The sequence below is a fragment of the Paracidobacterium acidisoli genome, assembly GCF_003428625.2.
Taxonomy (GTDB): domain Bacteria; phylum Acidobacteriota; class Terriglobia; order Terriglobales; family Acidobacteriaceae; genus Paracidobacterium; species Paracidobacterium acidisoli.
Genome location: NZ_QVQT02000002.1, coordinates 689,175 through 746,845, shown reverse-complemented (window position 1 = coordinate 746,845; position 57,671 = coordinate 689,175). Strand labels below are relative to the sequence as shown.

The following is a 57,671-nucleotide window of genomic DNA, read 5'->3' as shown; positions in this document are numbered from 1 at the left end:
CAGCAGCACCGCCTCATTGCCCGGATCGGCTGCAATCGCCTCGCGCAGAACCGCCAGCGCCTGCGCATCCTGCCCGGCCTTCAGATCGGCAATCCCCTGGTCGATCTTCTGGCGAGTCTGTGCCGCCGGCGCCGCGCTCTGCGCCGAGGCCTGCATGCCCGCAAACAATGCGACAGCGGCAACAGCCGCTGCCGCTCGATACATGAAGTGGTTCATTCGAGCCTCACCATATCACAGCACCGCAGCCGCATCGCCCATGCGATCTCGCCTGTGACCGCAAACGGCGCAACAGCATCGGACAGATATTGAAGGAGCCTGCCGCTGCATGCTCCGGGAACCATCAAACTTGTGTATCGTGGAGTGGACGCAATTCAGGAGGACGCTTTGGCACTGTTCGCAATTGGCAGCTTCGTGACCATCTTCATCGTGAGCATTCTGTGGGCCACCAGCCGCAAGGCCGACGAGCACCACGGCCACTGAGCTCCATTCGGAATCAGCGGCCCCGCACCAGACGCGGACCTGTCTGTCGCGGCGTTGCAGCCTCGATGGGTCTTTGCTCTTCGAGAAACCTCTGCACTACGGTGCAGAATAACTCCGGATCTTCCTCATACGGCAGATGCCCCGTATGAGGCAGGATCTCCAGCCGCGCATTCCCCAGAATCTCCATCAGCCGGTACGCCGAGTCGAGGCTTACTGCCCGGTCATCGCTTCCCCATAAGAGCAGCGTCGGCACCTGCCGGAGCAGCGGCAGCAGCGCCTCCAGCGTCTGCATGTCTTCCTGCCACCGGCTCAGGATATTCAGGACATGATCCACCGTACCGGGTATCGCCAGCGAGCTCATGTAGAGGTCGAGCGCTCCCGGCACGATCCGGCTGCTGTCGGCATACATCCGGCCCAGCGCCAGATTCAGAAACGGCCGCGGCAGAAACGGAATGCAGTACGCCAGCCGCTGTCCGAACTTCCCGCTGAAGAACTGAATGCGCGGATCGGCCAGATCGGAGAATGGATTCGCCGGGGCCTGCAGGATCAGGCTCCGCACGCGGCCCGGATACGTCGCCGCAAACTGCAGCGCCACCGCTCCGCCGTGAGAGGTTGCAACGATGTCGGTCGAGGAAACGCCGACTGCGTCGAGAAAGGCAGCCAGTCTTTCGGCATGCGCTGCAAGGCCGGCGTCCAGTCCGGGTACCCGGTCCGATCTGCCGATTCCGAGAAAGTCCACCGCGTAGACAGCGGCCTTTTGCGAGAAGCGTCGAACAGACGGTCCCCAGCATGAAGCTGTTCCGAGCAATCCATGCAGCAGCAGTAATGGTGATCCCGAGCCCGAGTTGAAGTAATACATGGAGTGCCCCTGGACCCGGACGGAACCCTCGACAATAATCGAGCCGTCCGGCCCAGGGGGCATCCAGTTTGCCAGCGCCATCCTGAGCGAATTCTCCCTGCACCACCAGGCGCCAACTGAATACCGACCGCTACTCCTGTCGCTTCGGCGTCGACTGGTAAAACAAGAAGTATATCGCGATTTGCACTACGGTTGGGGCTTAGTTATGTGGATGGTCTTCAATTTGGCAGTATCCTGCGGCAATTCGGTTTTACCCGCTGGAAACTTGTTGGCGCTGAGAATGTAAGCCACAATCTGAGCCGTCTCTTCCGGCTTAAGCGATCCTGGCGCTGTCGCCGGCATCGTCGTCTGAATCTTGCTGAAGAGATCGCCAACTGTCTGGTCCGACCAGTTGTTGAGGAAGTCATTGCCTGCCAGCGGCGGGTTCTGCCCGAAACCGCCGAGCGTCGCGCCGTGACATGTTGAACACATCTTCGCGGTGTACAGCGCTTTGCCCTGATCGGCCTGTTCGGAGGTATATACCCCGTCCTGCGTGGAGGCACCGCCTGCAGCCTGTGCGGCATGTACAAGGTATATCGGTTGAGCCACTCCACAAACGATGAAACCGATGCAGACAGCCATGCTTCTTTTCATCAGACGACTACTCTCCTCTGCGCAGTTCTCACGAGGTCATTGTAATGGAGAGGAGAAAACGATGCGGTATCATGAACCATCCATTTTGCAGGGAGTTTCGGAATGATTTCTGCGATAAGGCGTTCGACAAAGCGTTCCATGATGCGTCCGATCCTCGGACTCTTCGCGTTGCTTACTGCATTCTCTCTGACCACCCTTTCCGCTTTCGCAGCGGCTCCCGCCTGCGACAGCGGCAATGGAGGCATCACCCTCCCTTCGGGATTCTGCGCTCTTGTCGTTGCCGATAATCTCGGCGCTGCGCGTCACGCAGTCGTCGCCCCGAACGGCGATCTCTTTGTTGGCCTGCAGGACGGTGGAATCGCCGCTCTCCACGATTCCAAAGGCAACGGCCGGTTCGATGTGAAAGAGACCTTCGGCAAGAAGAGCGTTACCGGCATTGCCTTTCATGATGGCTACCTTTACTTCGCGACTCCTCTTACCGTAGAGCGCTACAAGTGGTCTGCCGGGCAGCTGAAGCCGACCGGCGCGCCTGAAATCGTGGTTTCGGGCTTTCCGACAGAACATGAGCATGAAGACAAGGGGCTGACCTTCGACCGCAGCGGTCATCTTTATGTCAATGTCGGCGCGCCTTCCAATGCATGCCAGTCGCGTGACCGGCGGGCGGGCGTTCCGGGAATGAATCCCTGTCCCATTCTCGAGAAGCACGGCGGTGTCTGGAGGTTTGAAGCGGACAAACTGAATCAGACTCAGCAGGACGGAGTTCGCTTTGCAACCGGTCTGCGGCAATTCCCAGCCATCACCTGGCACGACGGCGCGGTCTTTCTTGTGATGAACAACCGCGATCAGCTCGACACTCTGTGGCCGAAATACTTCACCGTAGAGGACAACGCCACGCGTCCGGCAGAGCCGATGTATCGCGCGGTCATGGGCTCAAACTTCGGCTGGCCCTACTGCTTTTATGACTACACGCAGCAAAAGGTCCTCCAGAACCCCGAATATGGCGGCGATGGCAAGACCTCTGATCACTGCAGCCAGTACACGCTTCCTGTTGCCAGCTATCCGGCCCACTGGGCTCCTGTCGACGTGATGTTCTACAGCGGCGATCAGTTTCCAAAGTCGTATCGTGGCGGCGCGTTCATTGCCTTCCACGGTTCATGGAATCGGGCACCTCAGCCTCAGGCAGGTTACAACGTAACTTTTCAGCCCTTTGCCGACGGAAAGCCTTCCGGCAAATTCGAAGTTTTCGCGGATGGCTTCAAGGGAAAGGACCCGCTGATGAACCCCTCAGATGCGGTGGCACGTCCTGATGGGCTCGCCCAGGCGCCGGATGGTTCCCTGTACATTACCGACAGCCAGCACGGAAAGATCTGGAGAGTGATCTACCGAGGCAATTAAGATTGCCACAGCCAGACTTTAGCGAAAGCAATTTCACAGCCAAGACAGTTTCCTCGCCGGCGTCGATCGTGATGCCGGCGATTTGCTGAGCGGATGACTATCTGCCAATTCTGCCGACCACTCTGTGTCCAATATTCTGAAGCTCATTGGCGTTAAAGATTATTGTGACGCCAACGGCTCACCCTATGATTTTCCATACAAATTCGCCAAATTTCAGAGCGTATGCTTCTGAAAATATCTGTGAAGCCGCTTCGATTTGTGACCAGCTGCATTTATGTCTATGCAAATAAAGCGCTATACTCATCATTGCCAAAATACCGATTTTAGAACCGGAGCATGGCAGGTAATTTGCTGACATTTACATAAAAGCAGCATGAACAGCGATCTCGTCTCTTCAGACCCGGTGCCGTTTAAAGATCAGAACGTCCGGAAATGTAAATGAAACAAATCATCCGACACCAATACAAAACACGACATTAAAAACCAAATAATTGTCGCGGACGTATAGACAATTTTCTGCAATGGAAAAGTCGTTCCAAACTCGGGTTGCAGTTGTTTCACTGGCTCTGGCCACTGCTGCAGCAATCATTTTCGCCCTGTTCAATTTCCTGCAGGAAGGCCATTATCAGCTTCCCACGGATGGCGTGTGGTGGACCGAGGCACATGGTGGGCTTGAAGCGCAGCGCGTTCTGAAGGGCAGCGCAGGACAGCGCGCAGGTGTTAAAACCGGCGATCTGCTGGTTGCAGCAAACGATACTGCAACGCCCCGCTGGTCCGTCCTGGTTCGCCAGATGTGGGAGACCAAGGTCTACGGGACCATTCATTACACCCTGATCCGCAATGGTGTCAGGCTGATCGACGTTCCGGTCATTCTGGATACTCAGGATCGCAGTTTGAATCAGGGGTTCCGCCTGATTGCGCTGGTGTATCTCGGGATCGGATTGTATGTTCTGTTCCGGCGCTGGACAGCACCCCATGCAACCCATTTCTACCTTTTCTGTCTGGCTTCATTCGTTCTTTATTCGTTCAGGTACACGGGCAAGCTGAACGAGTTTGACTGGATTGTCTACTGGAGCGGCATAGCCGCGGGAGCACTTCAGCCCGCTTTATTTGTCCATTTCGCGCTCGCATTTCCTGAGGAGCGGCGCAGATGGCACAAATCGCTTATCGGGGTCACGTATTTTCCAGGGATCATCGTTGTCTGCCTGCAGGTTCTGGCTCTTGAAGCCTGGTCCGCAACAGAGGTGCTGCGCCATCGGCTGGATCAGATTGCAGTGGGTTATACCGCGCTGTTCTATGTTTTGGCTGCAGTCATTTTCTTCGTAAACTACCGGCATACAAATGCTCCCCTGCGCCGCCAGCAGCTCAAATGGCTGACGCGCGGCACCGTTCTGGCTGTTGCGCCGTTCACACTGCTCTCAGCGATTCCCTTCATGGCAGATATGTCTGTACCGGATGCGCTGACCAAAATTGCCGGACTGTGCCTGATCTTTCTGCCGCTTACTTTCAGCTGGGCGATCATCCGCTACCGCCTTGTGGATGTGGATCTGATCTTCAAGCGCGGCGTGACCTATACGCTGGCGACGGCAACTCTGGTTGGCCTCTATTTTGCGTTGGTAGCGGTTGCCGCTGAGCTGGTGCACACACGCCTGCCCAGTGCGGGACCGTGGGGGCTGCTGGCGGCGATTATCATCACGGCTCAGCTCTTCGATCCGCTGAAAAAGATGATTCAGGATCGGGTGGACCGTGTCTTTGACCGGAAGCGTTATGACTATCGGACCACACTGATCGATTTTGGACGAGGACTCAGCTCACAGACGGACTTGAACGCTCTGCTCAATGCGATCGTGGATCGTCTGTTAAAGACATTGCTGGTCGAGCGGGTGGCTGTCTTTCTTTCTGAACGCTCCGGCGATTACCATCTGGCGGCGGCACACGGTCTGCCCAAAACGCTGTATGGGCAGGAAGCGGTTCTGGACTTTGGCTTTCTGGATTTCGACCAGCCGGATGCCGGCTCACATGTCTTCCTCGAAAATACACAGCAGACTCTTTACCTGACGGAAAGCGAGCGGCGGAGTGCCGCACTACTCGACCTGAATTACTATCTGCCCTGCCGCGTCCAGGACCGCACGATTGCGGTGATCGGTTTTGGACGGACGTCGGGCGGCGATTTTCTGTCGAGCGAGGACGTGGAGCTGCTGGAATCGCTGGCCAGTTACATCGGTATCGCATTACAGAATGCTTTACTGTATGCCAGCCTCGAACTGAAGATCTCCGAATATGAAAGGCTGAAGGAGTTTAACGAGAATATCGTTGAATCCATCAACGTCGGCATTCTGGCAGTCGATCTTAAAGAGCAGGTGGAGAGCTGGAATTCGCAGATGGAGGTTCTCTTCGCTCTGCCGCGCGGGGAAGCTCTTCGTCAGCCTCTTTCTTCTGTCTTTTCCGAAAGCCTGATGGAGGAGTACCAGCGCGTTCGCGACGACCCTGGGGTTCACAATCTCTACAAATTCCGGCTGGAGACGAAGACCGGTGAAAGCCGCACGGTCAATGTCGCCATTGCTCCTCTGATCGCGCGCGATTTCCAGATCGTCGGCCGCATCATCCTGATCGACGATATTACGGACCGGACAGAACTCGAGGCACAGCTGTCACAGGCAGAAAAGCTGTCTTCCATCGGCCTGCTTGCCGCCGGCGTGGCGCACGAGGTGAACACTCCGCTGGCGGTGATTTCCTCCTACACCCAGATGCTGACCAAGCAGGTTCGCGGCGATGACCGCCTTTCTCCATTGCTTGAAAAGATTACGCAGCAGACCTTCCGCGCGTCGGAGATCGTAAACGGTCTGCTGAACTTTTCGCGCACGGGCAGCACGGAGTTCCGCGAGACCAACGTGAATGCGATCATTCACGACACGCTGACTCTGCTGGAGCATCAGTTCAAAACAGCGCAGGTCAGGGTGGATATCGCGCTTGCGCCGGAGCTGCCTCCGATTCTCGGGAATGCAGGCAAGCTGCAGCAGGTTTTCCTGAATCTCTTCCTCAACGCAAAGGATGCCATGACCGGCGGCGGCAGACTGCGCATCATGACCGAAGCGAACGGACATGTGGGCATCGCCATTACCGACAGCGGGTCAGGCATTGCGCCGGAGCATCTGCAGAAGATCTACGATCCGTTTTTCACCACCAAAACCTCGCCGAAGGAAGGACAACGACGAGGAACAGGGTTGGGCCTTGCAGTCACGTACGGAATCATTCAGGAACATGCGGGCAAAATCCACGTGGAAAGCGAAGTCGGCAGCGGCACGACTTTCTACCTTGAATTTCCCATGTTAAGGAAACCCGCGCATGTCTGAAGGCACACTTACTCTTTCCTCGGCCCCCTCCACCGCCAGCTCCCAGACCGCTCAGCGGATTCTCATCATTGATGATGAAGCGGCGATCCGGGAATCGCTCGAAACGCTTCTTTCGCTCGAAGGGTACGAGGTGGAGACGGCACCGGACGGAGAGGCGGGTCTCGAACACATCGAACAGCATTCTTACGATCTGGTGCTGCTCGATCTGGCGCTGCCCGGAAGAAACGGGCTTGAGGTGCTGGGATTGATTCGCCAGCGCCAGGCTACGCTGCCGGTGATCATGATCACCGCTTACGGCACGGTCGATAACGTGGTCGAAGCGATTCAGAACGGGGCGCAGAACTTTGTCCAGAAGCCGTGGGACAACGAGAAGCTGCTGGCCGATATCCGTTCGGCGATTGCGCGGTACCACGCCGAAGAAGAGAACATTCAGCTCAAGCGGGCGCTGAAGCAGCGGTATAACTTCTCCAACATCATCGGCAAGAGCGAAGCGATGCTGCGCATCTTCGATCTGGTGGCGCAGGTGGCGCCGAGCCGTTCGACAATTCTGATTCAGGGCGAGAGCGGAACCGGCAAGGAGCTGATCGCGAAGGCGCTGCATGCGAACTCTCCGCGAAAGGACAAGCCGTTTGTTCCGGTGAATACCGGAGCGATGCCGACCGATCTGCTGGAGTCGACGCTCTTCGGACACGTCAAAGGCGCGTTCACATCGGCAATCGCCGTCAAGAAGGGGCTGTTCGAAGTCGCCAACGGCGGCACGCTGTTTCTCGACGAGATCGGCACGATGGGCATGGACACCCAGGCGAAGATTCTGCGCGTGCTGCAGGACCGCCGGTTCATGCAGCTGGGCGGGGTGCACGAGATACAGGTGGATGTGCGCATTATCGCGGCCACCAATGTCGATCTGCGGCAGGCGGTGCGGGAGGGCAAGTTCCGCGAAGACCTGTACTACCGGCTGAACGTCATTACCGTCGAGCTGCCGCCGCTGCGCAGCCGGCGGGAGGACATTCCGCCGCTGGCGACGCACTTCCTGAAGCGCTACTCGGACGAGAACACTCTTCCGGACCGGGTTCTGGCACCCGATGCGCTGCGCATTCTGGTGGATTACGACTGGCCGGGCAATGTGCGCGAGCTGGAGAACGTGATCGAGCGCGGAGTGGTGCTGTCGTCGAACTCCGTGATCGGCACCGATCTGCTGCCCGGGCACCTGACGGGCCGCGGCTATTCGAGCAGTCTGCTGGAGCACAGCCCGGACGCTTCCCTGTTCGACATCATCGAGGACATCGAGCGGCGGATCATCATCGACAAGCTGGAGCGGTGCAACTGGAATCAGACGGAGGCGGCGGAGCAGTTCCGGATTCCGCTTTCGACACTGAACCAGAAGATCAAGCGGCTGAGCATCGAGATCCGGAAGAAGATCAGGGAGTAGAGGCCGTGGTAGTCTCCAGTTGAGCCTGGAGAATCGGGTTCTGCATCCAAACAACGGACTATGCCACTCGCCACACTCGATACCAGCGCCCGGAAGTACGTACTGGCCGTGCAGCAATACGTGCTGCTTTCGGCGCGCGCGCTAGGCAATGTCGCCCGCAAGCCGTTTTACGGCGCGGATGTCATTACCCAGGCGGACTCGATCGGAGTCGGGTCGCTGCCGATTGTGCTGCTGACCGGGTTCTTCCTGGGCGGCGTGCTGGCGCTGCAGTCGTCTTCGACGCTTGCGCAGTTCGGCGCGGCGGCGTTTACGGGGCAGCTGGTCAGCTTTTCGATGATCAAGGAGATCGGGCCGGTGGTAACGAGCCTGATGGTCTCCGGGCGCAACGCGTCGGGCATGGCGAGCGAGCTGGGCTCGATGATGGTGACCGAGCAGATCGACGCGATGCGGGCGCTCGGCACCGATCCTCTGAAGAAGCTGGTGATGCCGCGGATCGTGGCGACGATCGTCATGAACTTCTTCCTGACGATCCTCTCGGACGCGGTCGGCATCCTGGGCGGCGGCCTTGTCTCGGTCATGATGCTGGGGCAGGACGGGACACAGTACTTCAACACCAGCTATCAGTCGCTGCAGTATCCGGACATCATTCAGGGGCTGGTGAAGCCGGTGGTCTTCGGGTTCATCATTGCGACGATCGGCTGCTTCTACGGCATGTCGACGCGGGGCGGCACGCAGGGCGTGGGCCGCTCGACGACGCAGGCGGTGGTGGTGTCGTCGGTGCTGATCATCGCGTCGGACTTTATCATCAGCCGCTTCCTGATCGGCATTCTGGGCCGGTAGACACGATGGCCGGAACTGCCGCTCCGATCGACGTCAACGGCCACCAGGAAGAGCCGGTGGTGATCTTCGAGCATGTCTCGATCGGCTTTGACCGCAAGCAGGTGCTCGAGGATATCTCCTTCAAAGTGCGGCGCGGCGAGACGCGCATTCTGCTGGGACCGGCAGGCGTGGGCAAGAGCGTTCTGCTGAAGCTGGCGAACGGACTGCTGAAGCCGGATTCGGGGCGCATCTTCGTCTTCGGGCAGGAGGTGAGCGCGATGCGTGAAGAGGACCTGTTTGCCCTGCGCGGCAGCATCGGAACGGTCTTCCAGGAGGGCGCGCTCTTCGACTCGCTCAATGTGCGCGACAACGTCGGCTTCCGGCTGGAGGAAGAGCATGTGGCCGAGGACGAGATCACGAAGCGGGTGACCGAGGCGCTGCGCTTTGTGGAGCTGGAGCAGGCGATCTACAAATTTCCCTCTGAGCTTTCGGGCGGCATGCGGCGGCGCGTGGCGATTGCGCGGGCGATTGTGACGAACCCCGATCTGCTGCTGTACGACTCGCCGACGGGCGGGCTGGACCCGATTACGTCGACGACGATTATCGAGCTGGTGGTGAAGCAGCGCGATGTGTACCAGACCAGCTCGCTGCTGGTGACGCACCGGCTGCAGGATGCTTTTATGATGGCGACGCACCGGTTCAACCGGGAGACGAACCAGATGGAGCCGCTGCCTGAGGACCGGATCAACGCCAATACGAGCTTTCTGATGCTGCACGACCGGAAACTGGTCTTCGACGGGACAACGCACGATCTGGTGCATTCGAGCGATCCGTTTATCCGCGGATACATTGCGTGATCGATTTTTTTCGCGGGGTGGTTCCCGGAAACGGTTTATTTTGAATGGTTTGCAAAGGGATTACCTCGGTTATCCCCGCGTAAGTCGTTGATTTTTCGTGGCCGGATCAGGCTCCCTTTTTTTCGTCCGGGGCCGGCCTTCCCACCTTAGCCGCCAACAACGGGTGGCGAAGGTGGGGCACCCGGATTCAATACTGCCTTCCCACCTTAGCTTCTCCACCCCAGCGCATGAACATCGCATGCGCCGAGGACACCGGTTCTCCACCCCAGCGCACGAACACCGCATGCGCCGGGGACCCCGGTTCTCCACCCCAGCGCACGAACACCGCATGCGCCGGGGACCCCGGTTCGCGAAGGTGGGACGCCCGGATACTGCGAATACCCATCTCTTTCCATTTCACGTATTCATTTCCCTTCACACTTTTATTTCCATTCACGCTTTTATTCGCCGGTCAGCTTTCAGGCGCGCCAGGGACGGCAAAGGAGTCAGCGACGGCTTCGATGGGCGGGAGGAGATGGGCGCGGGCGGGGCCGACGATGTCGATCATCTCTTCGCGCTGGGCGATGAGCTCTTCGCGCGTGAGGTAGCCCTCCTCGGGGAAATCGTCCTCGTATTCGATCTCCGGCCTGCCCTGCTGGCGGAGGTGCTCGTTGTAGAGCATCTTCTCGAAGGACCAGACTTTGCGGAGCTCGCGTTTGCCGCCGGGACCTTCATATTCGCTCTCGGGTGCGAGCACGTCGCCGGTATCGGTCTCGGTGATCACTTCGACGGGCTCCGGAAGAGGCTCGGGCGCGGGAGGCAGAGCGGGCGTGGCGGCGGCGGCGGTTTTGCGGACGCGCTCCTGATGCAGGCGGATGCCGAGGAGAGTGGCGGCGATGCGGAGGCCGCGGAGAGCGAGCGTGCCAGCGTCGTGCTCGATCTGCCCGGTGAGGACGGACTGCACGACCTGGCTGACGACGACCTGGATGGAGTCGAGGTCTTCGAGGAGCGGGATGGAGACGCAGTTGCGGAAGTGTGGATGGCGGTGGCGGCCGTGGAGGTGGCAGTAGTCCTGACCGCGAATGGCGATGCCGCGGCACTGGGTGCCTCCGGTTTTGAGGTAGCGGCACTGCATTTTTTTGGGTTTGCCGGAGGCGGCGGCTTCGGACATGCGCGGTTCCTTTCGGTGAGCAAAAAAGAAAGGGGCAGCGTGCGCTGCCCCTCCTTATTGAGGTTAGAGGGTTGGGAGAAATTTCATGCCAGCTTTGTTGCGGGCGTATGTCGCGGGGAATGAGGCATGTGCAGAGGTATGCAGAGAGGAAGGGGTTGACAGGGGGCCGGGGCTGAAACCCCTTTTTTTTGACGGCCTGTTCACTGGGCTAAAGCCCGGTGCTTCTACCGGGTCTCGCTGACGCGAGACGAGAAGCAAACGCAGATCCCTCGACTTCGCTCGGGATGACAAGGGGAGGGGTTATTCATTCCCATGTTCGAAAATCCGGACATGGGGCACCCTTGGTGATTTCGTGTTTTGGCGGAGCGGGCTGAAGCCCCTCTTTCTTTTGATGGTTTTGTCACCGGGCCAAAGCCCGGTGCTTCTACCGGGTCTCGCGGACGCGAGACGAGAAGTGTTCCGTGGCTGAGTCGCACAGGGGCTGAAGCCCTTTTTTTGAGGCTGGTTCGGCACGGCTAAAGCCGTGCCCTGATACAAAGCGGTGAGGTTTCCCACCTTTCGCCTCGTTTCCCACCTTAGCTTCTCCACCCCAGCGCACGAACACCACGCGCGCCGGGGAACCCGGTTCTCCACCCCAGCGCACGAACACCGCGTGCGCCGAGGACCCCGGTTCGCGAAGGTGGGGCACCCGATTCTGCGAACACCGATTCAGGTCGCGGTCGTGCGCGTCTCCTCCGTCGTATGCGTTGCTTCGGGGCGCGTATTGACGAGTGAGGCGGGCACGCAGAAGGTGAGCGCGGAGCCGAGGAGGAGGAAGAAGGCCAGGAGGTACATGCCGACGGTGGTGTGGTGGGTGAGATCGACGATCCAGCCGACGAGGTAGGGGCTGATGAAGCCGGCGGTGTTGCCCATTGTGTTGATGAAGGCGATGCCGGCAGCGGCGGCGGTGCCGCCGAGGAATGCGGTGGGCAGGTTCCAGAAGAGCGGCTGGCTGGTGAAGACGCCGGCGGTGGCGAGGGTGAGGCCGGCGAGGGCGAGCGCGGTGTGGCCGGCGAAGAGAGTGCTGAAGATGAGACCGAATCCTCCCATGAGCGTGGAGACGGCGAGGTGCCAGCGGCGCTCGCCGGTACGGTCGGAGCTGCGGGCGAAGAGGATCATGGCAACCATGGCGGCGCCGTAGGGAATGGTCATGAGCAGGCCGATCGCGAGAGGCTTCTGGACGCCGGTGGCGCGGAGGATGGAGGGAAGCCAGAAGCTGATGCCGTAGAGTCCCATGACGGAGCAGAAGCTGATGAGGCTGAGGAGCCAGACGCGTCCGCTGCCGAGGATGCTGAGGAAGGAGCCGTGCTTCTGCTTGTGCGCGGATTCGGTGTCGATGCGGCTTTCGAGCCACTGCTTCTGCTCTTCGCTGAGCCAGTGGGCGTCGCGGATGCGGTCGCTGATGCAGTAGTGGAAGACGACGCCCATGACGATGGCGGGGAAGGCCTCGATGAGAAAGAGCCACTGCCATCCGGCGAGTCTTCCGGTGCCCTGAAGGAACTGCATGATCCAGCCGGAGAGCGGGCTGCCGATGAGGCCGGAGACGGGCTGTGCGGCCATGAAGAGGGCAAGGATGTGGCCGCGGCGACGGGCCGGATACCAGCCGGTGAGATAGAAGATGATGCCGGGAAAGAGGCTGGCTTCGGCGATGCCGAGCAGGCAGCGCAGCACGTAGAAGCTGACGGGCGTGCGGACGAAGAGCGTGCAGGCGGAGATGATGCCCCAGGCGACCATGATGCGGGCAAGCCAGCGGCGGGCTCCGTAACGGGAGAGCAGCAGATTGCCGGGCACCTCGAAGGTGCAGTATCCGACGAAGAAGATGCCGGCGCCGAGGCCGTAGGTGGCTTCGCTGAAGTGCAGATCGTGGAGCATCTGCAGCTTGGCAAAGCCGACGTTGACGCGGTCGAGGTAGGCAATGATGTAGCAGAGAACGAGAATGGGCAGCAGACGCCAGGTGACGCGGGCGTAGAGGCTGTTCTCTTCCGGCGCCGAAAGGGCCGGCAGATCATGAATCGAGTGAGGCATGGTTTTCAGCGTTTCCTGACGGGCGGTGCGGGTGTCTCTGGAAGTGTATGGGAAGAATGCGCGGCATGCCGGGCAGCGAGGATGGCAGGCAGAAAAGGGATGCGTACCCGTGCCGGAGACGCGGACGAAAAAGGCGCGCCGGAGCGGTGGAGCAGGGGTGGATTTCGATATAGTGAAAACAGAAGCAGGCGGAAACAGCGTGCGGTGACCTGGGCAGGCGGTGGTGAGGGACGAGGAAGAGCACTCCTCGAAGCACAACCGTTGCGATGGCGATGGGTTACCTTCTTTGGCTGATGTTTTTTTGTCCGAAACCCGGAGGGCAGCTTCAAAAGCTGCTTCGGAAGGATGTGGGCCAGGAAGCTGCGGGACGGAACAGGACGAATAAAGGCTCAACAGGCTGACGATTCCGTTTCCGAATGAATGACGAATGGATGCGGGGAGACGCGGTTCGCTTTGAGCGCACCGTGAAGGAGCGGAAGTTTTCATCCGTAATTTTGAACTTATTTCAAAATCGTCAGGAGGAAGGGCAAGGGATGCGCAGAGTTTTTCATTCGTTCTCGCCGGAGCGAGTTCAACATATCGTTCTATGCGCTCTGGTCAGCGCGGGCATGATTCTGCTTGCGAGCACTACGGGGTTTGCCGCTGCAGGCAGCGGCGAGCCGGCGGGCGGCCCGGCTGCGAAGCGGGGCGATGCGATCTTTCATCAGCGCTGCGTTACGTGTCATAACAAGGAGCCCGGCAACACGTCGCCGTTCGGACCGCCGAACCTTCACGGGATCTTTCGCGACAAGGTGCTGACGCCGCCGCAGGCAGAGTCGATCATCCGGCAGGGCAAGGGCGGAATGCCGACCTTCGGAAAGATTCTGACGCCGTCGCAGATCAGCGACGTGGTCGCGTACCTGAAGACGCAATAAGAGAGGGCCATCCGATCCCATGTCCGAACAGACGGACCCTTCGGCTCCGCTCAGGGCAGGCTGTGGGGCACCCGGTGGAAAGATTCACACTGAAAGTACAGATCGCCATTCCTGATTTCCGGGGATGGCGTTTCTTTTTTGGCGCGGACTTTTTTGCGGGTGAGCAGGGAGCGGCTTGTGATGAGGAGCGGCGGCTTACTCGCCGGTGAGCTCGTCGAGGAGGACGTGAGCCTTGGTGGCGAGGGTGTTGGCTCCGGCCAGATCGTCGGCCTTGAGAGCGGCCTGCGCCTTGGTGAGGAAGGTGCGGATCTGGGCCGCGGTCTTTTCCTCTTCTTCGGAGAGCTTGCGGTGGATGCCGTTGAGACCCTTCTCGGTAGAGTCGATGAGGTCGAGGATGCTGTGCCGGTCGAGGGTAGCGGTCGAGGTATCGTTGCTGGTGGAAAGCTGGCCGATGGGGGACATATCCGAGGGTTGCGTGTTCAGCGCCTGCTGCTGCTGCTCGTCAACCGGGGCGGCGGGCTGCTGGCCGGGCGTCTGGACGGCGGTCTGGCCTGGCTGCTCGGGGGTGGTCTCTTCGGCCGGCTTCGGGCGGCGGCGGCCGGTGCGGTGCGGATGCGGCGCCGGCGGCGCTTCTTCGGTGCTGGCCTGTTCCTGATCGAGGACGACGGGGCGGATCTCAGGCGGAGGAATCGGTGGAAGCACGGGAGGGTGCACCATGGCGGACATGGGCAGTGCCGGAGCCACAGATTCAGGTGAAACGACAGCGGCCGGTTTATGGCTGCATCCTGCGAGGGGGAGAAGAAGCAGCAGTCCGGCAGCCGCCTTTGTAAGCGCGGAGTTCATTGCCCAAGGCCCTCAGAAACGGCAGTTTCAGGTTCCCAGCTACTGCGTGTTTTTTGATCGGCGGGATTGATCGGCAAACGAAAAGTAAACGTAGAACCGCTTCCCGGCTTTGATTCTACGTCAAGTTGGCCGTGATGCAACTGAAGGATTCGGTATGTCATGGCCAGGCCGATGCCGCTGCCGTCTTTTTTGGTGGTGAAGTAGAGATCGAAGATGCGGCCGCGGATCTCGTCGGGGATGCCGTCGCCGTGATCGCGGACGGAGAGCGAGGCGAGGCGGGAGTCTTCGGAGAGGCGGACTTCGAGATCGCCGCCGGAGGCCATGGCCTGCGCGCCGTTGAGCACCACGTTGAGCAGAGCCTGCCTGAGCAGGTCGGCGTCGACGCGGACGATGACGGGGCGGTCGGGGAGGCGGCTGACGACGCGGACCTGACGGGTTTCGAACTCGGCGGAGGCGAGATTGAGGACGCTGGAGACGATGTCGCGGAGATCCTGCACGCGAAGCTGCAGCTCGACGGGGCGCGAGAAATCGACGAGGGTCTGGACGACGCGGTCGAGGCGGGCGATCTCGCTCTGAATCACATCAAGGTGACGGATGGCGCCGTGCTCCCGCTCGATTTTGTTTCGCAGCAGCTCGAGGTGGACGACGATGGCGTTGATGGGGTTTTTGACCTCATGGCCGACGCCGGCGGTGAGGCGGCCGATGGCGGCGAGGCGGCGCGAGACTTCGAGCTCGCTTTCGATCTCGCGGACGGACTCGAGATCGTGGAGGGTGAGCAGCGCGCCGAGGGAGTGGCGGTCCTGCGAGCGGTCGTCGTGGATGAAGTCGAGGGAGACGGCAACGCGGCGTCCGGTCTCGGTGGTCACCTCTTCCTGCACGATGGACATACCGGCGTCGAAGGCATCGCGAATGGTGCGGCCGAGGCGGGTGTTGCGGTGGAAGATATCGCGGACCTCGGCGCCGAGGATGTGATCGCGATGGACATCGAGGAAGCGCTCGATGGAGCTGGAGACGAGAACGGCGCGGGAGTCGCGGGTGAAGAGCATCATGCCGTCCTGCAGATTGGAGAGGATCTGGTCGAGGTTTTCCTTGAGGGCGGAGAAGACCTCCTCGACGTTGCGCATGCGGCGGCCGAGGCGCTCGATTTTGCCGGAGACCTGAGCGACGGCGTCGACGGAGCGCGGGGCTTCGGCTTCGGAGGCGGCTTCGGCATCGGCTCCGGCCTGGGTGGTGAGCAGATCGAGGCGGCGGCTGATCAGCTCCATGGGCTGGAGGGCCAGGTTGGCCATGAAGGCGGCGACGATGAGCGAGATGACGATGGCGAGTCCGATGAAGGTGAAGGACTCGTACAGCCAGGGATGGAAGGCATTCTGCAGGAAGGTGGTGCGGATGCCGACGCGGACGGTGACGAAGGGCTGGTTATTGCGCTCGAGGCCGAGGGTGACGTTGAAGACACGCGGCGGTCCGAAGACGATGCGCAGGATGCGGAAGAGGGATTTATTGCGCAGCGTGGCGTAATCGGGACGCAGCGGCAGCATCTGGTCGTCCTGCGTGGGATCGGGCGCGGCGATGAGCGCGCGTCCGTCGTGGTCGGCGACGGCGATGTCGAGAACGGTCGGCGAATAATTGATGACAGAGGTGAGCAGAGAGTTCAGTCCGGGGTCCTGGCGGAGGGACTCGGCGACGGCGGTGCGCACAGCCCGGGGATCGTTGAGATCGATGGGGCGGTTGCGCAGGCCGGTCTCAAGCGCGAGGCGGACCTGGAAGAGCACCTGATGGGCAACGATATCGGTGGAGAGCCAGGACTGTTCGATGTGCTGCTGGAGCATCCGGCTGAGATACAGCCACGAGATAACCGTGGCCAGCACGAAGACCAGGCTGGTGATCGCCGTTACGAGTTTCGTTTTCAGTCGCATGGGCTGGAACCGGCAGAACGGGGGAGAAACCGGTTCTTCCTACTGGTCCTCGCTATTATCGGCCGATCCGCCGGAATTGCCATACTCTTTTAATTTGTTGTGCAGCGTTTTCAGGCTGATTCCGAGGATCTCCGCGGCGCGGGTTTTGTTGTTGCCGGTGGATTCGAGGGTCTTGAGGATGAGCAGGCGCTCGGCCTCGTCGACGGTGGTACCGACCTCGACCTGCACGGCGTTGGAAGGCGTGTCGACGGCGGCGGAGCGGCTGCTCTTTGCGCCGAAGCCGGGCGGAAGGTGACGGGATTCAATCTGGCCTTCGCCGCAGAGCACGACGGCGCGCTCGATGGTATTGCGCAGCTCGCGGACATTGCCGGGCCAGTCCCACGCCATGAGGCGCTCCATCATTTCGCTGTCGACGCCGGTGACCTCGCGGCCGTGCTTCTGGTTCATGTCGAAGATCATGGAGTCGACGATGGAGGGGATATCCTCTTTATGCTCGCGGAGCGGCGGCATGTGGATGTTGAAGACGTTGAGGCGGTAGAAGAGATCGCCGCGGAGGTGGCCGTCGGCGACGGCGCTCTCCGGGTCCTTGTTGGTGGCGGCGAGGACGCGGACGTCGACGGGCGATTCGACCTTGCTGCCGAGGCGGCGAAGCTTGCGGTCTTCGAGGACGCGGAGGAGCTTGGCCTGGGTGCCGATCGGCATCTCGCCGATTTCGTCGAGGAGCAGCGTGCCTTCCTCGGCCAGCTCGAAGCAGCCGGCGCGGCGCTCGATCGCTCCGGTAAAGGCGCCCTTTTCGTGGCCGAAGATCTCGCTTTCGATGAGGGTCTCAGGGATGGCGGCGCAGTTGACGGCGACGAAGGCCCGGGTGCGGCGCGGGCTGAGATCGTGAAGGGTGCGGGCGGCGAGCTCCTTGCCGGTGCCGCTTTCTCCGGTAATGAGCACGGAGACGTTGCTGGAGGCGACACGCTCGATGAGCGCGAAGAGCTCCTGCATCGTTTTCGATGACCCGACGAGAGAGCCGAGGACGCCGGTTTCGCGGAGCTTGCGGCGGGTGACTTCGAGCTCGCGCTCGGTGCTGCGCTGGCGGGTGGCGTTGGCCAGGATGTTTTTGAGGCGCGAGGAGTCGACCGGCTTCTGGATGAAGTCGTAGGCGCCGAGCTTCATGGCCTCGACGGCGGTTTCGATGGAGCCCTGAGCGGTGAGCAGGATGACGGCGCGGTCCTCGTTCATCTCGCTGAGGCGGCCGAGGAGCTCGAGGCCGTCCATGCGCGGCATCTTCATGTCGGTTACGACGATACCGGGCTGCCAGGCCTGCACTTTGTCAAGAGCTTCGAGGCCATCGCGGGCGGTTTCCGTGCGATAACCCCAGCCCGAGACCAGCTCGGCCAGCCCAATAAGAGCATTGGGCTCGTCTTCGACGATGAGGACCTTTTCCTGACTATTCATCTGGCTCGGTGGTGGGGGCACCTCTTGTTGTATCACGCGGAGGGGAGACGAAGAACCGGCTGAGGGTTACGGACCGGCAGGCGTGAAGCCGCGAGAGAGGAGTATTCGCCGGGATGTATGCTGAAGAGCATGCCGGAGTATGAGATTACGCCGCAGGAGCTGGCGCAGCTGATGGAAAGAAAAGACGCGGGCACGGGCAGCCCGGTGCTGCTGGATGTGCGCGAACCGGGCGAGTATGCGATTGCCCATATCGAGGGCAGCCTGCTGATGCCGATGGGGGACGTTCCGGGGCGAGCCTTTCAGGAGCTGGACCCGGAGGCGCACATCGTTGCGATCTGCCATCACGGCGTGCGCTCAATGAATGTGACGGTGTGGCTGCGCAACCAGGGCTTCGAGCGAACGCAGTCGCTGCGGGGCGGCATCGACGCATGGTCGGTGGCGGTCGATCCCGCGCTGGCGCGTTACTGAGCGGCTTCCGCGCCGGGATTGTGTTTGCGCCAGGCAGGGTGCTTCGGAGCGGCCGGTATGGCTGCTATGATCGCAGGAATCCGCAGGGGCGGAGCCGTGCTTCCCACGGTTCAGGCTGCGGCGCGTGCAGGGATGGAGATCGAAGCAGGGCAGAGGGTCGGGGATTACGAGATTATCCGCAGGATCGGCGCCGGCGGCCTGGGCGTGGTGTATGAGGTACATCATGTGGTGTCGCGGCGCGCCGAGGCGATGAAGATCCTGCTGCCGAACCAGGCGGGCTCGGCGGAGGCTCCGGAGCGTTTTCTGCGCGAGATTCAGCTGCTGGCGGGGCTGGACCATCCGAATATCGCGCGGCTGAACAACGCGTTCTACTTCAAAGACCAGCTGGTGATGGTGATGGAGCTGGTGGCGGGCGAGACGCTGCGGCACCTGGCGGCGGCGCGGCCGGTTCCGCTGCCGAAGATCGTGGAGTATGCGGCGCAGGTGTTGTCGGCGCTCGATTATGCGCATGCGCGAGGCGTGATTCACCGCGATATCAAGCCGGCGAATGTGATGGTGGGCCGCGAGGAGCGGCTGAAGCTGCTGGACTTCGGCATTGCGACGAGCAGCCAGGCGGCGGGGCTGACGCAGTCAGGCTATCTGGTGGGGACGCTGAGCTATCTCTCGCCGGAGCAGATCACGGGCGCGAAGGCGACGGCGCGATCGGATATTTACTCGGCGGGCGTGACATTTTACGAGCTGCTGACGGGACGGCTGCCCTTTCAGGGGTCCACCTATTACGAGGTGATGACGGCGCACCTGCATGCGGAGCCGGTGTCGCCGGCGGCGCTGAATCCGGGCGTGCCGGAGGCGCTGGCGCGGGCGATCATGAAGGCTCTGGCGAAGAATCCCGCGGAGCGCTACGCGACGGCGCAGGAGTTTCTGACGGCGCTGCAGGCGGTTTCGGCGGGGCTGGGCGATGCGCAGTCGATTCCGACGATGTCGATCGGGATTCCGCTGCGGAGCGTGACGGGGAGCTCGGGCGGCGGAGCGATAACGGGCGGCGCGAACCTGCCGGTGGAGGAAGTGACGCGGCGGCTGGCGACCTTCCTGGGGCCGATTGCAAAGATCATCGTGCGCAGGCTGGCCGCGAAGTCAAAGGATACGGATCAGCTTTATGCGCTGGCGGCGGAAGAGATTCCGGAAGAGGCCGACCGGCGGAAGTTTCTGCTCTCGCGGCATAAGTGATAAATGTCGACTCGCTTTGGGGAGCCCGGCAGGGGCTGAAGCCCGGATGTATTTTCGGCTGCTTACGGCACGACTGAAGTCGTGCCCTGATACAAAACTTTACCGGAACCGATTCGTCAGACACTGCCTGAAGCCCGGTGCTTCTGCCTTATCTCGCTGACGCGAGATTTTGTGTCCCATACGAAGCGATGACGCCTCCCACCTTAGCTTCTCCACCCCAGCGAACGTTGTTCGCCGGGGACCCCGGTTCGCGAAGGTGGGGCACCCGGATTCTGCAAACACTCACCTCCTGAGAAAGTAAATGCAGATCCCTCGGCTTCGCTCGGAATGACATCGGGAAAGTGTTATTCCTGGTCGCTGCTGAGCATGTCCATCGCCTTCTTCAGGCTGGTATGCATGCGATTGAAGGAGGCGGTGACCTGCGCGATCTCGTCTTTGCCTTTGACGGGCAGCGGGGGAAGGTCCATCTCGCCGGTACTGATGCGGTCGGCGGAGCGCGAGACGGCGGCGAGCGGCCGGATGACGATGAAGTACATGCCGAGATCGATGAGCAGGATGGTCGCAAGAAAGATCACGGACAGATTGATGATGAGCTGGCGGAATCCGCGGCTGGCAAGGGCGAGCGGCACGGACATGGGGACGGAGACGATCTGCGCACCGATGATCTCATTAGGCTGCCAGCCGAAGCCGTGCTGACGGCCGTAGTGGTGAATCATGGCCGGAGGAGCGATCTGCGGATTGCTGTGGCAGATGAGGCAGTCGGGCTCGGCGACGATGGGGCGGGCGAGATAGAGGCTTTCTCCGGTGGCGCTGAGGCGCCGGCCGATGCGGGACTGCTCGGAGGGATGATCGCGAAAATAACGGATGAGGTCGGCCTCCCAGTCGGTGGCGCGGTCTTCGAGGTTGGTGGGGTTGAGCGTGGCCTCGCGATAGGAGTAATCGGGGAACTGCGCGCGCAGGCGGTTGAACTGAACGGTGGCGGCGTAGAAGGGGATGGTCTGCGGCAGGAAGGTGTTGTGGTGCTCGGGGGTCTTCTCGAGGATGGGGCTGATCTCCTGCTCGGTGTAGTCGCGGCTGGCTTTGGCGCCGGCGGCCATGAGCTCGGCCTGGCGCGTCACCTGCTGCTGCGCGTTCTGCATGAGGAAGTCGCGGGAGTTCCACGCAATGAGAGCGAGGCCGATGCCGAAGACGACGATGAGCAGCAGATTGAACTTTGCAAGAAGCTTCACGAGCGGGCGTTTCCTTTTCGAGGCAGACGAAGATTACGCGATGGGCGGCGCAAAGTAAACGGAAAGCCCGATTCAGGGCACAGAACACAGGGCACAGGGCGCAGAAGCTCCGTTTGCGGAGGAGATGTGGATACATCACCTGCAGATGAAGAAAAGCAGGTTCCTCCGCTGCGGCCAGGATGACAAGGGGGAAGAGTGTACAAACCCACATCTGCCAAAGACAGGCTGATGTGGGGCACCCGGAGATTCTGCAAAACCCATGTGCGGAGAGGCGGAGATGAGGCACCCGATGCCGCGCACGGTGACAGACAGGAGCACGGATGGATTACTGCACGGGCTCGCTGGCCTTGTAGCCATCGCGGGCGATGATGTCGTACTTGAGCGGCTTGTGCTTTTCGTCCTGCATGCGGAGCGGGTGGCCTTCGTCGTCGACGAGCTCGACACGGAGGCGGCGGTAGGTGCCGTCGAGCTTCGTGTTGGACGGGCGGTAGGTGAGCACGTACTGGTTGCGGATGGACTCGTTGATCTGGGTGAAGATGTCAGGCATCTCGGCTTCAAAGCGCGGGAAGAAGGCCATGCCGCCGGTCATGCGAGCGAAGGTGCTCATCTGGTTGTCGGCCTGGAGGTAGTCCATTTCACGGATGGGTCCCATGCCGCCGGGGCCTTCCGCCATGATGCGCGCGAACTGGCCGGTGCCGATGGAGAAGATGGTGACGTTGGGCGTGGCCTTGATCTTCTGCAGCACCTTGTCGAGGGTGATCTTCGAGAAGGTGTCGCGGCCGGAGGAGACGAGGATGACGTACTTGCGGCCTTCGATGCGGGTGAGGCGGTCGAGGGTCTCATAGAGGGCGTCGAAGAGGTTGGTCTCGCGCCAGGTGGGAATGATGAGCGAGTTGAGGGCCTGGGAGATGAGGCGCTTGTCCTGGGTGAAGTCGGTCAGGATCTCGGTGTGCATGTCATAGGTGACGACGGCGACGTAGTCGTCGGGGCGCAACTGCTGCGCGAAGGAGTAGGCGGCGTTGCGCATGTCGTAGATGAAGGCGTAGCTGTTGGCGGCGAATTCGCAGAGGAGCACGGCGGTGATGGGAGCCTTGATCTGCGAGAAATGGACGATGTCCTGAGGCTGGCCGTCCTCGAAGACGCGGAAGTTGGCCTGCTGCAGATTGGGGACGAACTGGTGGGTCTTCTCGAGGATGACGCCGACATCAACGTTTACGACGGGGACGTCGACGTGCAGGGTGTAGTTGTTGAGGCCGGGAGGGTTTTTGACCTTGGGCTCGACGGGCGCGGGCGGCGGAGGCGGCGCGTCCTTCTTCTTCGGGATGGCGATGGCGCCGTTGTCTCCGGTGGGTCCGCCGTCGGCGGGGGCTGCCTGGTCGTCGCCGTTGGGATGGGCGGGAGGGGTCTGCTGCTGCGGCTGCTGCGGAGCCGGAGCGGTGTCGCCATACTGCGCGAGGGCGGCGCGGGGCATCTGCGTGATGAAAAGGCCGAGGGCGAGCACGACGAGGGGGCGAAGCGCGCGACGGGAGAGAGTCTGCATCGGGAGCTGGGCGGCGGGATCGGAAACCAGCGCGGAGCGCTTCATGGAAGAACCTCAGATTTTCATTGTGAGACGCGGCTGCCCTTTGCGGCAAGCGCGTAACCGGCTACTCTTGTAGACGTGTTTATGTGTCGGAAAGACATCCGCGGCGGGCCGGTTTTGCGGGCCCTGCTGCCGGTCCTGATGGCGGTCCTGCTCGAAACCTGCCCTGTATTTGCTCAAACCCCCGCCAGCCTGCCTCCCGCGCCCCCGGCGGTGACGACGTTTTTTCCGCTGAGCGAGGTGCATCGCGGGCTGCAGGGCGTGGCGTACACGGTTTTTGAGGGCACGAAACCGGAGCCGATGGGCGTGGAGATTCTGGGCGTGCTGCACAACGCGCGCGGCCCGCGGCAGGACATGATTCTGGCGCGGCTGGAAGGGAAGAAGGCCGAGTACACGGGCGTGGTTGCGGGCATGAGCGGCAGCCCGGTGTATATCGACGGAAAGCTGCTGGGCGCGCTGGCCTTCCGCATCGGGCAGTTCAGCAAGGAGCCGATTGCCGGTATTACGCCGATCGGCGAGATGCTGCAGGTACGCGATACCGCGCCGAGCGCGGAGAACGACACGGAGCTGGCGCAGAGCGGAATTCAGAACGGGACAGAGAACAGCGGAACGCCGGGCGCGCAGGAAGAGCCGGTGGCGGTCTCGGCGGGCGGGGCGTCGCGGACGGTGCCGGATTCGCCGCTGATTCAGCCGATGGAGACGCCGCTGGTCTTCAGCGGATTCAGTCCGGAGGCGGTGCAGCTCTGGAAGCAGCATGCTCCGGTGGCGGGGCTGATGCCGGTGGCGGGGATCGGCGGCTCGTCGAGCGACGAGAAGCAGCCCGACCCGGTGGTTCCGGGCTCGGCGGTGAGCGCGGTGATTGTGCGGGGCGATCTGGATATCTCGGCGACCTGCACGGTGACGTATGTCGACCCGAAGCAGCTGCTGGCATGCGGGCATCCGATCACGCAGTTCGGGCCGGTGAACATGCCGATGACGAAGGCGGATGTGGTGGCGACGCTGGCGTCGCCGCTGAACGCGTTCAAGATCATCAACACGACGGAGACGGTGGGCTCGTTTACGGAGGATCGCGAGTCGGCGATCAAGGGCGTGTTCGGGCGGACGGCGCGGATGATTCCGGTGACGCTGCGGATTACGGGCGACCAGAACCGGAGCCTGCACTTCGAGGTGATCGATCAGCCGCAGATTACGCCGATGGCGCTGATGGTCTCGGTCTTTCAGGGGCTGATGGGGCAGAACAGCTACTCGGCGGAGACGACGTACCGGCTGCAGGGGACGGTGAAGCTGGCGGGGTATCCTTCGCTGAAGCTGAACAACCTGCTGGCGCCGACGGATCTGCTGCCGGCGAATCTGCAGGCGGCGCTGGCGCTGGGCGAGGGGTTCACGAAGCTCTACGACAACGCGGCGCGGCGGACTCCGATCGAGAGTGTGGATATCGAAGTGAAGGCGATTCCGCGGCGGCTGACGGCGCAGATGGAGAGCGCGCAGGTGAGCGCCTCGGAGCTGCACGCGGGCGACACGGTAACGGTGGAGGCGACGATCCGGCCGTGGCGCGGCGAGCCGCACAATGTAAGGATTCCGGTAAAGCTGCCGGCGACGCTGCCGGACGGCCAGGTGCGGCTGCTGGTGAGCGACGGAGCAACGCTGGACCGGCTGCTGCAGCCTCCGCAGTTTGGAGGGCAGCCGCTGGACGTGGAGGCGACGATCGCGCAGCTGAACAGCGCGCATCCGGGCGACCGGCTGTACGTGACGCTGCTGACACCGGACGCTCAGGCTTCGGTGGATGGACGGACGCTGACGGCGCTTCCGCTTTCGATGGCGAACGTGCTTTCGCCGCTCCAGGACAACCACGGCATGACGCTGCACGGCGAGTCGGCGATGCCGGTGGCGTCGGTTCCGCTGGACGCCGTACTTAGTGGGTATCAGGTTCTTACGCTGCAGGTAGAATAGGGTTCGCCGTTACCTTTGGAACGAGGTTCCCTCTGCCATGGCAACTATTCAGGGCTACGCTGTCTACGCGGCCGGAGCGGAACTGCTCCCGCTGAAATACGAGACGGGCGAGCTGCGGCCCCAGGACGTCGAAGTACGCATTTCGCACTGCGGCGTATGCCACAGCGATGTGCACCTGATCGATAACGACTGGGGAATGAGCCTGTATCCCTTTATTCCCGGGCATGAGATTGTGGGCACGGTGAGCGAGACGGGCTCGCTGGTGAAGCACTTTCAGCCGGGAGACCGGGTGGGCATCGGCTGGCAGGCGGACAGCTGCGGGCAGTGCGAGTGGTGCCGCAGGGGCGAAGAGAATCTGTGCGCGCAGGCGCAGCCGACGTGCGTGCGGCGGCATGGCGGATACGCGGAAGCGGTGCGGGTGAATGCGCGCTTCGCGGTAAAGATTCCGGAGGCGCTCGAAAGCGAGAAGGCGGCTCCGCTGCTGTGCGGCGGCATTACGGTCTACAACCCGCTGCGCACGCTGGGCGTGAATCCGTCGTCGCGGGTGGGCGTGATCGGGATCGGCGGACTGGGCCATCTGGCGCTGCAGTTTGCGCGGGCCTTCGGCGCGGAGGTGACGGCGTTTTCGACCTCGGCGGCGAAGGAAGAGGAGGCGCTGTCGTTCGGCGCGCACCGCTTCGTGAACTCGCGCGAGTCGAAGGGCGTGAAGGCGCTGGAGGGGACCTTCGATCTGATTCTCTCGACGATCAATGCCGATCAGGACTGGTCGGCGTATGTGAGCGCGCTGCGCCCGCACGGAACGCTGTGCTTTGTGGGCGCGCCGCCGAAGCCGGTTTCGCTGCCGGTCTTTCCGCTGGTGTCGACGGCGAAGAGCGTGTGCGGATCGAATACGGGCAGCCCGAGCCGCATTGCGGAGATGCTGGATGTGGCCGCGCGGCACGGCATCGGCGCAAAGACGGAGCGCTTCAAAATGGCCGACGCGACCCAGGCGGTGAAGCGGGTGCGGAAGAACCAGGTACGCTACCGGGCGGTGCTCGCCAGTTAGAGGCAGCTGGTGAGGCGGTCGGCTAACGTCCGGTCAGCTGGTGAAGCGGTCAGCGGGAAAACAGCTTTCCAGCGGTTCTTTTTTCTGTTTGTGGAGCTTTCGGGAAAGAGAACATTCCTGCATGCCTTCGCTGACCGTATTTCCGCTGGCCGTTTTTTCGCTAACAGCTTTTTCGCTGTCCGCTTCACAGCTGGCCGTTTCCTGGCTGACCGCTTCTCCGCTAGACTCAATCCAGCATGATGCGCCGCCTGGCTTTGCCTTTCTTTACCCTCCTTCTCGTGTTTCTCCCCGCACTCCGAGCCTACTCGCAGGGAACGCGCCTCTGGACCGAATCGACCTTTGACGGACTGGAAAAGGGCACGCCGGATGGCGTGGCCATTACCAGCGACGGACGTCTGGTGCCGGGGCCGGAGAGCCGCGCGGTGTATACGACGCCTTCCACCTATGTATGGTCGGTGGCAGCGGATCGCGAGGGAAATGCGTATGTGGCGACGGGCACGCCGGCGACGGTGCTGAAGGTGACGCCGGCCGGAAAGGCGACGACGCTGTTTACCAGCAGAGACCTGAGCGTGCAGGTGGTGCGCGTGGGTCCGGATGGAGCGGTGTATGCGGCGACCTTGCCGAGCGGAAAGGTCTACCGGCTCGATCCGAACACGGCGGATCGCACGGAAGAGAATGCCACGGTGGTCTTTGACCCGGCGGCGACGGCGGAGAAGCCGAAGTATGTATGGGACATGGCCTTCAATGCCACGGGGCGGCTGTATGTGGCGACGGGCGCGCCGGCGGCGGTGTATCGCGTGGCGAATGGCGCGAAGCCGGAGCTCTTCTTCAGAAGCGATGAGCAGCATATCCGCTCGATTGCCTTCGATGCGGCGGGGAATCTGATTGCGGGATCGGATGGATCGGGGCTGATCTACCGCGTCGACAAAGCGGGCAGCGCGTATGTGCTGTACGACTCGCCGAAGAAGGAGATCACGTCGGTGATCGTGGCTCCGGACGGCACGATCTATGCCGCGGGCGTGGGAGACAAGGGGCACAATACGCTGCCTCCGCTGCCGGTGACGGGAGCGACGTCGGTGACGGCGACGATCACGATCATCGCGCCGGGCTCGGTGCAGGCCTTCAACGGCAATACGCTGATCCCGAACGGGTCGGAGATCTACGAGATTCCGCCGGCCGGGAAGCAGGCAGGCTCGACGGGCACGACGGAGCCTTCGGGCGCGCCGCGGAAGCTGTGGAGCGGACACGACGATATCGTCTACGCGCTGGCGTGGACGAAGGACGGGTTGCTGGCATCGACGGGCAACCGCGGGCGCATCTATCGCATTCAGGAAGACGGCACCTACGCCGATGTGGCGCATCTGGAGGCGTCGCAGGCGACGGAGTTTGCGAAGACCGCGCAGGGGCTGTATGTGGGCACGGCCAATGCGGGCAAGCTGTATCTGCTGAGCAGCGGCGAGGCAGCGGAGGGCAGCTACCTGAGCGATGTCTTCGACGCGGGCGCGTTCACGCGCTGGGGTCGCGCGGAGGTGGAGGTCGGCGGCGGAGCGCAGGCGAAGAACTTCGAGCTGTATATGCGCGCCGGCAATGTGGAGAATCCGCTGCGGGCGTGGGGCGAGTGGAAGAAGGTGACGCCAAACGACGGCGAGCCGGGGATCGACGCATCGCGCTTCGTGCAGTGGAAGGTGGTGCTGCATCCGGGCGCGGAGGTGGGTTCGGTGGGGATCAATTTCCTGACGGTGAACCTGGCTCCGGTGGTGGATGAGGTGGTGGTGGCGCCGGGCGCGAGGGTGAATCCGGCGGTGGCGCAGCAGGCACAGCAGCAGCAGGTGACGATCAATTTTCCGGCGCCTCAGAACGTGATCTCGTATACGGCCGATCCGGCTCGGGAGCCGCTGGCGGCGGTGAGGGACAAAGGCGCGGTGACGGCCCGGTGGGTGGCGCACGATGAAAATGGTGACGATCTGCTCTATTCGATCTACTACCGGGGCGAGGGCGAGCGGGACTGGCAGATATTAAGGAATCGGGTGAGAGATCCATACTATTCCTTTGATTCAACGAGGCTTCCGGATGGGCGGTACCGGCTGAAGATCGTGGCCAGCGATGCGCCGTCGCATAATCCGGGCGAGGCGCTGACGGGCAGCCGCGAGAGCGAGGAGTTTGTGGTGGATACGACGCCTCCGGCGGTGAACGGACTGGATGCGCAGAGGGTGAACGGGAAGATCCACGCCACATTTACGGCGGTGGATGCGACCTCGCCGGTGACGCACGCCGAGTATTCGATCGACGCGGGGCGCTGGCAGTATGTGGAGCCGTCGGGCAGCCTGGCGGATTCGCTGACGGAGAAGTTCGATTTTGACGCGCCGCTGCCGCACGACGACGACGTGCCGGCGAATTTGCGGCCCGATCCGCAGGAGCATGTGATCGCGATTCGGGTATATGACAGGTATGACAACATGGCGACGGTGAAGGCGGTCGTCCGCTGAGCGGCCATGCGCTTTGAACTTTTCATCGCGGCGCGGTATCTGCGGGCGAAGCGCCGCCAGGCGGTGGTCGGCATTATCACGGCGATCTCGGTGGCGGGGGTCGCGGTGGGTGTGGCATCGCTGATTCTGGCGCTGGCGATCACCAACGGCACGCGGCATGACCTGCAGGACCGGCTGCTGGCCTCGACGGCGCACGTCGATCTGATGCGCACGATGAACGACGGCATCCGCAACTGGCGTCCGCTGACGGAGCGGCTGCGGCGGCTGCCGCATGTGACGGCGGCTGCTCCGGGGCTGTATGAGCCGGTGCTGATCTCGCACGGGGCGCAGGCGGGCGGGGCGATGCTGAAGGGGATCATTCCGTCGGAAGAGCGGACGGTGAGCGATCTGCTGTCGAACCTTGCAGAGGGCAGCGCGGCGCCGCTGTCGGCCCAGGCCAATGCAGAGGACGGGACGAGCGAGCCGACCCCGCCTCTGGTGATCGGCTACGACCTGGCGAATACGCTGGGCGTGAAGGCGGGCGACACGGTGATGGTGACGAGTCCGCAGGGCGAGCTGACGCCGTACGGGCTGGTGCCGAAGTACCAGCGGTTCCAGGTGACGGGGATCTTTCACTCCGGCTTTTATCAGTACGACTCGGGGTATGGGTTTATCCGGCTGACGGACGCGCAGAAGCTGTTCAGCGAGCCGGACCTGGTATCGGTGATCTCATTCAAGGTGGACGATCTGTATCACGCGGACCGGATCGGCCGGGAGATCGAGCAGGCAGCCGGAGCGGGCTTTTCGACAACTAACTGGATGGAGCAGAACCGCGAGCTGTTTCGCGCGCTGAAAGAGGAGCAGGTGGTCACCTTTATCGTGATCGGCCTGATTGTCTGCGTGGCAGCGCTCAATATTCTGATCGCGCTGACGATGATGGTGATGGAGAAGACGAAGGACATCGCCGTGCTGCTGTCGATGGGCGTTCAGCCGGGGCAGGTGCGGCGCATCTTTCTGCTGCAGGGCTTTCTGATCAGCGTGATCGGGACGGCGATCGGGCTGGTGGTGGGCTATACACTGGCGTGGGCCGGGCATCACTACCGCTTCATCCATCTGGCGGCCGATGTGTACTCGCTCGACTACCTGCCGTTTGCGCCGCGGCTGATTCACGGAGTGATTGTGACGGCGGTTTCGCTGGGGGTGTCGCTGCTGGCCACGCTGTATCCTTCGAGCTCGGCGGCGAAGGTGCTGCCGGCAGAGGCGCTGCGCTATGAGTAGGAGCGGGCACAGGGCGCAGAGCGCAGGGCTCAGGAAACAGGGCGCAGGGCACAGAAAAGGCTCGGACGATTCTGCGAACGGAGTGGGCTTTGCTGGAATCGCTGTCATTTTGCTTTTTGTGATGTTTGCTGCGCGGGGCGCGTGGGCCTATTCGTTCCTGACGCATGAGGCGATCATCGATCTGACCTGGGATGCGGCGATCCGGCCGCTGCTGCTGGAGCGCTTTCCGGGGACGACCGAGGCCCAGTTGCGCGAGGCGCATGCCTATGCGTACGGCGGCTCGGCGATTCAGGATGCGGGCTATTATCCCTTCGGGCATACGTTCTTCAGCGAGCTGACGCATTACGTGCGGACCGGGGATTTTATCTCGAATATGATTCACGACGCGCGCAACGTGAACGAGCTGGCCTTTGCGCTGGGCGCGCTCTCGCATTACGTGGGCGATACGGTGGGACACAGCGAGGCGACGAATCCTTCGACGGCGATCGTCTTTCCGAATCTCGAGAAGCAGTACGGGCCGGAGGTGACGTATGAGGAGAGCCCGCATGCGCATATCCGGACGGAGTTCGCCTTCGATATCGATGAGCTGAGCAGCAGGCGGTTCGCGCCGGCGTCGTATCTGCGGCATGTGGGGCTGAGGGTGTCGCGGCGGGTGCTGGAGGAGGCGTTTTATCAGACGTACGGGCTGCGGCTGCACGACGTTCTGGGGAACGAGTTCGCGTCGTTTCGAAGCTACCGGTCGTCGGTCGAGAATCTGCTGCCGCGCTTTGCCTATGCGGAGGTGCTGCTTTACCGGAAGCGCTTTCCGCAGGATGAGCCTTCGCCGGCGTTTACGGAGTTTACGCAGCGCCTGAAGACGGCCGATGCGGAGAACGGGTGGGAGACGTTCCGGAAGAACAAGGTCAGCTTCCGGACGCGGCTGCTGGCGGTGCTGATCTTTCTGACGCCGAAGTTCGGTCCGATGTCGTGCCTGGCGATTCGCGGCCCGAATGAGCAGACCGAAGAGAAGTATATCGACAGCGTGAATCACAGCATGGATGTGTATACGAAGCTGCTGGGCGGGCTGGGGCAGAAGGGGCAGGACGGCTTTCAGCTGGCCAATCTCGACCTGGATACGGGCAATAAAATCCGTCCGGGAGGATACCGGCTGACGGATGAGACGTATGCGAAGCTGCTGGCGACGATTACCCGCGACGATGTGCGGGTGCATGTTCCGGCGGAGCTGCGGCGCAATGTGCGGGAGTTCTACTCGAATCCCGATGCGCCGATTGAGACCAGGAAGCATCCGCGGCAGTGGAAGAAGGTCATGCGCGAGCTGGCGACGATCGAAGCGCCGCGGTAACGCGGAGAGATGATCCGCTGTTGCGATGAGGCTGCAAAAGTAACACTCCACTACCCCAATTTCGCCATTCCGCGTCCAACGGAAAGAAGTGCATTCTTCCCTTTCGGGGTTGAAGAGTGATACAGGTAGATATGGGGATGGTTTCAGCCAGCGACGATTTCCCAGGGCGACCGGACTCCGCCGGGCTGCGTCCTTCTGCCTTTCCCGAGCATCCATATGTCATTCAGGTAAGGAACCTGCGGAAGGAATACGTCACCGGCCGGGGAAGGCTGGTTCTTTTCGACGGTCTGAGTTTTGACCTGGCGCAGGGCGAGATGCTGGCGATTGTCGGCCAGTCGGGAGCGGGAAAAAGCACACTTTTGCACATGCTTGGCGCTCTTGATGCTCCTTCAGAGGGTGACGTATACTGCGCCTCAATTCAGTTGAGAACACTGAACAGCAGACAGGCAGCCGCGTTTCGGAACCGCGAGGTGGGGTATGTCTGGCAGTTTCATTACCTTCTGCCCGAGTTTACGGCGCTGGAGAACGTTGCCATGCCGCTGCTGGCCCGGGGAGAGCCGAAGGCGAAGGCCTTCAGAAGTGCGGAGCAGTGGTTGAACGAGGTAGAGCTGGGTGACCGGGTCACGCACCGCGCCGGAGAGCTTTCCGGCGGGGAACAGCAGCGGGTTTCCCTTGCCCGCGCGCTGGTGACGGGACCGAAGGTACTGCTGGCCGATGAGCCGACGGGAGACCTGGACAGCCGGACGGCTGAGATGGTCTTCAGTCTGATCGAACGGCTGCATCAGACACACTGTCTGACGTCGGTGATTGTGACGCACAACATGATGCTGGCGCAGCGATGTAGCCGGGTTTTGCGGCTGGAAAAAGGCCGCGTGGATGAGGTGTCTCCGCGAACGCTGCAGTAGAGATGGCAGCCGGAGGCGGAGAAGCCTGTTTTGAAAGACCGGAAGGGGAGAAACGGCTCGTTCCGGAAGTGGGATGGATGCGGAGATCGCACCCAGCCTGAAGGTCGCTCCCGTATTGCCGTTATTTACCGGCAGGGGCGATGACAAGGGACGAAGGCACTGGACGCTGCTGCGTCCGCCGGCACACGACCGGCGGGACAGGCGGCGGAGAGGCTTTCTCAGGGGGAATATGTTCGAACGCTACACGGAAAAAGCGCGTCGAGTGATCTTCTTTGCCCGGTATGAGGCGAGCCAGTTCGGCTCACCCTATATCGAGACGGAACACCTGCTGCTGGGCCTGCTGCGCGAGGATAAGGCGTTAACCAACCGCTTTCTCCGCTCGCATGCATCGGTTGAATCGATCCGGAAACAGATTGAGGGCCATACCACGATTCGCGAGAAGGTTTCGACCTCGGTCGACCTGCCGCTCTCGAATGAATGCAAGCGGGTTCTGGCCTATGCCGCCGAAGAGGCGGAGCGGCTGTCGCACAAACACATTGGAACCGAGCACCTGCTGCTGGGTCTGCTGCGCGAAGAGAAGTGCTTTGCGGCGGAGATTCTGCATGAGCGCGGGCTGAAGCTGCTGGCGATTCGCGAGGAGCTGGCGCGGGCGACGCAGGAGAAGGCTCCGGCGCAGCAGAGAAGCCGGGAGTCGAGCCTGCTGGCGGAGTTTTCGCGCGACCTGACCCAGGCGGCGCTGGACAGCCAGCTTGACCCGCTGGTGGGACGCGACCAGGAGCTGGAACGGGTGATCCAGATTCTGTGCCGGAGAACGAAGAACAATCCGGTGCTGATCGGCGAGCCGGGCGTGGGCAAGACCGCGATTGTGGAGGGCCTGGCGCAGCGCATCTCGGACGGAGACGTGCCGAGCTTTCTGGCCGACAAGCGGGTGCTGGCGCTGGACCTGTCGCTGATCGTGGCCGGAACGAAGTACCGCGGCCAGTTCGAGGAGCGGCTGAAGACGATCATGAAAGAGCTGATGGAGAATCAGAACTCCATCATCTTTATCGATGAGCTGCACACGCTGGTGGGCGCGGGATCGGCCGAAGGATCGCTGGATGCGGCCAACATTCTGAAGCCGGCGCTGTCGCGCGGCGAGATTCAGTGCATCGGCGCAACCACGCCGGGCGAATATCGCAAGTCGATCGAGAAGGACCGGTCGCTCGAACGGCGCTTCCAGGCGGTGAAGGTGCCTCCTCCGAATGAAGAGGACGCGATCAGGATCATCATGGGCATCAAGGACCGCTATGAGAAGTTCCATGCGGTGAGCTACACGGATGACGCGATCAATTTTGCGGTGGCGCACTCGAACCGCTACATCTCGGACCGCTTTCTTCCGGACAAGGCGATCGATCTGATCGACGAGGCGGGAGCGCGGGTGAAGCTGCGCCAGACCTCGCTGCCGGAGGAGATCACCGAGGTTCAGAAGCGGATCAAGTTCATCGTGCACCGGATGGAGAACGCGATCGCGAACCACGAGTTCGAGAAGGCGCGCTTCTATTCGGACGAGGAGCGCAAGGAGCGCGAGAACCTGCGCGCGCTGCGCGACAAGTATCATCTCGACGATTCGACGGCGGGCATTGTGGGCCGCGAGGACATCGAGGACGTGGTGAGCCGCTGGACGGGCGTGCCGATCACGTCGATCAAGGAAGAAGAGACGCAGAAGCTGCTGCGGGTGGAAGAAGAGCTGCACAAGCGCGTGATCTCGCAGGACAAGGCGATCTCGGCGCTGGCGCGGGCGATTCGCCGCTCGCGCGCGGGGCTGAAGTCTCCGCACCGGCCGATCGGCTCATTCCTCTTCCTGGGACCGACGGGCGTAGGCAAGACGGAGATGGCGCGCACGCTGGCGCAGTTCCTGTTCGGAAGCGAGAAGGCGCTGATCCGCTTCGATATGTCGGAGTTCATGGAGAAGCACTCGGTCTCGAAGCTGATCGGGTCGCCTCCGGGCTATGTGGGCTACGAGGAGGGCGGACAGCTTACGGAACGCGTGAAGCGCTCGCCGTACTCGGTGGTGCTGCTGGATGAGATCGAGAAGGCGCATCCGGATGTGTTCAACATTCTGCTGCAGGTCTTTGAAGACGGACAGCTGACGGATGGACTGGGCAATACGGTCGACTTCAAGAACACGATCATCATCATGACGTCGAATATCGGCGCACGGCACCTGCAGCGCAAGCAGGGGCTGGGCTTCCAGAGCGAACGGGAAGACCTGGTGATGGAGAAGATCGAGGACCTGGTGAAGAACGAGGTCAAGCGGACCTTCAATCCGGAGTTCCTCAACCGTATCGACGAGATCATTCTCTTCCAGTCGCTGACGGATGCGGACCTGATCCAGATCCTGGAGCTTCTGGTGCAGCAGCTGAACGCGAACCTGGCGCAGAAGGCGATCACGATCTCGGTGACCGAGGATGCGAAGAAGTGGATACTCGAGAAGACGCTGGTGGACCGCAGCTACGGAGCGCGTCCGCTGCGCCGCGCACTGCAGCGCTACGTGGAAGATCCGCTGTCGGAGGCGCTGATTGCCGGCGGCATCACGGAGCGTCCAGCCTTCCTCGAGGTCTACCTCGAGAACAACCAGCTCTTCTATCGTCCGGTCGGAAGCGAAGGGGCGGAGAAGATGGACGGCGTGCTGCTGTACAGCTGATTCGTTGATTCATCACAAGCCAAAAGCCCTGTCCCGCGGGACAGGGCTTTTCTTTTCCGGCGTGATGAATCTTTGGCGTGGCTGACTGGTGGATCGATCAGCTGATGGTAGAGACCGCTTTTTTCACGGTGCTCTGCGCGGTGTCGACGACGTCAGCGACGGCTTCGCGGCCACGCTTCACATATTTTTCGGCCTGATCGCCGAGGGTGCTGGCGGTGTCGCGGATGTACTCGCCCGCGTCCTCGATATTGCGGCGGAGCTGACGGCGGGTGCGATCGCCGGTTTGCGGAGCGTAGAGGAGAGCGACGGCGGCTCCGGCGGCGACGCCAATGGTGAAGGCCGCCCAGACTTTAACGGAATTCATAAAGGACACTCCTTTATTGTTTGGGCAACCAGGCCCTTTTTGTTGAGATACCGCGAAGCGCGCCGGGGTTGCTGAAGTCTCCGGCGCGGCAGCGCGTTTCCATGATGCGAGCGGGCGAATTACAAGCGCAGATATTTTCTTTGACTACATTCCCAGGTACTGGACGTGGACATACGCGCCGGTTTCGACGTTGTAGAGCAGATACCAGCCGGGGTGGTCGGGGTCCTCATAGACGACGAAGTCGTCGCCGCAGTCCCAGCACCAGTCGGCGGCGATGGCCCAGTCCCAGTCGGCGATGGCGAACCCGTAGCCTCCGGGGAACCAGAAGCGATGCGCGTTGCGGTCGATGCGGAGGACGTTGAAGCGATTGCCAGGACCGATGCGGTCGAAGTGACCGTGCGCGAAGGGATGATCGATGTGGAAGCGCGGGTCGTTGGCGGGCTCGTGTCCATACCAGGTGTTGTGGTTGACGTGCGGCGTGCTGTTGACGCGTCCGCCGGAGAAGTGTTCGATATCGGGCCTGGTGCCGGGAGCGGGACGCGCGGCCGGAGGCGGCGGGAGATGTCCCTGATTGGCGCGCGGCATGGCGTGAGGCTGTGACGGGGCACGGTGCTGGGCGAGCAGGGGAGTGGCGGCGAAGAGCGCCACCGCAGGCACCAGAAGCATCAGACGAGCTTTCATTCGTTCCTCCCGGAGTTCCAGTGGTCTGAATACTATACAGGGAGAGTGCGGAATGAAAAGAAAACTCTTCCCACCTTAGCTTCCCACCCCGATTGTCGGGGGCTTCTCCCGGGTCTCGCTGACGCGAGACGAGAACTTCCCCACCTTAGCCGCCAACGGCGGGCGGCGAAGATGGGCACCCGGGATTTTTCGAAGGGAAAGAAAATGCAGATCCCTCCGCTGCGCTTCACTTCGTTCCGCTTCGGTCGGGATGACAAAGAGGAAGTCGAGGTGACAAGGAAAGAGTCGGGATGACAAAGGGGGAGAATGTTTGTGCCATGTTCGAAAGATGGACATGGGACACCCGGCACCCGGCTGAAGAGCTTTACACCAGAATGCAAAAAGGCCGCGGCTGAGCGCGGCCTTTTGCGTGAGGCGGGATGAGGGCTACCGCTTTGCGCTGAGCTGCTGTGCCTGGAGAGTGACCAGCTCGCTGAGGTCCTGCTTTTCGAGGCCGTGGACGGTCTTGTTGAACTCGTCGACCTTGCTGGACCAGTTCATGGAGCAGAACTTCGGGCCGCACATGGAGCAGAAGGCCGCTTCCTTGTAGTAATCGTCGGGCAGCGTTTCGTCGTGCATGGAGCGGGCGGTTTCCGGGTCGAGGGAGAGCTCGAACTGCTTCTCCCAGTCGAAGGTGTAGCGGGCGTAGCTGATGGCGTCGTCGCGGTCGCGGGCGCCGGGGCGATGCCGGGCGAGATCGGCGGCGTGGGCGGCGATCTTGTAGGCGATCATGCCGTCCTTGACGTCCTTCTCGTTGGGCAGGCCGAGGTGCTCCTTGGGCGTGACGTAGCAGAGCATGGAGGCGCCGTGCCAGCCGATGAGCGCCGCGCCGATGGCGCTGGTGATGTGGTCGTAGCCGGGAGCGATGTCGGTGACCAGCGGTCCGAGGGTGTAGAAGGGCGCGCCGAAGCAGTACTCGACTTCCTTGTCGACCTGCTCCTTGATCTTGTCGAGCGGCACGTGGCCGGGGCCTTCGATCATGACCTGCACGTCGCTCTCCCAGGCCTTTGCGGTGAGCTGGCCGAGGGTTTTGAGCTCGGCGAACTGGGCGTCGTCGGAGGCGTCGGCGATGGAGCCGGGGCGGAGACCGTCGCCGAGCGAGAAGCTGACGTCGTGCTTTGCCATGACCTTCACGATGCGGTCGAAGTGCTCGTAGAGGAAGTTCTGTTTGTGATGGTGGGTCATCCACTGGGCGAGGATGGCGCCGCCGCGGCTGACGATGCCGGTGATGCGCTTTGCCACCATAGGCACGTACTGGATGAGGACGCCGGCGTGGACGGTGAAGTAGTCGACGCCCTGCTCGGCCTGCTCTTCGATGACTTCGAGATAGACGTCGATGTTGAGGTCTTCGAGGCGCTTGACACGGTTGAGGGCCTCGTAGATAGGCACGGTTCCGATGGGCACGGGTGAGTGGCGCAGGATGGCATCGCGGATCTCGGGGATGTTGCCGCCGGTGGAGAGATCCATGACGGTGTCGGCGCCGAACTGGACGGCCATGTGCAGCTTGCGCAGCTCTTCTCCGATATTGGAGGAGACGGCGGAGTTGCCGATGTTGGCGTTGACCTTGCAGCGCGAGGCGATGCCGATGGCCATCGGCTCCAGCTCGGGGTGGTTGATGTTGGCGGGAATGATGAGGCGGCCCGCGGCGATCTCATCGCGCACCAGAGCGGCGGAGATATTCTCGCGTTTTGCGACGTACTCCATCTCTTCGGTGATCAGACCTTTACGCGCAAAGTGCATCTGCGACACGTTGGTGTCGCCGGTGCGGGCGGCTTCGGCCCTGCGCTTCACAATCCATTCGGCGCGGGGCTTCAGGATTTCGAGTGTGGAATTGGTAGCCATGATCACCTCTGTCTCAGGAAAAGAATCTCGTGTACTTCATTGGATGATGTCGCAGAAAGAACTTTTCAGGATTATAAATTGACGGCGCGGAGACGAAGCGCGGATAGCAGCGACCTGCGCTCACGGCGGGGTCTCTGTTTACATTTCAGGATTGGATGGGATTCCGGCGAAACGCACGCTCCACTGCATACTGAGGAAATAACGAATGTCGAATGAGAGCGGCACCAGGATAATTTACAGGAGGACGCCGGAGTCGGCGGCCATGCTGGCAAACGTCAGACGGGCGATGGCGATCACCGCCGCGCTGAACCGTTTGACGTTCGACGATGCAGACGCAATTCGGGCCCTGTTCAGCGAACTCATCGGCAAAAAGGTCGATGAGAGCTTTCTGCTGATCCCGCCTTTCTATACTGCCGGCGGGGACGAGATCCGCGTGGGACGTAATGTCTTCGTCAATCAGAACTGCACGTTCTATGACCTTAGCGGCCTCGATATTGCGGACGATGTGATGATCGGGCCGAATGTGAGCCTCATCACGGCGGGACATCCGCTTGAGCCTTCGCAGCGCCGCGCCGCGACGATCGGAAAGCCCATTGTGATTGAGAGAAACGTCTGGATCGCAGCCGGCGCAACGGTTGTCGGCGGGGTGACGGTGGGCGAGAACTCGGTTGTAGCTGCGGGCTCGGTCGTCACCAGGGATGTTCCTCCGAATGTCCTTGTGGGAGGAAATCCGGCGCGGGTGATTCGCTCGATTGGCGAGGACTGAAGGAAGATCCGCCAGCGGCGCGAGTGGAAATTCGAACCGGGAGATGATCGCGCGCACGCAGGAGTGGACGGCAGAGGGGCGCGAGCGAGTAAAATAAATCCGTCATGAATAAAGGCAACCAGGGATTGCGCATCGGAATCGCCATGATGGTCGTGGTGGGGGTGATCGCGTGGCTGGCGATTACCGGCGTTGAGGCGAACAAGAGCTACTACGTCACGATCAGCGAGCTGCAGGCGATGGGATCGAAGGCGTATACCCGCCATCTGCGCGTGGCTGGCAATGTGCTGCCGGGCACGATCGCGCGCAGTGGAACGAATGCGGACTTCGTGCTGGTGGAGAACGATAAAAAGCTGCACGTTGCCTATATCGGTGAAGAGCCGCCGCCGGATACCTTCAAGGACAATTCGCAGGCGCTGGCCATCGGCACCTTCGGACATGACGGCGTCTTCCATGCCACGCAGCTGCAGGCCAAGTGCGCGTCGAAGTACGCGCCGAAGAATACTCCGGGCCAGCCGGGAGACAAGCCGGCGGTTGCGGCGACTAACGCGGCAGCGGTGATGCCGGCCATGGCGGCGAAGTAGCCCGCGGTTGTCAGTTTCCGGTCCTCAGTTTTCAGTGAATGCCATTGTGCGGGAATGCGGGCTTTGGAGCTGACAGAGAGCCCTCTGCAGGGACTGGCCACTGAGAGCGCGCCCTCTACTGCTGCTTATACTCCCAACAGCATGCCTGAACCTATCGCCGAGCTGGAATCCGTCTCGAAGCTATACGGCACGTTCGCCGCGCTGCGGAAGGTCTCCGTGAGCTTTGAACGGGGGCGCTGCTATGTGGTGCTGGGCGCAAACGGAGCAGGGAAGTCGACGCTGCTGCGGATGCTGGCCGGACTGCTGCGTCCGAGCTACGGCAGGATGCGGGTCTTCGGCGAGGAAGATCCGGCAAATGTGCGCGACCGCATCGGCTATATGAGCCACGCGACGATGCTGTACGACGAGTTTACGGGCGTCGAAAATCTGCGTTACTTCGCAAACCTGTACCGCGGGCGCGCGTGCATGAAGCCGGAAGAAGCGCTGGAGGCGGTGGGGCTCGATCCGTCGCTGAACAGGCCGGTGGGGCAGTATTCGCAGGGCATGCGGCAGCGGGCGTCGCTGGCGCGGGTGCTGCTCTCGCAGCCGGAGCTGCTGCTGCTGGATGAGCCCTTCTCCAATATGGACATCGAGAGCGCGCACCAGATGCTGCGGCTGCTGGAGACCTTTCGCTCGGAGCAGAGAACGATTCTGCTGACGACGCATCAGCGGGAGCTGGCGGAGCCGCTGGCGGATTTCATGCTGCGTCTGCGGGCGGGCAGCGTGGAGTCGCTCTCGGACGGGCCGCATGCGCAGGGCTGCTTCGCGCCGGAGGCGGGCCGATGAAGACGAACGGAGCGCGCTTTCTGGATTCGCTGGGGATCGCGTACGAGATCCGCGAATATGAGGTTGCGCCGGAGGAGTTTTCCGCAGTGGTGGTGGCGGAGAAGATCGGACTGCCGGCGGAGCAGGTCTTCAAGACGCTGCTGTGCACGACGAGCGATCGCGAGCATGTGTTTGCGGTGATTCCGGGCGACGCGGAGCTGGACTTTAAAAAGCTGGCCGCTGCGGCAGGAGCGCGGAAGGCGGAGATGGTTTCGCTCAAAGAGGTGCAGCCGCTGACGGGCTATGTGCGCGGCGGGGTGACGGTCTTCGGCGCAAAGAAAGAGTTTGCGGTGTATGCGGACGAGACGCTGGAGCTGTTCGATGTGATCTCGGTCTCGGCGGGCGCGCGCGGAGTACAGATGGTGCTGGCGCCGGGGGATTATCTGCGGGCATCTAAGGCGGTGGTGGCGGATCTGACGAAGGACGCGAGAGCGGCGGAGCACTCCGGATGAGGCAGCCTTACTTTCTGATCCACCTGGCGAAGGATCTGCGGCTGGAGTGGCGGTCGAAGGACGCGATCAACTCGATGCTGTTCTTCGCGGTTCTGGTGGTGGTGCTGTTCAGCCTGGCCTTCGATCCGACGAGAGAGGCTTCGCGGCAGATTGCCGGAGGGATTCTGTGCGTGGCGACGATGTTTGCCGCGGTGAGCGCGCTGAACCAGGCGTGGGCGCGCGAGCTGCGCCATCAGGTGCTGGATGCGCAGCGTATGGCGTCGGCGCCGGGGGCGGCGCTGTTCCTGGGCAAGGTGCTGGCGAACTTTATCTTCGTGATGGCGGTGGAGATTCTGCTGGCGCCGCTGTTCGTGGTCTTCTACAACCTGCATCCGCTGGGCAATGCGTGGCTGCTGGGGCTGGTGATGCCGCTGGGGACCTGGGCGCTGATTGTGAACGGGGTCTTCTTTGCGGCGCTGTCGATCCGGACGCGCAGCCGGGAGCTGCTGCTGCCGCTGCTGCTGTTTCCGATCTTTATTCCGGCGCTGCTGGGAATGGTGCTGTCGGCGAATGCGATTCTGACGGGGGATTCGGACCCGGGGCTGTGGATCAAGCTGCTGGCAGGGTACGACATCATCTTCACGACGATCAGCCTGCTGCTCTTCGAGGTGATTCTGCACGCGGAGGGCTGACCGCCCGGGTATACGCGCTTCGCGCCTCAAGGGGCAGGCGATCTCGCAGACAGCCACGACCAATCGGCCAGAATGGACATGTGGGCTAAGCAGCCATCAGCCCTGGAGGGCAGATGGGCATGCAGATCGCCAGGGCAAAGCTGCCGATGTCGGAACGGCCAGCACTACCAGTTGCCGCTGTGATGCATATGCAGCAGATGTGCTGCGGAGAAAGCCACGAACCACAGGCCCACGACCAGTGAGCCGAGTGCCACGACCATCTTGCGAGCCTTCCGGTCTTCCGGATGATGAAGGCGCTGCTTGCCGACGCCAAAGATCTGACCGCCGATGCCGATGCCCAGCAGAAGGGCGCCGAAAAGAAGGGTAAACCATGCCATGGGCAACATTTGTACTCCTCTCCCTTAACAAGTGGGAAGAGATTTTTCAGAAATTTTGATGTCTGCGAATCGAGGTAAAGGGCCGGGATCGGTTTTGCCGCATGAAAGCCAGGTTGTGAAGAAGTGAACGGGAGATTGCAGGGAGAGGAAACTCTGCCGTGCCAGCGGTGCGCATGCTCCGGTACACTGGGGCGAAAGGCTCTTCCAGAGGAACTCCCATGAAGTTGTTTCGATGGCTCTTTGCGGCTGCAACGGTTGCGGCGCTTGCCAACGCCTTTCGCGTGGCGATGTTCGTGGTGCCTGCCGATAAGGAGCAGGGCGATATCTTTCGCATCTTCTTCTACCACTTTCCGTCGGCGATGATGACGTTTCTGTTCTTCTTCATCAGCTTTGTCGCCTCGATCGTTTACCTGGTGAAGCGGCGGTCGAATCCGGCGGGCGCTCTGAAGGCGGATGCGCTGGCGCTGGCCGCGGCGGAGATGGGCGTGGCCTTCTGCACGGTGGTGCTGATTACCGGACCGCTGTGGGCGAGGCCGGTGTGGGGCATCTGGTGGACATGGGACGAGCGGCTGACGTCGACGCTGGTGCTGTATCTGATCTATATCGCGTACCTGCTGCTGCGGCGCTTTGCGGCGGGTCCGCAGATGCGGACGCTGGCGGCGGTGATGGCCATCTTCGGTTATGTCGATGTGCCGATCGTCTATATGTCGACGCGGTGGTGGAGGACGCAGCATCCCTCGCCGGTGTTTTTCGGCGGAGAGAATGCGGGGATCGATCCGAGCATGATGCCGGCGGTGTGGTGGAATCTGGCCGCGTGGCTGGCGTGGGGGATTCTGATCATGAGCTGGCGGTATGCGGCGGAGCACCGTCTGCAGGCCGCAGAGCAGCGGGAAGCGCTGAAGGCGCTGGAAGTCTAGAGATACAAGGCCGAGCGGGAGAAGCTATGAGTCCGATGTTTCATCGTCATCTGGTTGCGGCGTATATCGCCACGTGGGTGGTGCAGCTGAGCTATGTGGGCTGGGTCGCTAAAAAGTGGGCCGACGCGCGGAAGGCGAGCCGCTGAGGCGGCGCTGCCGGGGATCTTTCCGGAAATTCATTTCTGGCCTTCGCTGTTTTGACAGAGCAGGCCTTGTAATGCGCACCGGTGGCCTATAGTCTGGCCGCCGGGCCCGAACCTTCCCCAAAAATCAATTATCCGGCCCCAGAGGTTCTTCCGTTATGGATACGACTGCTCAGACCCCCGTGGATACGAACGTTCAGCCTGCGGTGACGCCGCAGCGCATTATGCAGATGGCGTGGGGCTTCGCGCTGCCGCTGGCGATTCAGTCCGCGGTGACCAATCACATCTTCGACACGCTGGCGGGTGGCGGCAAAACCCCGGAAGAGATTGCGGCGGCGACCGGCGTGGCAATGCGCGGGCTTCCGTTTCTGCTGAACATTCTGACCGAGGCCGGGCTGCTGAAGGCCGAGGGCGAGCGCTATGCGCTGACTGCGGAGAGCGAGAGGTTTCTGGTCTCGTCGAGCCCGGCCTTTCACGGGGTGTTCTTCGCGCATGTGCATGATCTGATCGAGCACTGGCTCGCGCTGCCGGAGGCGATTCGCACGGGCGTATCCACGATCCAGGTCAACGAGCAGTCGGGTGGCGCGGAGTTTTTCGAGAGCTTTGTGGAAGCGATCTTTCCGACCAGCTATCCGGCGGCGCAGACGCTGGCTCGGGCGCTGCGGCTCGGAGAGGTGCAGGACGAATTTCGCGTGGTGGATCTGGGCGCGGGCTCAGGTGTGTGGGGGATTGCCGCGGCCCAGGCGTCGCCGCGGGTGCATGTGACGGCGGTGGACTGGCCGAATGTGCTGAACGTGACGCGGCGCGTGGCGGCACGGATGGGCGTGGCGGAGCAGTTCGACTTTCTGGCGGGCAATCTGCGCGATGTGGCGCTGCCGGGCGGGACCGATCTGATCACCATCGGGCATATTCTGCACTCGGAGGGCGAGCGGCACAGCCGCAGCCTGCTGGAGCGCTGCTATGCGGCGCTGAAGCCGGGAGGCAGAATCGCGATTCAGGAGTTTCTGCTGAACGACGACCGGCGCGGACCGATGCAGCCGCTGATGTTCGGTCTGAACATGCTGGTGCACACGACGGAGGGAAGCGTGTGGTCGGCGGCGGAGATCGGCGGATGGCTGCGCGACGCGGGCTTTACGGATGTCGAGCTGCTGCCGGCGCCGGGACCGTCTCCTCTGATTCTGGCGCGGAAGTAGAAGGCCGGGGCTGAAGCCCCTTTCTTTGTCCGCCTCTTCATCCGGCTAAAGATCACCCCGGCGAATACTGTTCGCCCGATTGCCGGGGGCTTCTACCGGATCTCGCTGACGCGAGACGAGAACGGAAACCGGGATTCTGCATTCCCACCTTAGCCGCCAACGACGGGCGGCTAAGGTGGGGCACCCCGGATTCTTCGGAGGGAAGAGAAAGCAGATCCCTCGACTGCGCTCGAGATGACAAAGGGAAAGAGTTTTCATGCCCATGCACGAAAGCACGGACATGGGACACGGTGGTAATGGAAGCACCTGAAAACAGTGGAGCAGAACGCGTCGAAACGGTTCTACAATCGGGACAGAGACTGACGATGGCGGAAAACGTTCTTCAAACTCTGCAAACACTGATTCAGGACATCATTGCTCCTGGGGTGCGTGAGCTGCAGGTGCGCGTCGGAGCGCTCGAGAAGCAGATCGATACAGAGTTCAGCTCTCTGAAAGCGCAGAATGATGCGGAGTTCAAAGCCATCATGGCGGCGATCGGAGAGGCCAATGCAAAATCTCAACTGGAAATGATGAGGCAGCTCTCCGCGCTTCAGCAGCGCGTTGCCGTTCTGGAAGCCACGCGTTCCCATCAGTAAATCTCTGAAGCCTGGTGCTTCTGCGCTGCGCCTCTGAGGGATGCATTCCGCAGAGGCGTGGTTTCAGCAGCGTTTTTTGACGCCTCCCATACTGTCGCCGCGATCAGTGCTGGCGGTACATCTCCATCACATCTTTGCGCAGGTCGACGCGGCTGGATTCGCGTGAGTAGAACATGTGGCCGCCGGGGTATTCCTTTACCGCGACGCGGGTGGGGTCGCCCATGACCGGCATCTGGTTGATGGTGAGCAGGGAACCCATGAAGGGGCAGGAGAGATCGTTCCAGCCATGGACGATGAGGACGCGGAGCTTGGGGTCGGCGGAGACGGCTTCGCGGAGCTGCACGACGGAGCCGCGGCGGAGATCGTCGCCGCGATCCCAGTCATTGGCCACTTCATAAGAGAGCGCGTTGTAGCGGGCGTCGATCTTCCAGCCGACGACGCGGGTGACGAAGTCGACCATGGCAGTGGTGGTGGGGGCGATGATGCTGGCGAGGATGGGGTCGTTCGAGCGCTGCTCGGGCGCGTAGGGGAAGGGATCGAAGGCGGTGACGTTGGAGTCGTAGATGGAGCCGATTTTGCCCTCCTCGCGGAAGACTTCGCGGAGGTAGGCCTGGGTTTCGAGGCGTCCGCCGGAGAGCTTGACGAACTCGGGCTCGAGGCCGGTCATCTCGGTGACGTGCTGGATCATGGCCTGGGTGGTGGCGGGATCGGAGCGGCCCTTTAACAGCGCGGTGGCGTAGTCGCCCATAGTGTAGGCGATGACAGACTGCATGGCGTCGGGGGTGAGCTTGTGCTCGCGCTCAAGGTGCGCGGCGGTGATGGAGGGGAGGGTGACCATCCAGGGAATCGGAGAGAGGTCACCGTCGTCTTCGAGGGTGGGATTGAGATACGGCGAGACCAGCACGACGCCGTTCATGGCCACGCCGAGCTGCGACTGCAGGTAGTAGGTGATGCGCGGTCCGCGGAAGCCGCCGTAGCTCTCGCCGACGAGATATTTGCGCGAGGCGAGGCGGTCGTTCTTCACCAGCCAGTCATAGATGGCGCGCGAGAGGTAATCGATGTCAGGCGTGGTGCTGTAGAAGATCTTCTTCGCCTCGGCCTGGGGGACGAGGGAGCGGCTGAAGCCGGTGCCGATGGGATCGATGAAGACGAGGTCGGTGAAATCGAGCCAGGTGCCGGGATTGTCGGAGAGCGTGGCGGGATCGGAGGGGCTGTCGCCCTCGTTGCCGACCTGCAGATGTTTGGGGCCGATGGCTCCGAAGTTGAGGTAGACGGAAGAGGCTCCGGGGCCTCCGTTGACGGCGAAGGTGACGGGGCGGTTGGGGCCCTCGGCGGTGTAGGCGGTGTAGACGACCTGGCCGGTGAGCTTGCCTTCGGTGTTGCGGACGGGGAGGGTTCCGACGGTGACGGTGTAGCGCAGCGTTTTGCCGTCGATCTGGATGCTCTGCTCGGTGTGCGCGTCGGGCGGAAGCGGCGGCAGATCGACTTTATCGGGAGCCGCGGCCTTGTCGGTGGCGGGCTTTGCGGCAGCGTCGTTCTGCGCGGAGGCATACGGGGCGCTGAGAGAGGCTGCAAGGCAGAGACCGCTGAAGGCGAGGAGCAGGCGTCTTCCGGCGCAGGGGAATCCATAGAAATTCATGTGGATACGATACATGGGGCGGTGCGGGAGCGCAGGCTCGGGCGTGGATATCCGATCTGCCGGGATCAGATGGCGGCGAGGGTGCCGGACGAGTGCGTCTGCTGGTGGGAGAGCGCGAGAAGCAGCAGGAGGATGCGGCGCAGGGCGAGCTCGCGGCCGCGGGCGTCGTACCACTCGGCGCGGGTGTGGATGCCGCCGCCTTCTCCGCCCGATCCGAGGCTGAAGGCGGGGACGCCGAGCGAGAGCGGGATGTTGGCGTCGGTGGAGGCGACGCGCGGCTCGGTGCGGATGCTGAGATGGCGGTCGACGGCGCGCAGGGTCTCGAACAGCGGCGATGCGGAGGGAAGGCGTCCGGCGGGTCGGTTGCCGATGCGGGCGATGGAGAACTTCAGGTCGCCGGGGCCGCGGGCGTGGCCGTCTTTCAGAGCGGCGGCGAAGGCGTGCCTGGCGTCGAGGACGGCGTCTTCGACGGCGCGGTGCAGCTCGACTTCGAGGCACATGAGCTGCTCGGGGTCGGTGGAGCGCAGATCAAAGCGGGCGGAGGCCTGCTCGGGAATGGCATTGACCGATGTGCCGCCCTCGATGGTTCCCACGTTGAGCGTGGTGCGGGGCGAGCCGCTGAGGGCGAGGGAGCCGAGGCGGGCGATGGCCTGGCTGAGAACGACGATGGGGTTGGGGCGTCCGGCATCGGTCCAGGAGTGGCCTCCGGGACCGCAGAGGGTGACGAGGAAGCGCTGGCTGCCGAGGGCGTGGGTGACGGCGATCTCGTGTCCCGCGCCGTCAAGAACGATGTGAGCGGCGATGCGGTCGCGCCAGGGAGCATGGCGGTAGATATGGCGCATGCCGCGAAGGTCGCCTTCGCCCTCTTCGCCGACGTTGCCGAGGAAGACGAGGTCGCAGGGGAGCTCGACGTGGGCGTGGCGGAGAGCGGCGGCGATGGCCAGCATGGCTGCGATGCCGGCTCCGTTGTCGCAGGCGCCGGGGGCGGTGAGGCGGGTGCCGTCGAGGACGGGATCGATGGGCGTGCCGGCGGGAAAGATGGTGTCGATGTGGGCGGAGAGCAGAAGGCAGGGGCGGGGAGCGGCGCTGACGGGGGCATCGGAGCCGGGAAGCTCGCCGATGGCGTTGCCTTCCTCATCGATGAGCACTTTGCGGAGGCCGAGATCGCGGAAGCGGTCACAGAGCCATTCGGCGCGGGGGCGCTCGCCGAAGGGCGGCGCGGGTACCTCGACGAGACCGGCCTGCCACTGCATGATCTGACGCTCGTGGAGGTGCATCCACTGAAAGGCCTGATGCACGCGGCGATCGGACGCCAGATTAGCGATGCGGGCATAGGCGGAGGTGGGGGCGGCGGACATAAAAATTCAGCGTAGCACTCTCAGGGCTCAGGCGAGGATGCAGGCGGGTACTCGACGTGGTCGAGAAAGAGGCCGCGGGCGGGGGCGGTGGGTCCGGCGGCGGAGCGGGAGCGGCGCTCGAGGATCGCGCGCACCTCTTCAGGGGCGATGTGGCCGCGTCCGGCATCGAGGAAGGTGCCGACCAGGTTGCGCACCATGTGGTGCAGGAAGCCGTTGCCGCGGATGCGATAGAGGAGCAGATCGCCGTCTTCGTGCCGCTCTTCATGCCACGAGGAGGCGTAGATGACGCGGACACCGGCGCTTTTTCCGTGGAGAGATTCTTCGGCTGCGGCCGGTTCGGCATTGCGGGTGGCGAGATCGGGATCGGAGGCGGCGAAGGAGGTGAAGTCGTGCTCGCCGAGGACGAGAGCGGCGGCCTGGCGCATGGCGTCGACCTGGAGGGGCCAGTTGAGGGCGTAGACGAAGCGCGAGAGCCAGGGTGGGCAGATTTCTCCGCGGAAGATGCGGTATTCATAGGTCTTGGCGCAGGCGGAGTGGCGGGCATGGAAGCCGGAGGGCGCGTGTTCGGCGGAGAGGATGCGGATGGTCTCCGGGAGAGCGCGGTTGAGGGCGCGGTGGAGATTGGCGGGCGGAATGGGCGCGGCGAGGGTAAAGGAGGCCACCTGTCCGCGGGCGTGGACGCCGGTGTCAGTGCGTCCGCTGCCCTGCGGAAGGACGCGCTCGCCGGTAATGCGCTCGATGGCGCCGGCCAGAGTACCCTGAATGGTGAGGTGGCCGGGCTGAACCTGCCATCCGTGGAAGCCGGTGCCGTCCCAGGCGAGGGTCAGTTTCCACGTATGTTCTTCATTTTTCGTCATTACACAAGATTTTTAATCATTTTCCATCTGTGTGCGATCTAAAGGAAAACGAATCGGGATGCGCATCGTACTCAGCGGTTTACCCCTGGCAGGTTCACGGGGGAACGAAGCGGGGGAAGATCGCGTATCTGAGAAAGACCGGAGGTCGCCCGGTCAAAGGATGAAGGCAGCGCTGCATCCGGACCGGAAGGCAATCTTCGGCAAAGGCGAAGACGCCGGGGCAGGGAGCGGCGCAAATCGCAGAACTGTTGTGAATCGTGGAGAAGCGAATGCAATTTTTGCCAGTGCGTGGTGAGAAGTGGAAGCAGGAAAAGAGCAGTTCCAGCACGTTTCAGAAGTTAAAGGGCACGGCGGCGGTCTGCTGCCTGCTGGTCGGCACGATGCCGGCCGGTGCCATGGGTTTTCAGGCTGCGCCGGCGGCGCAGACCCAGCCGGACGGGGCGCAGCAGACGCTGCCCGGCGCTCCGCCGCCTAACTTTACCCAGCCGCTGTTCATGCGGCCGGGCAATCAGGATTTTGCGAAGCCGCGTGGGTATTTTCCAAATCCGCTGCGGCCGTATGAGGCAGTGACGGTGCCGCCTCCGAATCTGCTGAATTCGCTGCACCTGAACGATCTGGTAAAGGACGGCAAGATTTACCTGAGCCTGGGCGATGCGGTGCTGCTGGCGCTGCAGAACAACTACGACATCGCGATTCAGCGCGTGAACCTGAACATTGCCGATACCGATCTGCTGCGCGCGCGGGCCGGATCGTCGCTGCTGGGCGTAAGCGCGGGCACGGTGACGGGAACGATCGGCGGCACGGGCTCGACGGTGAGCACCGGCGGCGGACCGGGCGGCACGTCGACGGCGGCGGGCGGCGCGGGCACCGGATCGGGCGGACTGGCTTTATCGACCAACGGCGGCGGAACGGTCCCGGAGAACCTGGACCCGTATCTGACGGGGACGATCCAGCTGGAGCGGCAGCATCTTCCTCCGGTGAGCTCGTTTTCGGCAACCGACGCGAATACGAACGAGTACAACTTCACCTACAACCAGGGATTCATTACCGGCACGGCGCTGCAGGTGGGCTTCCAGAACACCCGCCTGACGACGAATGCCCCGTTCACCATCTATAGCCCGCAGTTGTCGACATCGTTCAACGCGCAGGTAACGCAGCACCTGCTGCAGGGCTTTGGGTGGGGCGTGAACGGACGCTTTATGGTGCAGGCGCAGAATGACCGCCGGATTGCGGATTCCGCCTTCCGCGAGCAGCTGCTGTACACGATCAACCAGGTGGAGAACATCTACTGGGGCCTGGTGAGCTCGTATGAAGACCTGCAGGCGAAGCAGCGGGCGATCGATCAGTCGGCGCGGCTGCTCTCCGACGACCAGAAGCAATTGCAGATCGGCACGCTGGCTCCGCTGGACGTGGTGAACGCGCAGAGCCAGGTGGCGAGCGATCAGCAGGCGCTGATTACCTCGCAGAGCAACCTCGAGTATCAGCAGCTGGTGATGAAGCAGGCCATCTCGCGGAACCTGGACGATCCGCGGCTGGCGAATGCGCCGATCATTCCCACGGACCGCGTGAGCCTGCTGGAGACGCCGGAGGAGCACACGGCGGTGGACGATCTGGTACGGCAGGCGGATGCCAACAGCCCGGCGGTGGAGCAGGACATTCTGACGCTGAAGAATGACGAGCTGACACTGAAGGGCGTGAAGAACGGCCTGCTGCCGCAGGTGGATGTCTATGCGTTTTACGGGGCATCGGCTCAGGGCGGCGCGCAGGGTCCGAACTGCCTGAATTTCGATACCAGCGGAGCCGTCGTTCCATGCCCGCCGAACCAGTATGCGAGCGTGAACTACTCTACGGCCTTCGGAAACCTGTTCAACGGCAGCTCGCCGAACAAGGGCGTGGGCTTCAACATCAACATTCCGATCCGCAACCGGACGGGCCAGGCGGAGCAGGCGCGGTCGATGCTGGAGTACCGCCAGGCGCAGATGCGGCTGGCGCAGGCGTATGTGCAGATCCACATGAACGTGATCAACGGGCAGTATGCGCTGACCAACGATCGCGCGGCGGTGAAGGCGGCGCTGGCGAACCGGGACTACAACCGGCAGAGTCTGGATTCGGAGATCAAGAAGCTGCATCTGGGCGCGTCGACGACGGCCAATGTGCTGCAGCAGCAGCGCAACCTGGCGACGGCGGAGAACAGCGTGATCTCGACGACGGCGCGTTATGCGATCGACCGTGCCAACCTGGCGGAGCTTCTGGCGAGCACGCTGGATCGTTACGGGATCTCGATTGCAGACGCGGCGACGGGAACGATCAATACGCAGCCGACGATTCCGGGGCTGGAGCCGGCAAAGCAGGAGCAGGAAGTGACGGTTCCGGCGCAGCAGCAGCAGCTGGAGAAGCAGGAGCAGCAGCCGCAGAATCAGGAACAGCCGCCTGCTTCTCAGCCGCAGCCGCCTGCAAATCCTCCGCAGCAGTAACGGGAAGCGGCAGACAGAGACGGCCTGGGCAATGTGTTCCGGGCCGTTTTTCTTTTGCGGAGCGTATTGTTCTTTCTTTGCGGAGCATATTGCTCCGGGAGCTGCGGGGCGCGGTGGAAGGTGCTTCTGCAGAGAATGCGTGCATGGGCAGAAGTTCCCTCGCATGGGCCGCCATCACCTGATAGAATCTATTGAATCCACTCGACGGAGAAGCAATGCAGGCGATTCTTGCGCTCGAAGACGGGCGCATCTTCCGCGGTGAGGGCCATGGCGCGAAAGGCGAATGCTATGGCGAAGTCGTTTTCAATACTTCTTTAACCGGCTATCAGGAGATATTCACCGATCCTTCCTATGCCGGGCAGATTGTGGTTCTGACCAATCCTCAGATTGGTAATTACGGAACCAACGCTGCCGATAATGAAGCGAACAAGCCCTATATTGAAGGCCTGGTGACACGGGAGTTTTCCCCGATCAGCTCGAACTGGCGTTCACAGCAGGTAACGGACGAATATCTGGAGCGGTATCAGGTGCCGGCGATCTCGGAGATCGACACGCGGGCGCTGGTGCGGCATCTGCGCACCAACGGCGTGATGCGGGGCGTAATCTCGTCGATCGAGAGCGATCCGGATGCGCTGGTGAAGAAGGCGCGCGCGATCCGCAGGATGGACGGGACGGACCTGGCGAAGGTGGTTTCGACCAAGGCGCGCTATGAGTGGGAGGACGACGGCGTCGATCCGCTGCGCACCGATGAGCCGGTCGAGGAGACGGCGCGGCCTGACCTGCACGTGGTGGCGTACGACTTCGGCATCAAGCACAACATTCTGCGCATGCTGTCGCGCGAGGGATGCCGGGTGACGGTGGTTCCGGCGCAGACCTCGGCGGAGGATGTGCTTTCGCTGAATCCGGACGGCATCTTTCTGTCGAACGGGCCGGGCGATCCGGAGCCGGTGACCTACGCGCAGGAGAATATCCGCAGGCTGGCGGGGAAGAAGCCGATCTTTGGGATCTGCCTGGGGCATCAGCTGATCGGGCTGGCGCTGGGCGGCAGAACGTACAAGCTGAAGTTCGGGCATCATGGCGGGAATCATCCGGTAAAGAACAGCGTGACGGGTAAGGTGGAGATCACCTGCCACAATCACAACTTCGCGGTTGATCCGGAGTCGATGAACGTGAACGAAGTGGACCTGACGCACATCGACCTGAACGACAATACGCTGGAGGGGCTGCGCCACAGAACGTTGCCGCTCTTCAGCGTGCAGTACCACCCGGAGGCGAGCCCCGGTCCGCACGACTCCAACTATCTGTTCCATGACTTCCGCAAAATGATGGAGGAGTGGAAGGGATGAAACGGCAGCAGCAAATTTTTATGTTGCATGGTCCGAATGGCGGGGCATAGTCTCCCGCCATTTTTATGAGATCAGCGAAGAACACTTTTCAGAGGATGCAGAGCAGAGATGCCACGCAGGAATGACATCACCAAGATTCTCGTGATCGGCTCGGGGCCGATCGTGATCGGCCAGTCGGCGGAGTTCGACTACTCGGGCACGCAGGCGTGCAAGGCGCTGAAGGCCGAGGGATATGAAGTGGTGCTGGTGAATTCGAACCCGGCCACGATCATGACCGATCCGGAGCTGGCCGATCGCACGTACATCGAGCCGCTGACGAAGGAGTACGTCGAGGAGATTCTGCGCATCGAGTCGCAGATGCTCAGAGACGAAGGCCGCACCGGAAAATTTGCGCTGCTGCCGACGGTGGGCGGGCAGACGGCGCTGAACCTGGCCGTCGATCTGGCGGATGCGGGCATTCTCGACAAGTACGACGTGGAGCTGATCGGCGCGAAGCTCGAAGCGATCAAGAAGGCCGAAGACCGGCTGCTGTTCAAGGACGCGATGACGCGCATCGGCCTCGACGTGCCGCGCTCGGCGCTGGTGAACAACCTGCGCGACGGCATCGATTTCACGGCGAAGATCGGTTTTCCGGCGATTATCCGTCCTTCCTTCACGCTGGGCGGCTCGGGCGGCGGTATTGCGTACAACCGCGAAGAGATGATGGAGATTCTTTCGCGCGGACTCGATCTTTCGCCGGTGCATGAGTGCCTGATCGAAGAGTCGGTGCTGGGCTGGAAGGAGTTCGAGCTGGAGGTGATGCGCGATCTCGCCGATAACGTCATCATCATCTGCTCGATCGAGAACTTCGATCCGATGGGCGTGCATACGGGCGACTCGATCACGGTGGCTCCGGCGCAGACGCTGACCGACCGGGAGTACCAGTCGATGCGCGATGCGGCGATTCGCGTGATGCGCGAGATCGGCGTTGAGACGGGCGGCTCGAATGTGCAGTTCGCGGTGCATCCGGGGACGGGACGCATGACGGTGATCGAGATGAACCCGCGCGTGTCGCGCTCCTCGGCCCTGGCGTCGAAGGCGACGGGCTTCCCGATTGCAAAGATCGCGGCGAAGCTGGCGGTGGGCTATACGCTCGATGAGATTCCGAACGACATTACGAAGATGACCCCGGCGTGCTTTGAGCCGACGATCGATTATGTCGTGGTCAAGATTCCGAAGTGGCAGTTCGAGAAGTTTCCCGGCGCGGATGAGAACCTGAGCCCGCAGATGAAGTCGGTGGGCGAGGTGATGGCGATCGGCCGCACCTTCAAGGAATCGCTGATGAAGGCGCTGCGCTCACTCGAAACCGGCAAGCGGGTGGGAGCCGAAGTGCTGGAGCCGCGGCGTCTGACGCAGCGGCTGGTGACGCCGCAGCCGGAGCGGCTGGATTACATTCGCTTTGCCTTCCGCCAGGGCTTTTCCGTGCGCGAAGTGGCGCGGATGACGGCGATGGACCCGTGGTTCCTCTTCCACATCAAGGAAGTGACGGACACGATTGCGGCGGTGGCGGCGGAGTCGCCGGACAATATGTCACCGGAGCTGTTACGTAAAGCGAAGCGCATGGGCATCTCGGACGAGCGGCTGGCCGAGGGATGGGGGCTTGCCGGCAAAGAAGGCGTTGCGCGTGTGCGCGAGATGCGCCAGCAGCAGGGGCTGCGGCCGGTATACAAGCTGGTGGATACGTGCGCGGCCGAGTTCGAGAGCATGACGCCGTATCTGTACTCAACCTACGACGAGGAAGACGAAGCGGCGCCGACGGCGAAGCGCAAGGTGATTATTCTGGGCAGCGGCCCGAACCGCATCGGGCAGGGCATCGAGTTCGATTACTGCTGCTGCCACGCAGCCTTTGCACTGAAGGAAGACGGCTACGAGACGATCATGGTGAACTGCAATCCGGAGACGGTTTCGACGGATTACGACACGAGCGATCGTCTGTACTTCGAGCCGCTGACGCTCGAAGACGTGCTGGCGGTGTACGAGCATGAGGCTTCGAGCGGCGCAGAGATCGGCATGATCGTGCAGTTCGGAGGACAGACACCGCTGAACCTGGCGCTGCGGCTGAAGGCGGCGGGCGTGCCGATCATCGGAACGTCGCCGGAGTCGATCGACCTTGCCGAGGACCGCAGGCGCTTCGGAAAACTGCTCGAAGACCTGGAGATTCCGCAGCCGCCGGGCGTGATGGCGACGAGTGTGGAAGAGGCTGTTTCGGGCGCGGAGCGGATCGGATATCCGGTGCTGGTGCGGCCTTCGTATGTGCTGGGCGGACGCGCGATGGTGATCGCGTACGACAGCGATGCGGTTTCACGCTACATGAAGGAGGCCGTCGAGTACTCGCAGGAGCGGCCGGTGCTGATCGATCACTTCCTCGAAGATGCGGTGGAAGTGGACGTGGACGCGCTGTGCGACGGCGAGGATGTGGTGATTGCCGGCATCATGCAGCACATTGAAGAGGCGGGGATACACTCGGGCGACTCGTCGTGCGTGCTGCCTGCGGTGGATCTGTCGGCCTCGACGCTGGAGACGCTGCGCACCTATACGCGCAGGCTGGCGCTGGCGCTGAACGTGATCGGCCTGGTGAACCTGCAGTTTGCGATTCAGCGGAAGGCGGGACAGGCGGAGAAGGTCTTCGTGATCGAAGTGAATCCGCGCGCCTCGCGCACGGTGCCGTATGTGTCGAAGGCCACGGGCGTGCCGCTGGCGAAGATTGCCTCGCGGCTGATGACGGGCCGGAAGCTGCGGGAGTTTCTGCCGCAGAATATAGCGCAGCGCAAAGACCTGGGAACGGGCGCGCACTACTTTGTGAAGTCGCCGGTGTTTCCGTGGAATAAGTTTCCGGGCGTGGACACGGTACTGGGACCGGAGATGCGCTCGACGGGCGAAGTGATGGGCGTGGCCGATAACTTTGGCGAGGCCTTTGCCAAGGCGCAGCTTTCGGCGGGCCTGACGCTGCCGCTGAAGGGCACGGTGTTCTTCAGCGTGAACGACCGCGACAAGACGAACTTCGCCGATCTGGCGCGGCAGTATGTGGAGCTTGGCTTCCACCTGGTTGCGACGGAGGGAACGGCGAGGGTTCTGGAGCAGGCGGGGATGCTGGTCGAGCGCGTGTACAAGGTGAAGGAGGGCCGCCCGAATGTCGTCGATCTGATCAAGGGCGACCGCATTCAGCTGATCGTGAACACACCGCACGGGCAGGACACGTTCTTCGATGAGAAGGCGATTCGCCGCGCTGCCGTGCTGGCGCGCATTCCGACGATCACCACGCTGGCTGCGGCCCGCGCCGCGGCCGAAGGGATTGCCGCGCTCCAGCGCAGGCAGACGACGGTAAATCCGCTGCAGTATCTGCATGCGTCGCGGGTGGCTGTATAGTTGCTGTTCTCTCGATGAGGAGCTTACGGCAGTCAGGCGACTGCCGTGAGCCGGAGAAGATCGGGATATTCAGCGATCCGTGAATATCTGCTCATCCGGCAGCATGCTCTGGTGGAGAACTCTGCTGATAAAGGCGCCATACTCCTCCGGTCTGTAAAAGATGACATGCCTTCCTTCTTCCATACGCCGGAAGCCCGGATAGATGGAATCGCACGCCCGCCCGAGTAAAGGCATCTGCGCGATGCGGCCAAAGCATTCCGCCAGACCGTTCAGATAACGGTCTGCCTGCTCTTCTCCCCAGGTTGCGAATGTGTAATGAACAATGTTTCTAAGGTCTGCTTCCGCGAGGCGCGACAGACGATATACCCGCAAGCTCAGGCCGTCTTTGCCGCAAGCTCGCGAAGATAGGCGCGGGTCCGGCCAATCACATCACCCTTTGCGATGCGGCTGTCGATACCGGCCTGAATCGCGGTCCGAAGGGCTTCGACCTTTGCCTTGTCTTCCAGCTCCGCCTGTTCGAGTGCCCGAAGGCCGGCGCGGATGACCTCACTGGCATTGTCATAGCGGCCACTCTGGATTTTTTCGCTCACGAAGGAGTCGAGTTCCGGAGTTAGATGAACGTTGCGAGTCGGCATGGCTGCTCCCGTACATCGTTAGCGTAGCACCGCTATGGCAAAAATTGCCATAAAGTGGTTTCCGTCCGGCCTGCACGCCTTTTTTACTCGTAGCGCCACAACGCCGCGCCGCCAAGCAGGCCGTCTTCATTGGAGACGATGGTGAGATTGGGCTCCAGTTTGAGACAGATCAGTCTGGCATTGCCGCCGCCGAGATAGAGGTGGTCCCAGTTGAAGGTGGCCGATGTTTGCGCGATGGCTTTTTCGAGGAGCTTGTTCCACCGCTTTTCGCCGTATTTCTTCAGGCCGCGGCGGCCGAGGAAGTCTTCGTAGCTCTTTCCCTTGTGCCAGGGGTGGTGGCCGAATTCGAGGCCGGGGCAGAGGCGGCCATCGGTGAAGAGTGCCGTGCCCATGCCGGTGCCGAGCGTGATGATGAGCTCGACCCCGCGGCCCTGGATGGCGCCGAAGCCCTGAACGGCTGCGTCATTCGCGACGCGCACGGGCTTCTTCCAGCGCTTTTCAAGCTCGGCCTGGAGAGGAAAGCCCAACCATTTGTGATGAAGATTGGCGGCGGTGAGGGTGACTCCCTGCTTGACGACACCGGGATAACCGACGCTGACGCGGTCAAAGGCTCCGACCTTCGCGCGCAGGCGGTCGAGCACGGAAAGCATACGCGACGGCGTGGGCGGATCGGGCGTAAGAGCGCGCAGGCGCTCGGAGAGAGGCTTGCCCGCGTGGTCGAGTGTCATGATTTTTATCCCGGTGCCGCCGATGTCGACGGCCAGGGTAACGGCTTGCCTGGCAGAGCGTTTCTTTGTTGGCATAAGACCCCGACAGTGTAGTGGATGCGCGATGGAAGGCGAAAGCTCGGCAGAGGGAGGAGCCGCGGCTGAGCTTTTTCGGTGAAGGATGCGGAGGCTGTCTGCGTTTATGCCGCATGGACACGGAAAGCCGTCGTATGAGCCGGTCTGCGCACGCTACTCGCCCGACATGATGATGGGCAGTGTGGGAGTCTGCGAGCCCTGAAGATCTTCGATGGTCACACCGAAGGCTTTGGCGGCAACACCGGAGGGAAGCGGCGGCAGAACGATGGACGCGGCTCCGGAGGTATCGGGACGGAAGAGACCGGCGGGCACGGGCGCCTTGCCGCTGGCGGGGATGAGCCAGAGCTCATACGTTTTGTTCGGCGGCAGCGGATTGAGATTGCTGGCGACGAAGATGAGCGCGCCCTTCTTCGGAAGATAGATGGCGTGTCCGGAGGGATGCGGGATCTGCTTCGTCTCCGTCAGCGTGACCTGGGAGGCCTGCGGAGCGGTGAGAAGATCCATGAGATCCTGGGCGCGCTGCATGCCGGCCTGGTACTGCGCGTTCTGATACTCCGTCTGGCTGAGCTCGCGCTGCAGACGGGTGTTTCCGTTGTACAGGAAGACGGCGCCGGCGAGGCAGGCTGCGGCAGCGACCCATCCGAGCCAGCCGAAGATGCCGGTTCTGCCACGGCGGAAGGACTCCTCCGGATACTCCGAACGGGGAGTTTCATGACGGGGAGCTTCGACGACGGCGATGCCGGCGGGGGCTTCGTCGATGCGGCTGAGGAAGCGCTCGCGCGCGCCGGCGGGCAGGGGTTGCTCCTCCACGCTGAGAGCCAGCAGCGCCATGTCTCCGAGTGCGGACGCGAGAGCATCGCGGCACTGCGCACACTGATCCAGATGCGTCTGCACCTCGCGCATTTCGTCAGGCGCGAGCGCCTGCATGGCGTAGAGGGTCAGGTCGTCTTCCGGGATGTGCTGCGCGCTCAAGACTGCAATGCCTTTCTGATGGACAGGAGGCCGAGACGGATTCTGGTTTTCACCGTTCCCAGCGGCTCTCCGGTTTTCTCTGCAATTTCTGTGTGACTGAGGCCCTCGAAAAATGCCATCTCCAGCGACTTCTGCTGCTCGCCGGGCAATGTTTGTATCGCAATACGAACCTTTTCCATCAGGACGTTCCGCTCGGCGGTGCGGGCGAGATCGCCGGTTGCGGGAAGGTCGAATAACTCGATGGGGTCGGCGGTGCGGCGGCGGCGCAGTGTGTCGATGGCGCGATTGCGGGCGACGACGGCGAGCCATGCGCCGAGTGAGCCGC

Annotated in this window: 48 protein-coding genes (2 of these 48 cut by a window edge); 26 read left to right on the top strand and 22 right to left on the bottom strand. The window is 62.3% G+C overall.

From position 1 onward, the window contains the following. From D0Y96_RS06975 to D0Y96_RS06965, 3 genes are all read right to left on the bottom strand, one after another. Positions 1–216: the 5' portion of a hypothetical protein gene (locus tag D0Y96_RS06975; protein ID WP_117298591.1), read on the bottom strand. It extends 573 nt beyond the left edge of the window; only the first 216 of its 789 coding nucleotides appear in the window; the start codon lies at positions 214–216; the stop codon falls past the left edge of the window. Positions 217–493: 277 nt separating this feature from the next. After that, entirely contained in the window at positions 494–1,420 is a 927-nt protein-coding gene (locus tag D0Y96_RS06970; RefSeq protein WP_117298590.1) for an alpha/beta fold hydrolase, read from the bottom strand. Between the two features lie 105 nt (positions 1,421–1,525). Further along, positions 1,526–1,960: a c-type cytochrome gene (locus tag D0Y96_RS06965; RefSeq protein ID WP_158562275.1), complete on the bottom strand. Its 435-nt coding sequence runs from the start codon at positions 1,958–1,960 to the stop codon at positions 1,526–1,528. Between the two features lie 150 nt (positions 1,961–2,110). Here D0Y96_RS06965 and D0Y96_RS06960 point away from each other — a divergent pair, with 150 nt between their 5' ends. The 5 genes from D0Y96_RS06960 to D0Y96_RS06940 all read left to right on the top strand — a co-directional run bounded on the left by D0Y96_RS06960 (position 2,111) and on the right by D0Y96_RS06940 (position 9,825). Then, positions 2,111–3,367 (top strand): PQQ-dependent sugar dehydrogenase, encoded by a 1,257-nt coding sequence (locus D0Y96_RS06960; protein WP_199480197.1) that lies wholly within the window; start codon positions 2,111–2,113, stop codon positions 3,365–3,367. Positions 3,368–3,888: 521 nt separating this feature from the next. Next, the gene (locus D0Y96_RS06955) at positions 3,889–6,720 is read left to right on the top strand and encodes an ATP-binding protein (protein WP_117298588.1); all 2,832 of its coding nucleotides are present in this window, start codon (positions 3,889–3,891) and stop codon (positions 6,718–6,720) included. Beyond that, positions 6,713–8,149, top strand: coding sequence for a sigma-54-dependent transcriptional regulator (locus tag D0Y96_RS06950; RefSeq protein WP_117298587.1), 1,437 nt, complete (start codon positions 6,713–6,715; stop codon positions 8,147–8,149). Before D0Y96_RS06955 ends, D0Y96_RS06950 begins: the two co-directional genes overlap by 8 nt. A gap of 60 nt (positions 8,150–8,209) precedes the next feature. Next, positions 8,210–8,989, top strand: coding sequence for an MlaE family ABC transporter permease (locus D0Y96_RS06945; RefSeq protein WP_117298586.1), 780 nt, complete (start codon positions 8,210–8,212; stop codon positions 8,987–8,989). A gap of 5 nt (positions 8,990–8,994) precedes the next feature. Then, positions 8,995–9,825: an ABC transporter ATP-binding protein gene (locus D0Y96_RS06940; RefSeq protein ID WP_117298585.1), complete on the top strand. Its 831-nt coding sequence runs from the start codon at positions 8,995–8,997 to the stop codon at positions 9,823–9,825. Between the two features lie 451 nt (positions 9,826–10,276). On the opposite strand, the gene D0Y96_RS06935 is transcribed toward D0Y96_RS06940, so the two are convergent. Further along, positions 10,277–10,975 (bottom strand): hypothetical protein, encoded by a 699-nt coding sequence (locus tag D0Y96_RS06935; protein WP_117298584.1) that lies wholly within the window; start codon positions 10,973–10,975, stop codon positions 10,277–10,279. Positions 10,976–11,683: 708 nt separating this feature from the next. Continuing rightward, positions 11,684–13,039 (bottom strand): MFS transporter, encoded by a 1,356-nt coding sequence (locus D0Y96_RS06930; protein WP_117298583.1) that lies wholly within the window; start codon positions 13,037–13,039, stop codon positions 11,684–11,686. A gap of 533 nt (positions 13,040–13,572) precedes the next feature. Here D0Y96_RS06930 and D0Y96_RS06925 point away from each other — a divergent pair. Next, positions 13,573–13,953: a c-type cytochrome gene (locus D0Y96_RS06925; protein WP_158562273.1), complete on the top strand. Its 381-nt coding sequence runs from the start codon at positions 13,573–13,575 to the stop codon at positions 13,951–13,953. A gap of 195 nt (positions 13,954–14,148) precedes the next feature. On the opposite strand, the gene D0Y96_RS06920 is transcribed toward D0Y96_RS06925, so the two are convergent. From D0Y96_RS06920 to D0Y96_RS06910, 3 genes are read right to left on the bottom strand one after another with little or no spacing between them, the layout of a single operon-like run. After that, positions 14,149–14,796: a hypothetical protein gene (locus D0Y96_RS06920; RefSeq protein ID WP_117298581.1), complete on the bottom strand. Its 648-nt coding sequence runs from the start codon at positions 14,794–14,796 to the stop codon at positions 14,149–14,151. Beyond that, entirely contained in the window at positions 14,793–16,712 is a 1,920-nt protein-coding gene (locus D0Y96_RS06915) for a sensor histidine kinase (protein ID WP_117298580.1), read from the bottom strand. The genes D0Y96_RS06920 and D0Y96_RS06915 overlap by 4 nt, the downstream gene beginning before the upstream one ends. 39 nt (positions 16,713–16,751) lie before the next feature. Beyond that, on the bottom strand, positions 16,752–18,158 hold the full coding sequence (locus D0Y96_RS06910) for a sigma-54-dependent transcriptional regulator (protein ID WP_117298579.1): 1,407 nt from the start codon (positions 18,156–18,158) through the stop codon (positions 16,752–16,754). A 117-nt stretch (positions 18,159–18,275) separates the two neighbouring features. Between D0Y96_RS06910 and D0Y96_RS06905 the strand changes: the two genes are divergently transcribed. After that, positions 18,276–18,626, top strand: coding sequence for a rhodanese-like domain-containing protein (locus D0Y96_RS06905; protein WP_252263529.1), 351 nt, complete (start codon positions 18,276–18,278; stop codon positions 18,624–18,626). Between the two features lie 57 nt (positions 18,627–18,683). Further along, a complete protein-coding gene (locus D0Y96_RS06900; RefSeq protein ID WP_117298578.1) occupies positions 18,684–19,853 on the top strand; it encodes a serine/threonine-protein kinase in 1,170 nt (389 codons plus the stop codon). A 344-nt stretch (positions 19,854–20,197) separates the two neighbouring features. Here the strand turns inward: D0Y96_RS06900 and D0Y96_RS06895 are convergent, their stop codons facing one another. Then, on the bottom strand, positions 20,198–21,082 hold the full coding sequence (locus tag D0Y96_RS06895) for a c-type heme family protein (RefSeq protein ID WP_117298577.1): 885 nt from the start codon (positions 21,080–21,082) through the stop codon (positions 20,198–20,200). A gap of 325 nt (positions 21,083–21,407) precedes the next feature. After that, positions 21,408–22,667, bottom strand: coding sequence for a VWA domain-containing protein (locus D0Y96_RS06890; protein ID WP_252263528.1), 1,260 nt, complete (start codon positions 22,665–22,667; stop codon positions 21,408–21,410). Between the two features lie 138 nt (positions 22,668–22,805). On the opposite strand from D0Y96_RS06890, the gene D0Y96_RS06885 reads away from it, so the two are divergent. From D0Y96_RS06885 to D0Y96_RS06855, 7 genes are all read left to right on the top strand, one after another. After that, positions 22,806–24,614 (top strand): SpoIVB peptidase S55 domain-containing protein, encoded by a 1,809-nt coding sequence (locus tag D0Y96_RS06885; RefSeq protein WP_158562271.1) that lies wholly within the window; start codon positions 22,806–22,808, stop codon positions 24,612–24,614. 37 nt (positions 24,615–24,651) lie between these two features. Beyond that, complete coding sequence (locus D0Y96_RS06880) at positions 24,652–25,659, top strand: NAD(P)-dependent alcohol dehydrogenase (RefSeq protein ID WP_117298575.1); 1,008 nt, start codon at positions 24,652–24,654, stop codon at positions 25,657–25,659. 236 nt (positions 25,660–25,895) lie between these two features. Continuing rightward, on the top strand, positions 25,896–28,145 hold the full coding sequence (locus D0Y96_RS06875; RefSeq protein ID WP_117298574.1) for a ligand-binding sensor domain-containing protein: 2,250 nt from the start codon (positions 25,896–25,898) through the stop codon (positions 28,143–28,145). A 6-nt stretch (positions 28,146–28,151) separates the two neighbouring features. Continuing rightward, on the top strand, positions 28,152–29,402 hold the full coding sequence (locus D0Y96_RS06870) for an FtsX-like permease family protein (protein WP_117298573.1): 1,251 nt from the start codon (positions 28,152–28,154) through the stop codon (positions 29,400–29,402). A gap of 82 nt (positions 29,403–29,484) precedes the next feature. Beyond that, entirely contained in the window at positions 29,485–30,744 is a 1,260-nt protein-coding gene (locus tag D0Y96_RS06865; protein WP_158562269.1) for a zinc dependent phospholipase C family protein, read from the top strand. Between the two features lie 131 nt (positions 30,745–30,875). Continuing rightward, on the top strand, positions 30,876–31,649 hold the full coding sequence (locus D0Y96_RS06860; protein WP_252263527.1) for an ABC transporter ATP-binding protein: 774 nt from the start codon (positions 30,876–30,878) through the stop codon (positions 31,647–31,649). 229 nt (positions 31,650–31,878) lie between these two features. Beyond that, entirely contained in the window at positions 31,879–34,332 is a 2,454-nt protein-coding gene (locus tag D0Y96_RS06855) for an ATP-dependent Clp protease ATP-binding subunit (RefSeq protein ID WP_117298570.1), read from the top strand. A 97-nt stretch (positions 34,333–34,429) separates the two neighbouring features. Here the strand turns inward: D0Y96_RS06855 and D0Y96_RS06850 are convergent, their stop codons facing one another. The 3 genes from D0Y96_RS06850 to thiC all read right to left on the bottom strand — a co-directional run bounded on the left by D0Y96_RS06850 (position 34,430) and on the right by thiC (position 37,258). Further along, positions 34,430–34,696: a YtxH domain-containing protein gene (locus D0Y96_RS06850; protein ID WP_117298740.1), complete on the bottom strand. Its 267-nt coding sequence runs from the start codon at positions 34,694–34,696 to the stop codon at positions 34,430–34,432. Positions 34,697–34,840: 144 nt separating this feature from the next. Beyond that, on the bottom strand, positions 34,841–35,377 hold the full coding sequence (locus D0Y96_RS06845; protein ID WP_117298569.1) for a hypothetical protein: 537 nt from the start codon (positions 35,375–35,377) through the stop codon (positions 34,841–34,843). 426 nt (positions 35,378–35,803) lie between these two features. Continuing rightward, positions 35,804–37,258 (bottom strand): phosphomethylpyrimidine synthase ThiC, encoded by a 1,455-nt coding sequence (gene thiC, locus D0Y96_RS06840; RefSeq protein WP_117298739.1) that lies wholly within the window; start codon positions 37,256–37,258, stop codon positions 35,804–35,806. 205 nt (positions 37,259–37,463) lie between these two features. Here thiC and D0Y96_RS06835 point away from each other — a divergent pair, with 205 nt between their 5' ends. The 5 genes from D0Y96_RS06835 to D0Y96_RS06815 all read left to right on the top strand — a co-directional run bounded on the left by D0Y96_RS06835 (position 37,464) and on the right by D0Y96_RS06815 (position 40,592). After that, positions 37,464–38,024, top strand: a complete 561-nt coding sequence (locus tag D0Y96_RS06835) for a sugar O-acetyltransferase (RefSeq protein ID WP_117298568.1) — start codon at positions 37,464–37,466, stop codon at positions 38,022–38,024. Between the two features lie 104 nt (positions 38,025–38,128). After that, entirely contained in the window at positions 38,129–38,605 is a 477-nt protein-coding gene (locus tag D0Y96_RS06830) for a cytochrome c maturation protein CcmE (RefSeq protein ID WP_117298567.1), read from the top strand. Between the two features lie 63 nt (positions 38,606–38,668). Continuing rightward, the gene (gene ccmA, locus D0Y96_RS06825) at positions 38,669–39,430 is read left to right on the top strand and encodes a heme ABC exporter ATP-binding protein CcmA (RefSeq protein WP_350448993.1); all 762 of its coding nucleotides are present in this window, start codon (positions 38,669–38,671) and stop codon (positions 39,428–39,430) included. Continuing rightward, positions 39,427–39,921: a Cys-tRNA(Pro) deacylase gene (ybaK, locus tag D0Y96_RS06820; protein ID WP_117298565.1), complete on the top strand. Its 495-nt coding sequence runs from the start codon at positions 39,427–39,429 to the stop codon at positions 39,919–39,921. Before ccmA ends, ybaK begins: the two co-directional genes overlap by 4 nt. Continuing rightward, positions 39,918–40,592, top strand: coding sequence for a heme exporter protein CcmB (locus D0Y96_RS06815; protein ID WP_117298564.1), 675 nt, complete (start codon positions 39,918–39,920; stop codon positions 40,590–40,592). Before ybaK ends, D0Y96_RS06815 begins: the two co-directional genes overlap by 4 nt. A gap of 164 nt (positions 40,593–40,756) precedes the next feature. Here the strand turns inward: D0Y96_RS06815 and D0Y96_RS06810 are convergent, their stop codons facing one another. Beyond that, positions 40,757–40,978, bottom strand: a complete 222-nt coding sequence (locus D0Y96_RS06810) for a hypothetical protein (RefSeq protein ID WP_147324954.1) — start codon at positions 40,976–40,978, stop codon at positions 40,757–40,759. Between the two features lie 209 nt (positions 40,979–41,187). On the opposite strand from D0Y96_RS06810, the gene D0Y96_RS06805 reads away from it, so the two are divergent. From D0Y96_RS06805 to D0Y96_RS06795, 3 genes are all read left to right on the top strand, one after another. After that, a complete protein-coding gene (locus D0Y96_RS06805; RefSeq protein ID WP_117298562.1) occupies positions 41,188–41,886 on the top strand; it encodes a cytochrome c biogenesis protein CcsA in 699 nt (232 codons plus the stop codon). Between the two features lie 301 nt (positions 41,887–42,187). Further along, complete coding sequence (locus tag D0Y96_RS06800) at positions 42,188–43,222, top strand: acetylserotonin O-methyltransferase (RefSeq protein WP_252263526.1); 1,035 nt, start codon at positions 42,188–42,190, stop codon at positions 43,220–43,222. A 365-nt stretch (positions 43,223–43,587) separates the two neighbouring features. Continuing rightward, on the top strand, positions 43,588–43,857 hold the full coding sequence (locus tag D0Y96_RS06795; protein WP_117298561.1) for a hypothetical protein: 270 nt from the start codon (positions 43,588–43,590) through the stop codon (positions 43,855–43,857). 103 nt (positions 43,858–43,960) lie between these two features. Here D0Y96_RS06795 and D0Y96_RS06790 read toward each other — a convergent pair whose 3' ends face one another. From D0Y96_RS06790 to truA, 3 genes are read right to left on the bottom strand one after another with little or no spacing between them, the layout of a single operon-like run. Then, positions 43,961–45,511: a S10 family peptidase gene (locus D0Y96_RS06790; RefSeq protein WP_199480196.1), complete on the bottom strand. Its 1,551-nt coding sequence runs from the start codon at positions 45,509–45,511 to the stop codon at positions 43,961–43,963. 50 nt (positions 45,512–45,561) lie between these two features. Beyond that, positions 45,562–46,854, bottom strand: coding sequence for a M20/M25/M40 family metallo-hydrolase (locus D0Y96_RS06785; RefSeq protein ID WP_117298559.1), 1,293 nt, complete (start codon positions 46,852–46,854; stop codon positions 45,562–45,564). A 20-nt stretch (positions 46,855–46,874) separates the two neighbouring features. Then, a complete protein-coding gene (truA, locus tag D0Y96_RS06780; RefSeq protein ID WP_117298558.1) occupies positions 46,875–47,711 on the bottom strand; it encodes a tRNA pseudouridine(38-40) synthase TruA in 837 nt (278 codons plus the stop codon). A 269-nt stretch (positions 47,712–47,980) separates the two neighbouring features. On the opposite strand from truA, the gene D0Y96_RS06775 reads away from it, so the two are divergent. From D0Y96_RS06775 to carB, 3 genes are all read left to right on the top strand, one after another. Next, positions 47,981–50,185, top strand: a complete 2,205-nt coding sequence (locus tag D0Y96_RS06775; RefSeq protein ID WP_117298557.1) for a TolC family protein — start codon at positions 47,981–47,983, stop codon at positions 50,183–50,185. 215 nt (positions 50,186–50,400) lie between these two features. Then, complete coding sequence (gene carA, locus D0Y96_RS06770; protein ID WP_117298556.1) at positions 50,401–51,531, top strand: glutamine-hydrolyzing carbamoyl-phosphate synthase small subunit; 1,131 nt, start codon at positions 50,401–50,403, stop codon at positions 51,529–51,531. Positions 51,532–51,639: 108 nt separating this feature from the next. Continuing rightward, complete coding sequence (carB, locus tag D0Y96_RS06765) at positions 51,640–54,936, top strand: carbamoyl-phosphate synthase large subunit (protein WP_117298555.1); 3,297 nt, start codon at positions 51,640–51,642, stop codon at positions 54,934–54,936. Positions 54,937–55,005: 69 nt separating this feature from the next. Here the strand turns inward: carB and D0Y96_RS20695 are convergent, their stop codons facing one another. The 5 genes from D0Y96_RS20695 to D0Y96_RS06740 form a co-directional block, all read right to left on the bottom strand. Then, positions 55,006–55,308 (bottom strand): type II toxin-antitoxin system RelE/ParE family toxin, encoded by a 303-nt coding sequence (locus D0Y96_RS20695; RefSeq protein WP_117298554.1) that lies wholly within the window; start codon positions 55,306–55,308, stop codon positions 55,006–55,008. Positions 55,309–55,310: 2 nt separating this feature from the next. After that, positions 55,311–55,571, bottom strand: coding sequence for a type II toxin-antitoxin system ParD family antitoxin (locus tag D0Y96_RS06755; RefSeq protein ID WP_117298553.1), 261 nt, complete (start codon positions 55,569–55,571; stop codon positions 55,311–55,313). 83 nt (positions 55,572–55,654) lie between these two features. Beyond that, entirely contained in the window at positions 55,655–56,374 is a 720-nt protein-coding gene (locus D0Y96_RS06750) for an ROK family protein (RefSeq protein ID WP_117298552.1), read from the bottom strand. A gap of 153 nt (positions 56,375–56,527) precedes the next feature. Next, positions 56,528–57,346 (bottom strand): anti-sigma factor, encoded by an 819-nt coding sequence (locus tag D0Y96_RS06745; RefSeq protein WP_117298551.1) that lies wholly within the window; start codon positions 57,344–57,346, stop codon positions 56,528–56,530. Further along, a protein-coding gene (locus tag D0Y96_RS06740) for a sigma-70 family RNA polymerase sigma factor (protein ID WP_117298550.1) crosses the window boundary here: on the bottom strand, positions 57,343–57,671 show its 3' portion. Its footprint extends 265 nt past the window's final position; only the last 329 of its 594 coding nucleotides appear in the window; its start codon lies beyond the right edge, outside the window; it ends in the stop codon at positions 57,343–57,345. The genes D0Y96_RS06745 and D0Y96_RS06740 overlap by 4 nt, the downstream gene beginning before the upstream one ends.

Excerpts from the sequence above, each read along its gene's own strand:
- D0Y96_RS06970 (WP_117298590.1), bottom strand. The coding sequence starts at position 1,420 with ATGGCGCTGGCAAACTGGATGCCCCCTGGGCCGGACGGCTCGATTATT.
- D0Y96_RS06965 (WP_158562275.1), bottom strand. The coding sequence starts at position 1,960 with ATGGCTGTCTGCATCGGTTTCATCGTTTGTGGAGTGGCTCAACCGATA.
- D0Y96_RS06960 (WP_199480197.1), top strand. The coding sequence starts at position 2,111 with ATGATGCGTCCGATCCTCGGACTCTTCGCGTTGCTTACTGCATTCTCT.
- D0Y96_RS06955 (WP_117298588.1), top strand. The coding sequence starts at position 3,889 with ATGGAAAAGTCGTTCCAAACTCGGGTTGCAGTTGTTTCACTGGCTCTG.
- D0Y96_RS06950 (WP_117298587.1), top strand. The coding sequence starts at position 6,713 with ATGTCTGAAGGCACACTTACTCTTTCCTCGGCCCCCTCCACCGCCAGC.
- D0Y96_RS06945 (WP_117298586.1), top strand. The coding sequence starts at position 8,210 with ATGCCACTCGCCACACTCGATACCAGCGCCCGGAAGTACGTACTGGCC.
- D0Y96_RS06940 (WP_117298585.1), top strand. The coding sequence starts at position 8,995 with ATGGCCGGAACTGCCGCTCCGATCGACGTCAACGGCCACCAGGAAGAG.
- D0Y96_RS06935 (WP_117298584.1), bottom strand. The coding sequence starts at position 10,975 with ATGTCCGAAGCCGCCGCCTCCGGCAAACCCAAAAAAATGCAGTGCCGC.
- D0Y96_RS06930 (WP_117298583.1), bottom strand. The coding sequence starts at position 13,039 with ATGCCTCACTCGATTCATGATCTGCCGGCCCTTTCGGCGCCGGAAGAG.
- D0Y96_RS06925 (WP_158562273.1), top strand. The coding sequence starts at position 13,573 with ATGCGCAGAGTTTTTCATTCGTTCTCGCCGGAGCGAGTTCAACATATC.
- D0Y96_RS06920 (WP_117298581.1), bottom strand. The coding sequence starts at position 14,796 with ATGAACTCCGCGCTTACAAAGGCGGCTGCCGGACTGCTGCTTCTTCTC.
- D0Y96_RS06915 (WP_117298580.1), bottom strand. The coding sequence starts at position 16,712 with ATGCGACTGAAAACGAAACTCGTAACGGCGATCACCAGCCTGGTCTTC.
- D0Y96_RS06910 (WP_117298579.1), bottom strand. The coding sequence starts at position 18,158 with ATGAATAGTCAGGAAAAGGTCCTCATCGTCGAAGACGAGCCCAATGCT.
- D0Y96_RS06905 (WP_252263529.1), top strand. The coding sequence starts at position 18,276 with ATGCTGAAGAGCATGCCGGAGTATGAGATTACGCCGCAGGAGCTGGCG.
- D0Y96_RS06900 (WP_117298578.1), top strand. The coding sequence starts at position 18,684 with ATGGCTGCTATGATCGCAGGAATCCGCAGGGGCGGAGCCGTGCTTCCC.
- D0Y96_RS06890 (WP_252263528.1), bottom strand. The coding sequence starts at position 22,667 with ATGAAGCGCTCCGCGCTGGTTTCCGATCCCGCCGCCCAGCTCCCGATG.
- D0Y96_RS06885 (WP_158562271.1), top strand. The coding sequence starts at position 22,806 with ATGGCGGTCCTGCTCGAAACCTGCCCTGTATTTGCTCAAACCCCCGCC.
- D0Y96_RS06880 (WP_117298575.1), top strand. The coding sequence starts at position 24,652 with ATGGCAACTATTCAGGGCTACGCTGTCTACGCGGCCGGAGCGGAACTG.
- D0Y96_RS06875 (WP_117298574.1), top strand. The coding sequence starts at position 25,896 with ATGATGCGCCGCCTGGCTTTGCCTTTCTTTACCCTCCTTCTCGTGTTT.
- D0Y96_RS06870 (WP_117298573.1), top strand. The coding sequence starts at position 28,152 with ATGCGCTTTGAACTTTTCATCGCGGCGCGGTATCTGCGGGCGAAGCGC.
- D0Y96_RS06860 (WP_252263527.1), top strand. The coding sequence starts at position 30,876 with ATGGGGATGGTTTCAGCCAGCGACGATTTCCCAGGGCGACCGGACTCC.
- D0Y96_RS06855 (WP_117298570.1), top strand. The coding sequence starts at position 31,879 with ATGTTCGAACGCTACACGGAAAAAGCGCGTCGAGTGATCTTCTTTGCC.
- D0Y96_RS06850 (WP_117298740.1), bottom strand. The coding sequence starts at position 34,696 with ATGAATTCCGTTAAAGTCTGGGCGGCCTTCACCATTGGCGTCGCCGCC.
- D0Y96_RS06845 (WP_117298569.1), bottom strand. The coding sequence starts at position 35,377 with ATGAAAGCTCGTCTGATGCTTCTGGTGCCTGCGGTGGCGCTCTTCGCC.
- thiC (WP_117298739.1), bottom strand. The coding sequence starts at position 37,258 with ATGGCTACCAATTCCACACTCGAAATCCTGAAGCCCCGCGCCGAATGG.
- D0Y96_RS06835 (WP_117298568.1), top strand. The coding sequence starts at position 37,464 with ATGTCGAATGAGAGCGGCACCAGGATAATTTACAGGAGGACGCCGGAG.
- D0Y96_RS06830 (WP_117298567.1), top strand. The coding sequence starts at position 38,129 with ATGAATAAAGGCAACCAGGGATTGCGCATCGGAATCGCCATGATGGTC.
- ybaK (WP_117298565.1), top strand. The coding sequence starts at position 39,427 with ATGAAGACGAACGGAGCGCGCTTTCTGGATTCGCTGGGGATCGCGTAC.
- D0Y96_RS06815 (WP_117298564.1), top strand. The coding sequence starts at position 39,918 with ATGAGGCAGCCTTACTTTCTGATCCACCTGGCGAAGGATCTGCGGCTG.
- D0Y96_RS06810 (WP_147324954.1), bottom strand. The coding sequence starts at position 40,978 with ATGTTGCCCATGGCATGGTTTACCCTTCTTTTCGGCGCCCTTCTGCTG.
- D0Y96_RS06805 (WP_117298562.1), top strand. The coding sequence starts at position 41,188 with ATGAAGTTGTTTCGATGGCTCTTTGCGGCTGCAACGGTTGCGGCGCTT.
- D0Y96_RS06800 (WP_252263526.1), top strand. The coding sequence starts at position 42,188 with ATGGATACGACTGCTCAGACCCCCGTGGATACGAACGTTCAGCCTGCG.
- D0Y96_RS06795 (WP_117298561.1), top strand. The coding sequence starts at position 43,588 with ATGGCGGAAAACGTTCTTCAAACTCTGCAAACACTGATTCAGGACATC.
- D0Y96_RS06790 (WP_199480196.1), bottom strand. The coding sequence starts at position 45,511 with ATGTATCGTATCCACATGAATTTCTATGGATTCCCCTGCGCCGGAAGA.
- D0Y96_RS06785 (WP_117298559.1), bottom strand. The coding sequence starts at position 46,854 with ATGTCCGCCGCCCCCACCTCCGCCTATGCCCGCATCGCTAATCTGGCG.
- truA (WP_117298558.1), bottom strand. The coding sequence starts at position 47,711 with ATGACGAAAAATGAAGAACATACGTGGAAACTGACCCTCGCCTGGGAC.
- D0Y96_RS06775 (WP_117298557.1), top strand. The coding sequence starts at position 47,981 with ATGCAATTTTTGCCAGTGCGTGGTGAGAAGTGGAAGCAGGAAAAGAGC.
- carA (WP_117298556.1), top strand. The coding sequence starts at position 50,401 with ATGCAGGCGATTCTTGCGCTCGAAGACGGGCGCATCTTCCGCGGTGAG.
- carB (WP_117298555.1), top strand. The coding sequence starts at position 51,640 with ATGCCACGCAGGAATGACATCACCAAGATTCTCGTGATCGGCTCGGGG.
- D0Y96_RS06755 (WP_117298553.1), bottom strand. The coding sequence starts at position 55,571 with ATGCCGACTCGCAACGTTCATCTAACTCCGGAACTCGACTCCTTCGTG.
- D0Y96_RS06750 (WP_117298552.1), bottom strand. The coding sequence starts at position 56,374 with ATGCCAACAAAGAAACGCTCTGCCAGGCAAGCCGTTACCCTGGCCGTC.